Annotated in this window: 69 protein-coding genes and 1 pseudogene; 42 read left to right on the plus strand and 28 right to left on the minus strand. The window is 28.5% G+C overall.

The annotated features are described in order from the left end of the window. Positions 1-25 precede the first annotated feature (25 nt). From spoVAC to AC0LWJ_RS02945, 14 genes are all read left to right on the plus strand, one after another. Positions 26-472, plus strand: a complete 447-nt coding sequence (gene spoVAC, locus AC0LWJ_RS02880; protein ID WP_474239898.1) for a stage V sporulation protein AC — start codon at positions 26-28, stop codon at positions 470-472. Between the two features lie 15 nt (positions 473-487). Then, positions 488-1,501: a stage V sporulation protein AD gene (gene spoVAD, locus AC0LWJ_RS02885; RefSeq protein ID WP_474239897.1), complete on the plus strand. Its 1,014-nt coding sequence runs from the start codon at positions 488-490 to the stop codon at positions 1,499-1,501. 16 nt (positions 1,502-1,517) lie between these two features. Beyond that, on the plus strand, positions 1,518-1,874 hold the full coding sequence (gene spoVAE, locus AC0LWJ_RS02890; RefSeq protein ID WP_474239895.1) for a stage V sporulation protein AE: 357 nt from the start codon (positions 1,518-1,520) through the stop codon (positions 1,872-1,874). Positions 1,875-2,006: 132 nt separating this feature from the next. After that, a complete protein-coding gene (locus AC0LWJ_RS02895; RefSeq protein ID WP_474239893.1) occupies positions 2,007-3,194 on the plus strand; it encodes a CCA tRNA nucleotidyltransferase in 1,188 nt (395 codons plus the stop codon). A gap of 50 nt (positions 3,195-3,244) precedes the next feature. After that, on the plus strand, positions 3,245-3,802 hold the full coding sequence (locus tag AC0LWJ_RS02900) for a site-2 protease family protein (protein ID WP_474239924.1): 558 nt from the start codon (positions 3,245-3,247) through the stop codon (positions 3,800-3,802). A gap of 2 nt (positions 3,803-3,804) precedes the next feature. Beyond that, the gene (locus AC0LWJ_RS02905; RefSeq protein WP_474239891.1) at positions 3,805-4,521 is read left to right on the plus strand and encodes a segregation and condensation protein A; all 717 of its coding nucleotides are present in this window, start codon (positions 3,805-3,807) and stop codon (positions 4,519-4,521) included. A gap of 4 nt (positions 4,522-4,525) precedes the next feature. Next, positions 4,526-5,032, plus strand: a complete 507-nt coding sequence (gene scpB / locus AC0LWJ_RS02910; RefSeq protein ID WP_474239889.1) for an SMC-Scp complex subunit ScpB — start codon at positions 4,526-4,528, stop codon at positions 5,030-5,032. 53 nt (positions 5,033-5,085) lie between these two features. Further along, positions 5,086-5,796, plus strand: a complete 711-nt coding sequence (locus tag AC0LWJ_RS02915) for a DUF2953 domain-containing protein (RefSeq protein WP_503031461.1) — start codon at positions 5,086-5,088, stop codon at positions 5,794-5,796. Between the two features lie 15 nt (positions 5,797-5,811). Then, on the plus strand, positions 5,812-6,261 hold the full coding sequence (ytfJ, locus tag AC0LWJ_RS02920; RefSeq protein ID WP_284679150.1) for a GerW family sporulation protein: 450 nt from the start codon (positions 5,812-5,814) through the stop codon (positions 6,259-6,261). Between the two features lie 52 nt (positions 6,262-6,313). Further along, positions 6,314-7,468 (plus strand): D-alanyl-D-alanine carboxypeptidase family protein, encoded by a 1,155-nt coding sequence (locus tag AC0LWJ_RS02925; protein WP_474239885.1) that lies wholly within the window; start codon positions 6,314-6,316, stop codon positions 7,466-7,468. Between the two features lie 119 nt (positions 7,469-7,587). Next, on the plus strand, positions 7,588-8,553 hold the full coding sequence (locus AC0LWJ_RS02930) for a sulfide/dihydroorotate dehydrogenase-like FAD/NAD-binding protein (RefSeq protein WP_474239883.1): 966 nt from the start codon (positions 7,588-7,590) through the stop codon (positions 8,551-8,553). After that, positions 8,546-9,829 (plus strand): FAD-dependent oxidoreductase, encoded by a 1,284-nt coding sequence (locus AC0LWJ_RS02935; protein WP_474239881.1) that lies wholly within the window; start codon positions 8,546-8,548, stop codon positions 9,827-9,829. The genes AC0LWJ_RS02930 and AC0LWJ_RS02935 overlap by 8 nt, the downstream gene beginning before the upstream one ends. 509 nt (positions 9,830-10,338) lie before the next feature. Then, on the plus strand, positions 10,339-11,160 hold the full coding sequence (locus tag AC0LWJ_RS02940; RefSeq protein WP_474239879.1) for a hypothetical protein: 822 nt from the start codon (positions 10,339-10,341) through the stop codon (positions 11,158-11,160). Continuing rightward, positions 11,150-12,190 carry a YncE family protein gene (locus AC0LWJ_RS02945; RefSeq protein ID WP_503031462.1) on the plus strand — a complete coding sequence of 347 codons (1,041 nt, stop codon included), beginning with the start codon at positions 11,150-11,152 and terminating at the stop codon, positions 12,188-12,190. The genes AC0LWJ_RS02940 and AC0LWJ_RS02945 overlap by 11 nt, the downstream gene beginning before the upstream one ends. 140 nt (positions 12,191-12,330) lie before the next feature. Here AC0LWJ_RS02945 and AC0LWJ_RS02950 read toward each other — a convergent pair whose 3' ends face one another. Further along, positions 12,331-12,573: a hypothetical protein gene (locus AC0LWJ_RS02950; RefSeq protein ID WP_474239876.1), complete on the minus strand. Its 243-nt coding sequence runs from the start codon at positions 12,571-12,573 to the stop codon at positions 12,331-12,333. A 357-nt stretch (positions 12,574-12,930) separates the two neighbouring features. Here AC0LWJ_RS02950 and AC0LWJ_RS02955 point away from each other — a divergent pair, with 357 nt between their 5' ends. From AC0LWJ_RS02955 to AC0LWJ_RS03090, 28 genes and pseudogenes are all read left to right on the plus strand, one after another. Next, the gene (locus tag AC0LWJ_RS02955) at positions 12,931-13,626 is read left to right on the plus strand and encodes a hypothetical protein (RefSeq protein ID WP_503031463.1); all 696 of its coding nucleotides are present in this window, start codon (positions 12,931-12,933) and stop codon (positions 13,624-13,626) included. A 372-nt stretch (positions 13,627-13,998) separates the two neighbouring features. Next, complete coding sequence (locus AC0LWJ_RS02960) at positions 13,999-14,145, plus strand: hypothetical protein (RefSeq protein WP_503031464.1); 147 nt, start codon at positions 13,999-14,001, stop codon at positions 14,143-14,145. A gap of 2 nt (positions 14,146-14,147) precedes the next feature. Next, a complete protein-coding gene (locus AC0LWJ_RS02965) occupies positions 14,148-14,375 on the plus strand; it encodes a hypothetical protein (protein WP_474239357.1) in 228 nt (75 codons plus the stop codon). A 131-nt stretch (positions 14,376-14,506) separates the two neighbouring features. Continuing rightward, positions 14,507-15,445: a TolB-like translocation protein gene (locus AC0LWJ_RS02970; protein WP_474239359.1), complete on the plus strand. Its 939-nt coding sequence runs from the start codon at positions 14,507-14,509 to the stop codon at positions 15,443-15,445. Between the two features lie 336 nt (positions 15,446-15,781). Next, positions 15,782-16,003, plus strand: a complete 222-nt coding sequence (locus AC0LWJ_RS02975) for a hypothetical protein (protein WP_503031465.1) — start codon at positions 15,782-15,784, stop codon at positions 16,001-16,003. A gap of 478 nt (positions 16,004-16,481) precedes the next feature. Then, the gene (locus tag AC0LWJ_RS02980) at positions 16,482-17,156 is read left to right on the plus strand and encodes a hypothetical protein (RefSeq protein ID WP_474239362.1); all 675 of its coding nucleotides are present in this window, start codon (positions 16,482-16,484) and stop codon (positions 17,154-17,156) included. Positions 17,157-17,207: 51 nt separating this feature from the next. Further along, complete coding sequence (locus tag AC0LWJ_RS02985; RefSeq protein WP_474239363.1) at positions 17,208-18,314, plus strand: hypothetical protein; 1,107 nt, start codon at positions 17,208-17,210, stop codon at positions 18,312-18,314. Further along, on the plus strand, positions 18,311-18,835 hold the full coding sequence (locus AC0LWJ_RS02990; RefSeq protein ID WP_474239365.1) for a hypothetical protein: 525 nt from the start codon (positions 18,311-18,313) through the stop codon (positions 18,833-18,835). Before AC0LWJ_RS02985 ends, AC0LWJ_RS02990 begins: the two co-directional genes overlap by 4 nt. Then, entirely contained in the window at positions 18,810-19,124 is a 315-nt protein-coding gene (locus AC0LWJ_RS02995; RefSeq protein ID WP_474239366.1) for a hypothetical protein, read from the plus strand. Before AC0LWJ_RS02990 ends, AC0LWJ_RS02995 begins: the two co-directional genes overlap by 26 nt. A gap of 716 nt (positions 19,125-19,840) precedes the next feature. Next, positions 19,841-20,071, plus strand: a complete 231-nt coding sequence (locus AC0LWJ_RS03000) for a hypothetical protein (RefSeq protein ID WP_474239368.1) — start codon at positions 19,841-19,843, stop codon at positions 20,069-20,071. Between the two features lie 46 nt (positions 20,072-20,117). Beyond that, positions 20,118-20,324 (plus strand): hypothetical protein, encoded by a 207-nt coding sequence (locus tag AC0LWJ_RS03005; RefSeq protein WP_474239370.1) that lies wholly within the window; start codon positions 20,118-20,120, stop codon positions 20,322-20,324. An 85-nt stretch (positions 20,325-20,409) separates the two neighbouring features. Beyond that, positions 20,410-21,051, plus strand: a complete 642-nt coding sequence (locus AC0LWJ_RS03010) for a CPBP family intramembrane glutamic endopeptidase (RefSeq protein ID WP_474239372.1) — start codon at positions 20,410-20,412, stop codon at positions 21,049-21,051. 331 nt (positions 21,052-21,382) lie between these two features. Continuing rightward, positions 21,383-21,637, plus strand: coding sequence for a Blp family class II bacteriocin (locus AC0LWJ_RS03015; protein ID WP_474239374.1), 255 nt, complete (start codon positions 21,383-21,385; stop codon positions 21,635-21,637). Positions 21,638-21,718: 81 nt separating this feature from the next. Then, positions 21,719-22,891, plus strand: a complete 1,173-nt coding sequence (locus AC0LWJ_RS03020; protein ID WP_474239376.1) for a M48 family metalloprotease — start codon at positions 21,719-21,721, stop codon at positions 22,889-22,891. A gap of 208 nt (positions 22,892-23,099) precedes the next feature. Then, positions 23,100-23,204 (plus strand): cysteine peptidase family C39 domain-containing protein, encoded by a 105-nt coding sequence (locus AC0LWJ_RS03025; protein WP_474239378.1) that lies wholly within the window; start codon positions 23,100-23,102, stop codon positions 23,202-23,204. Between the two features lie 294 nt (positions 23,205-23,498). Next, a complete protein-coding gene (locus AC0LWJ_RS03030) occupies positions 23,499-23,723 on the plus strand; it encodes a class IIb bacteriocin, lactobin A/cerein 7B family (RefSeq protein ID WP_474239380.1) in 225 nt (74 codons plus the stop codon). A gap of 39 nt (positions 23,724-23,762) precedes the next feature. Continuing rightward, on the plus strand, positions 23,763-23,942 hold the full coding sequence (locus AC0LWJ_RS03035; RefSeq protein ID WP_503031466.1) for a class IIb bacteriocin, lactobin A/cerein 7B family: 180 nt from the start codon (positions 23,763-23,765) through the stop codon (positions 23,940-23,942). 89 nt (positions 23,943-24,031) lie between these two features. Beyond that, complete coding sequence (locus tag AC0LWJ_RS03040; RefSeq protein ID WP_474239384.1) at positions 24,032-24,178, plus strand: hypothetical protein; 147 nt, start codon at positions 24,032-24,034, stop codon at positions 24,176-24,178. A 385-nt stretch (positions 24,179-24,563) separates the two neighbouring features. Then, the gene (locus tag AC0LWJ_RS03045; RefSeq protein WP_474239386.1) at positions 24,564-24,713 is read left to right on the plus strand and encodes a hypothetical protein; all 150 of its coding nucleotides are present in this window, start codon (positions 24,564-24,566) and stop codon (positions 24,711-24,713) included. After that, positions 24,710-24,889, plus strand: coding sequence for a hypothetical protein (locus AC0LWJ_RS03050; protein ID WP_474239388.1), 180 nt, complete (start codon positions 24,710-24,712; stop codon positions 24,887-24,889). Before AC0LWJ_RS03045 ends, AC0LWJ_RS03050 begins: the two co-directional genes overlap by 4 nt. 122 nt (positions 24,890-25,011) lie before the next feature. Next, on the plus strand, positions 25,012-25,437 hold the full coding sequence (locus AC0LWJ_RS03055) for a cysteine peptidase family C39 domain-containing protein (protein ID WP_474239390.1): 426 nt from the start codon (positions 25,012-25,014) through the stop codon (positions 25,435-25,437). Between the two features lie 72 nt (positions 25,438-25,509). Further along, positions 25,510-27,261, plus strand: a complete 1,752-nt coding sequence (locus AC0LWJ_RS03060; protein WP_503031467.1) for a peptidase domain-containing ABC transporter — start codon at positions 25,510-25,512, stop codon at positions 27,259-27,261. Positions 27,262-27,292: 31 nt separating this feature from the next. Next, positions 27,293-28,141: pseudogene (locus tag AC0LWJ_RS03065) on the plus strand (HlyD family secretion protein); the annotation flags it as partial. Positions 28,142-28,252: 111 nt separating this feature from the next. Further along, positions 28,253-28,654 carry a beta-barrel domain-containing protein gene (locus AC0LWJ_RS03070; protein WP_500861904.1) on the plus strand — a complete coding sequence of 134 codons (402 nt, stop codon included), beginning with the start codon at positions 28,253-28,255 and terminating at the stop codon, positions 28,652-28,654. A gap of 105 nt (positions 28,655-28,759) precedes the next feature. Further along, positions 28,760-29,497, plus strand: coding sequence for an ABC transporter ATP-binding protein (locus tag AC0LWJ_RS03075; RefSeq protein ID WP_474239395.1), 738 nt, complete (start codon positions 28,760-28,762; stop codon positions 29,495-29,497). A 16-nt stretch (positions 29,498-29,513) separates the two neighbouring features. Continuing rightward, positions 29,514-30,212, plus strand: coding sequence for a Yip1 family protein (locus AC0LWJ_RS03080; RefSeq protein ID WP_474239397.1), 699 nt, complete (start codon positions 29,514-29,516; stop codon positions 30,210-30,212). Positions 30,213-30,235: 23 nt separating this feature from the next. Continuing rightward, positions 30,236-31,153 (plus strand): efflux RND transporter periplasmic adaptor subunit, encoded by a 918-nt coding sequence (locus AC0LWJ_RS03085; protein ID WP_474239399.1) that lies wholly within the window; start codon positions 30,236-30,238, stop codon positions 31,151-31,153. A gap of 9 nt (positions 31,154-31,162) precedes the next feature. Further along, entirely contained in the window at positions 31,163-32,377 is a 1,215-nt protein-coding gene (locus AC0LWJ_RS03090) for an ABC transporter permease (protein ID WP_474239401.1), read from the plus strand. A gap of 101 nt (positions 32,378-32,478) precedes the next feature. Here AC0LWJ_RS03090 and lexA read toward each other — a convergent pair whose 3' ends face one another. The 27 genes from lexA to AC0LWJ_RS03225 form a co-directional block, all read right to left on the minus strand. After that, positions 32,479-33,096, minus strand: a complete 618-nt coding sequence (gene lexA / locus AC0LWJ_RS03095; RefSeq protein WP_474239403.1) for a transcriptional repressor LexA — start codon at positions 33,094-33,096, stop codon at positions 32,479-32,481. A 54-nt stretch (positions 33,097-33,150) separates the two neighbouring features. Beyond that, positions 33,151-34,122: a tyrosine recombinase XerC gene (locus AC0LWJ_RS03100; protein WP_474239405.1), complete on the minus strand. Its 972-nt coding sequence runs from the start codon at positions 34,120-34,122 to the stop codon at positions 33,151-33,153. 164 nt (positions 34,123-34,286) lie between these two features. Next, positions 34,287-35,213: an SPFH domain-containing protein gene (locus AC0LWJ_RS03105; RefSeq protein WP_474239407.1), complete on the minus strand. Its 927-nt coding sequence runs from the start codon at positions 35,211-35,213 to the stop codon at positions 34,287-34,289. A gap of 24 nt (positions 35,214-35,237) precedes the next feature. Further along, positions 35,238-35,666, minus strand: coding sequence for an NfeD family protein (locus AC0LWJ_RS03110; RefSeq protein ID WP_474239408.1), 429 nt, complete (start codon positions 35,664-35,666; stop codon positions 35,238-35,240). 296 nt (positions 35,667-35,962) lie between these two features. Further along, on the minus strand, positions 35,963-36,418 hold the full coding sequence (gene rnhA, locus AC0LWJ_RS03115; RefSeq protein ID WP_474239410.1) for a ribonuclease HI: 456 nt from the start codon (positions 36,416-36,418) through the stop codon (positions 35,963-35,965). Then, positions 36,415-37,209: a pyrroline-5-carboxylate reductase gene (gene proC / locus AC0LWJ_RS03120; RefSeq protein ID WP_474239412.1), complete on the minus strand. Its 795-nt coding sequence runs from the start codon at positions 37,207-37,209 to the stop codon at positions 36,415-36,417. The genes rnhA and proC overlap by 4 nt, the downstream gene beginning before the upstream one ends. 68 nt (positions 37,210-37,277) lie before the next feature. Beyond that, the gene (hfq, locus tag AC0LWJ_RS03125; protein ID WP_284679080.1) at positions 37,278-37,532 is read right to left on the minus strand and encodes an RNA chaperone Hfq; all 255 of its coding nucleotides are present in this window, start codon (positions 37,530-37,532) and stop codon (positions 37,278-37,280) included. A gap of 43 nt (positions 37,533-37,575) precedes the next feature. Then, entirely contained in the window at positions 37,576-38,523 is a 948-nt protein-coding gene (miaA, locus tag AC0LWJ_RS03130) for a tRNA (adenosine(37)-N6)-dimethylallyltransferase MiaA (protein ID WP_474239416.1), read from the minus strand. 13 nt (positions 38,524-38,536) lie between these two features. Next, positions 38,537-40,369 carry a DNA mismatch repair endonuclease MutL gene (gene mutL / locus AC0LWJ_RS03135; RefSeq protein ID WP_474239418.1) on the minus strand — a complete coding sequence of 611 codons (1,833 nt, stop codon included), beginning with the start codon at positions 40,367-40,369 and terminating at the stop codon, positions 38,537-38,539. Continuing rightward, complete coding sequence (gene mutS / locus AC0LWJ_RS03140; RefSeq protein ID WP_474239420.1) at positions 40,362-42,953, minus strand: DNA mismatch repair protein MutS; 2,592 nt, start codon at positions 42,951-42,953, stop codon at positions 40,362-40,364. The genes mutL and mutS overlap by 8 nt, the downstream gene beginning before the upstream one ends. A gap of 93 nt (positions 42,954-43,046) precedes the next feature. Further along, positions 43,047-44,459 carry a tRNA (N6-isopentenyl adenosine(37)-C2)-methylthiotransferase MiaB gene (gene miaB, locus AC0LWJ_RS03145; protein ID WP_474239422.1) on the minus strand — a complete coding sequence of 471 codons (1,413 nt, stop codon included), beginning with the start codon at positions 44,457-44,459 and terminating at the stop codon, positions 43,047-43,049. Between the two features lie 109 nt (positions 44,460-44,568). Next, a complete protein-coding gene (locus AC0LWJ_RS03150; protein ID WP_474239423.1) occupies positions 44,569-45,345 on the minus strand; it encodes a CheR family methyltransferase in 777 nt (258 codons plus the stop codon). A gap of 148 nt (positions 45,346-45,493) precedes the next feature. Continuing rightward, positions 45,494-45,868 carry an adenosylmethionine decarboxylase gene (gene speD / locus AC0LWJ_RS03155; protein WP_474239425.1) on the minus strand — a complete coding sequence of 125 codons (375 nt, stop codon included), beginning with the start codon at positions 45,866-45,868 and terminating at the stop codon, positions 45,494-45,496. A gap of 100 nt (positions 45,869-45,968) precedes the next feature. After that, a complete protein-coding gene (locus tag AC0LWJ_RS03160; protein WP_474239427.1) occupies positions 45,969-46,817 on the minus strand; it encodes a 4-hydroxy-3-methylbut-2-enyl diphosphate reductase in 849 nt (282 codons plus the stop codon). A 62-nt stretch (positions 46,818-46,879) separates the two neighbouring features. Then, positions 46,880-47,458 carry a lysophospholipid acyltransferase family protein gene (locus tag AC0LWJ_RS03165; protein WP_474239429.1) on the minus strand — a complete coding sequence of 193 codons (579 nt, stop codon included), beginning with the start codon at positions 47,456-47,458 and terminating at the stop codon, positions 46,880-46,882. A 14-nt stretch (positions 47,459-47,472) separates the two neighbouring features. After that, positions 47,473-48,126 (minus strand): (d)CMP kinase, encoded by a 654-nt coding sequence (cmk, locus tag AC0LWJ_RS03170; RefSeq protein WP_474239431.1) that lies wholly within the window; start codon positions 48,124-48,126, stop codon positions 47,473-47,475. 12 nt (positions 48,127-48,138) lie between these two features. Beyond that, a complete protein-coding gene (gene aroH / locus AC0LWJ_RS03175; RefSeq protein WP_474239441.1) occupies positions 48,139-48,486 on the minus strand; it encodes a chorismate mutase in 348 nt (115 codons plus the stop codon). Positions 48,487-48,549: 63 nt separating this feature from the next. Next, complete coding sequence (locus AC0LWJ_RS03180) at positions 48,550-49,008, minus strand: hypothetical protein (RefSeq protein ID WP_474239433.1); 459 nt, start codon at positions 49,006-49,008, stop codon at positions 48,550-48,552. A 72-nt stretch (positions 49,009-49,080) separates the two neighbouring features. Next, positions 49,081-50,298, minus strand: a complete 1,218-nt coding sequence (locus AC0LWJ_RS03185; RefSeq protein ID WP_474239435.1) for a BaiN/RdsA family NAD(P)/FAD-dependent oxidoreductase — start codon at positions 50,296-50,298, stop codon at positions 49,081-49,083. A gap of 3 nt (positions 50,299-50,301) precedes the next feature. After that, complete coding sequence (locus AC0LWJ_RS03190) at positions 50,302-50,919, minus strand: histidine phosphatase family protein (RefSeq protein ID WP_474239437.1); 618 nt, start codon at positions 50,917-50,919, stop codon at positions 50,302-50,304. Positions 50,920-51,028: 109 nt separating this feature from the next. After that, on the minus strand, positions 51,029-51,883 hold the full coding sequence (locus AC0LWJ_RS03195) for a MurR/RpiR family transcriptional regulator (protein WP_284679067.1): 855 nt from the start codon (positions 51,881-51,883) through the stop codon (positions 51,029-51,031). A gap of 152 nt (positions 51,884-52,035) precedes the next feature. After that, a complete protein-coding gene (gene surE, locus AC0LWJ_RS03200) occupies positions 52,036-52,803 on the minus strand; it encodes a 5'/3'-nucleotidase SurE (protein ID WP_474239442.1) in 768 nt (255 codons plus the stop codon). A gap of 139 nt (positions 52,804-52,942) precedes the next feature. After that, the gene (safA, locus tag AC0LWJ_RS03205; protein ID WP_503031468.1) at positions 52,943-53,500 is read right to left on the minus strand and encodes a SafA/ExsA family spore coat assembly protein; all 558 of its coding nucleotides are present in this window, start codon (positions 53,498-53,500) and stop codon (positions 52,943-52,945) included. 128 nt (positions 53,501-53,628) lie between these two features. Beyond that, positions 53,629-55,023 (minus strand): oxaloacetate decarboxylase subunit alpha, encoded by a 1,395-nt coding sequence (locus AC0LWJ_RS03210; protein WP_474240101.1) that lies wholly within the window; start codon positions 55,021-55,023, stop codon positions 53,629-53,631. Between the two features lie 80 nt (positions 55,024-55,103). Then, entirely contained in the window at positions 55,104-55,970 is an 867-nt protein-coding gene (gene speB / locus AC0LWJ_RS03215) for an agmatinase (protein WP_474240103.1), read from the minus strand. Between the two features lie 4 nt (positions 55,971-55,974). Then, positions 55,975-56,808: a polyamine aminopropyltransferase gene (gene speE / locus AC0LWJ_RS03220; RefSeq protein WP_474240105.1), complete on the minus strand. Its 834-nt coding sequence runs from the start codon at positions 56,806-56,808 to the stop codon at positions 55,975-55,977. Between the two features lie 77 nt (positions 56,809-56,885). Beyond that, a complete protein-coding gene (locus AC0LWJ_RS03225; protein WP_474240107.1) occupies positions 56,886-57,599 on the minus strand; it encodes a pseudouridine synthase in 714 nt (237 codons plus the stop codon). Positions 57,600-57,671 lie beyond the last annotated feature (72 nt).

Consider the following 57,671-nt stretch of genomic DNA (forward strand, 5'->3'; position numbering starts at 1 on the left):
GGTGCTCTTTTAAGGAGGAAATTTAATGGAAAAAGATATACAGAAGCAGCAGGAATATAAGGATATTGCTCAAAAATACGAGCCGAAACCAACCTTTCTAAAAAATATAATATGGGCTTTTATTGTTGGAGGATTAATATGCGACATAGGGCAGATATTCCTAAATTATTTTGTTTCAAAAGGAATGAATCCTGAACAGGCCGGTACTTCTGTTTCTATTGTAATGGTTTTTCTTGGGGCTTTTTTTACCGGATTAGGTATATATGATGACATAGGACGTTTTGCAGGTGCTGGTTCCATAGTTCCAATAACAGGATTTGCCAATTCTATTGTTTCACCTGCAATGGAGTTTAAAAAAGAAGGTTATGTATTTGGTGCAGCTGCTAAAATGTTTAACATAGCAGGACCTGTAATAGTTTATGGTGTGAGTACATCAATAATTATTGGTCTTATTTATCTCTTTTTCAAATGAAAGGATGTGGTATCAATGGCAAATAAAAAAATCGGAACACAATCTGTAAAATTATCCAATCCTCCTTCTTTTATATCATCTGCTACTATCGTAGGTCCCAAAGAAGGAAAAGGGCCATTGAAAGATTATTTTGATATTATATTAACAGATGACACGTATGGAGAAAAAAGTTGGGAAAAAGCAGAATGTAAAATGTTTCAAGATTCTATTAATTTAGCATTAAAAAAAGTAAATTTACAAATTAATGATATTGATTATTTACTCGGTGGGGATCTTTTAAACCAGATAATAACTGCAAGTTTCGCTGCAAGACAATTTAATGTACCTACTTTAGGACTATATGGTGCCTGTTCAACAATGGCAGAAGGATTGTCCCTTGGTGCAATGCTAATTGATGGAGAATATGCAGATAATGTTATTATAACTACTTCAAGTCATTTTTCAACTGCTGAAAGACAATACAGATTTCCATTAGAACAAGGGGTGCAAAGACCTTTTACATCTCAATGGACTGTTACTGGTTCAGGTTCATCGATTTTAAGTTCAAAAGGGGAAGGTCCATATATAACACATATTACAATAGGCAAGGTAATCGATTTAGGAATAAAGGATGCAAACAACATGGGAGCTGCAATGGCACCAGCTGCAGCAGATACAATTATAACCCATTTTAATGATACAGGTTTTACAATAGATGACTACGACCTTATAATAACTGGTGATATGGCAAGGGTAGGCAGAAATATTCTTTTAGACCTTCTTAATAAGGAGGGATATAATATTGATAGTAAATATAAGGATTGTGGCATAGAAATTTTTGATGAAACACAAGATGTGCATTCAGGCGGCAGTGGCGCAGGATGTTCCTCTGTAGTCCTAAATAGTTGGCTTTTGAGCAAAATAAAAAATGGTATTTATAATAGAGTATTATTTATTGCTACAGGTGCATTACTTTCACCTACCAGCAGTCAACAGGGTGAATCTATTCCAGCAATCGCACATGCTGTTACTATATGTAAAAATTTTTAAATGGAGGCATGGATATATGGACTATGTAAGAGCATTTTTGGTTGGGGGTATGATTTGTGCTATAGCCCAGATTTTAATGGATAAAACAAAACTTACTCCTGCCAGAATACTTGTACTATATGTTACACTTGGAGCAATTTTAGGAGGATTGGGTATTTATAAAAAACTCATCACCATAGGAGGCGCTGGTGCTACAATTCCTTTAATGGGATTTGGCAATTCACTTGCGCAGGGAACAATTAAAGCTGTTTCAAAGGATGGATTAACAGGAGTATTTACGGGAGGACTTACTGCAACAGCTGGTGGTATAGCTGCTGCGGTATTCTTTGGTTATATTTTCTCACTTATATTCAATCCCAGAACAAAAAAATAAGCTTAATACTCCAAATAGGCATAATAATATTTAAAGATTATGCTTATTTTTTATTGAAATATGTTATAATAATTTAAAGTTATAATATATAGTTGAAAGGCTGTGTTATAAATAAAAGTATATATATCTAATATGGAATTAATAAGTATCTTGAAAGAAATTTGCAGAAAAATCAATATAAAGTGTTACATAGTTGGTGGATTTATAAGGGATTTTTTCTTAGGCGTAAAAAACTATGATATAGATATAACCATTGAAGGTAATGGCATAGAATTTGCTAAAATTCTAAACAAGTATATAAATGGTACTTTAAGGGTTTATAATAAATTCAAAACTGCTTCAATAACAGCTGAAAATTATATAATTGATATTGCGTCTGCTAGATGCGAGTATTATAAATATCCAGCAGCTCTCCCTGTAGTTAAATTTTCTGATATAAAGGAAGATATTGCAAGAAGAGATTTTACAATTAATATGCTTGCATATGATGTTTTAAATGATGCCATTATAGATTACTACAATGGTTTAAAGGATTTACAGAATAAAGTTATTAGGGTAATTAATGATAAAAGTTTTATTGATGATCCAACAAGGATTTTTAGAGCATTAAGATACAGTGGCAGATATGGATTTAAAATAGATGATAAAACAGATATTTTGATTAAAAAAGCAGTTAATGGAGGTTTTATAAAAAAATTATCAAATGATAGAATAATAAATGAGATTTTTTTGTTTTTACAAGAAAATAAAACTGATTTAATTATTGAAAGCATGATATCATATGGGATTCAAAAAGAGATATTTGATAATATTAAGCTTAACATAAAAAAAATTAATAGTACTATTAATAATGGTGACATTATATTATATAGATTTTTGCTTTTGTTTTATAATATTGATGATAAAGGTATCAAATATCTTTTAAATAGATATAATTTAAGACGTAAATACATAGAAGCTCTTAAAGAGTTAGTTTTAACAAAAAATAATTTATGTTTTTTGAAAGATAATTGCGACAATATATATATATATAATACTTTTAAAAATATTAAATATGAAGTATTAATGGCAATCAATATAAGTGAAGATATAGCTATAAAAAAAATAATAAACCATTATATTAATCATTTGTCTCATATAAAACTTACAGTAAATGGTAATGATATCAGAAATGCCGGATTAAATCCGGGTCCAGTGTATTCTATCATATTGAAGAAAATATTTAATGCCAGATTACAAGGTAAGATTAAAAACCATGATGAAGAATTGAATTTGCTAAAAATATATGTCAATAAAGTAAAGAAAGGAGAGTTAATTTGAATTCAACATTAATAGATTTTATTTACAGGATTCCGGCATTAATAATAGCAATGAGTTTCCATGAATATTGCCATGGCTATGTTGCGGATAAGATGGGTGATCCTACTCCAAGACAAAATGGAAGGCTTACACTTAATCCTATTGCCCACATAGATCCTATAGGATTTTTAACATTATTAATTTTTAAATTTGGATGGGCAAAACCTGTTCCAATTAATCCTTATTATTTTATAGACAAAAGAAAAGGAGTATTTTTGGTGTCATTAGCCGGTCCTTTATCAAATGTTTTTCTTGCTATGATAACACGAATATTAATGGCTTTGTTTAGTGGTTTCCATTTAATAGAAGATTTTTTAACATTGCTTTATATTTACAATATGTTTTTTGCTATTTTTAATTTGATACCAATTCCACCACTTGACGGTTCAAAAATATTGTGGAGCTTTCTTCCACCAAAACAGGCTTATATATTTTCGCAGTATGAACAATATGGATTTGTTATATTGCTCTTACTCTTAGTTACTGGATTTTTTGGTATTATCTTATATCCACTTTATAATGGACTTGATTCAATAATATCTGCAATTTTAAAGCCTTTTGGAGTCTAACAATGTATAATGTAAAACTTGATACTTTTGAAGGACCTTTTGATTTATTATTTCATTTAATAGAGAAAAATGAAGTGGACATAAAGGATATACCAATAGCAACAATACTTGATCAATATATGGAATATCTCAATAAAATGCAGAAAATCGACCTTGATATAACAACAGATTTTATATTAATGGCAGCGACTCTTATGAAAATAAAGTCTGAGATGCTTTTGCCAAAGATTTGTAAAGATGAAATGAATAATATGCAAGTGCAGGAAGTTGACCCAAGAGAAGAACTTGTCACAAAATTGATGGAATATAAAAAATATAAAGTTATTGCGGAAAAATTAAAGTCAATGTGTTTATTTAACAAAAGATTTTTTAAGGAAAATCCCGAAATTAAATATATCGACCGATCATTGTCTTTAAAATATTGTAAAAATGATATTGTTAAAACATATCAAAAAATTACAAGCAAATTAGAGCATAACATAGAAGCAATAAAATATACTAAAGAACCTTATACAGTTGAAGATAAAATAAAAATATTTATTAAAAAATTAATACGCAGACCTATTTTGCTTTTCAGTGAATTTATACGTAAAAGCCGGGAAAAATCGGAAGTTATAGTATCCTTTATTGCTCTTTTAGAATTAATTAGATTAAATAAAATAACTGCAGAGCAAAACCAGGTCTTTGGCGATATATTAATCAAAAAACTTCAGGAGTGAAAATATGCATATAGAGAATATCTTAGAGGCGATTCTTTTTGCTTCAGGTGGTCCAGTAAAAATAAAAACACTAAGCAATATCTTGAATCTACCTGAAAAAGAAGTAATTGAAGCTGCTTTAAATTTAGAAAAGTACTATGAAAAAGAAAGACGTGGAATAAAAATAATAAAAATAAATAGTAGTTTTGAAATGTGTTCAAACGAAATTTATGGAGAATATGTAAAAAAGGCTCTTGACATGGATATAAAGCAGGGGTTGTCACAGGCAGCACTTGAAGTACTGTCAATAATAGCATATAATCAACCTATAACAAGAATAGAGATAGAAAAAATCAGAGGAGTTAAATGTGAAAAAGCAATAAACACGTTATTGCAATTTAATTTGATTAAGGATAATGGAAGAGTGCAGGGACCTGGAAGAGCTATTTTATATGTTACAACTGAAGATTTTTTGAAATGTTTTAATTTACCTTCTTTAAATCAATTGCCACCAATAGATAACATAAATTAAGCATGTATTATTTTAAAGTTTTATGGTAAAAAATAATTAAAGAAGGTGTATTTATGAAATATATATATATATTAGTATTTTTAATTTTTATCATTTCAACAATATATTTTTTACCGATTACGATGAAAATCAAATTTAAAAATTTAAATCAAAATTTTAATTTAGACATATATTTATATATGCTATTTAGAATTAGACTTGGATATTTTAACATGTACTATAAAGGAGTAGGAGAAAATAATCGGTTTGAAATTACAATAAGAACCATCTTTAATATTAAACTTTTTAATTTAATTATAGATGTTGCTGATTTAAGTTTAAAGGAGAAAAAACCAGTTATAAAATATAATTTATATACAAAGTTTTTGTTTAGATTAATACATAAAAAAAATAAAAAAAAGATATTCAGTTTTAAAGATATGAAAAATATATTACATATATTCAAAGGTAATTATTGTGATTTTTATGTTCTAACTATAAATATTTTAAATAACATTAGATTTCGTAAATTCAATTTATCTTTAGAAGCTGGTTTTAGTGACGCATCATTAACTGCAATTTTATTTGGAGTTATCAATGGAATTGTTTATACTGCTCTATCACCAATTTATAATAATGCAAAATTTACTAAGGAACCTTTAATTTCGATAAAACCACATTATGGGAAATCACTAATAGATTCCAGTTTTATTTGCATATTAGATTTTAGATGTGGTAATATTATAATCGATGGGATAAATTTTTTAAGAAAATTTAAAATTTAACTGGAGGTGTTCTGGATGAGTGAACATCCAATTGAAGGATTAATGCAAACAACCATGGAAAGTCTAAAAGATATGATAGATGTAAATACAATTGTAGGTGATGCAGTTGAAACACCTGATGGTACTGTTATAATTCCGATATCTAAAGTTTCATTTGGATTTGCTGCAGGAGGAGGAGAATTTCACAAGCCTTGTGGAGAAAAAGAAAAACAGAATCAACAGGAAAGTGAAAGTGCAAAAATGCCATTTAGTGGAGGAAGTGGAGCTGGTATTTCACTTCAACCAGTTGCATTTATGGTAGTTGGACAAGGACAGATTAGATTACTTCCGGTAAATCAAAATGCTATGATAGAAAGGATAATCGATTTAGCTCCAAAATTAATAGAGGAACTACAAAGCGTATTTGGAAAAAACAAAACATATAAAAAATCAACACCTATAACAGCTGAAAATAACGTAGATTAAATACATTTTGGGGGGCTTATTGTGAGGTATTCTTAACTTCAGGAGGCATAACATGAAAAAGATTTATGTATACATTGTTGCATTTATCTTAATTGTGTCCCCAATAACCACTGAAGCAAATGATATATGCCCACCACAAACTGCAGCCAAGGCTGCAATAGTTATGGACCAACAATCAGGAAGAATATTATATGAAAAAAATATAAATGAAAAACTTCCAATGGCAAGCACAACAAAAATTATGACATTATTGCTGGCACTTGAATATGGTAATTTAAATGACATTGTAACAATAAGTAAAAGAGCTTGCAATGTAGGCGGTTCCTCCATCTGGCTTTCACCTGGCGAGAAAATTACACTTGATAATCTTTTATATGGTCTGATGTTAAATTCCGGAAATGATGCTGCTACAGCAATTGCAGAACATATAGGAGGAAGTGTTGAAAATTTTGCCCATATGATGAATTTAAAAGCAGGCGAAATTGGAGCATCGAATACACATTTTGTTACCCCTTCAGGACTTGATATTGACATTAATAATCATTATACAACAGCTTATGACCTTGCGCTTATTACAAGATATGCATTTAACAATTATGAAAAATTTGCACAAATTGTTTCGACAAAAGAAAAGACTATACCATGGTATGGTCATGATTGGGGCAGGTACCTAAAAAATAAGAATAAATTGTTGTGGCAATATGATGGAGCAGATGGTGTAAAAACAGGTTATACTAAAAAGGCAGGCAGATGTCTTGTATCATCTGCTACAAGAAATGGTCATAGGTTAATTGCTGTTGTGCTTAATAGCGGTCCTATGTGGGAAGACTCTGAGAAAATGCTTGATTATGCATTTGCAAAATATAAATATAAGTTAATTATTAATAAGGGTCAGGTTGCAAAAACCTTACCAGTAATAAATGGAAAAAGCAAATATTTACCTGTTATTTTCAGTGATGATTTTGAACTACCTGTCTCAAAAGAAGAAAAGTTAAATATAAATATCAATATGAATTTACCGGAAAATGTAAAAGCACCTATTATAATCGGTGAAAAAATTGGCAGCGTTGATATATTAATTGATAATAAAAAAATTAGTAAAATAGATATTATTGCAGGCAAATCGATTAAACAAAGAGATTTTGGCTATAATTTAAAAACACTTTTTGAAAATTGGATATTGATATTTAATGGTGAAACCTCTTAACGATATGTTAAGAGGTTTATAGTTTCTCAATAAGTAACGAGGTTTTTTACTAAGCTTTTGGTAACAATTTTTTTGTTTAAGAATATCCTGATACTGTGATTCCTTGGGAGGTGTATAATGTGACAAACAGATTAGAATGCATTGATGCCGGAAGCGAATATTGCCCATGTTATTTAGCTGAATTAAATGAATGCATAGTATGTTCTCAACTACAAGGAAAACAATTTTGCGATTGCAACTGGAGAGGGGTATGTATTTATCAAGAATATATATGGGCAGGATGCAAATCAAAATCTACAAGAAAAACAATATTATCAAATATTATAAAAAAAGACATGATAAACGAAAGATTATTAATTTTAACATTAAAAATACCAAAAAAATTATCAAGAGAATTAAATGAGCCAGGTTCGTACATTTTTCTTAGGGATAATTTAAGCCCATCTTTTTTTGATACTCCAATGTCAATTATGTATTCTAATGAAATGGAAGGAATAATAAAACTTGCAGTACAGATTAATGGACCTAAAACCAAATTAATACAGGAATGTAAAGAAAATATCTATATAAGAGGTCCATATTGGAATGGATTATTCGGACATAAATACATCAAAGGGATGCATAATTCAAAATGTTTAGTAGTTCTTAGAGGTATTGCACAGGCACCGGGTGTTATTGTGATATCAAAACTTATACAAAATAATAATAATGTAACTGTTCTTATAGATAAAGGTAAAATTGGAGAATATTTTATAGAAGAATATTTAAAGGATTTTAATATAACAATATTTAAAAAAGATATTTTAAGTAATGATGGACAAAATCTCCTTAGAAATCTTATCAGCGATCAAAATATAAAACTTATATACAGCGGTGGTTCTGATGCACAACACCTTAATATACTTAATTTCATTGATAACTATAATACAGAGGCATATCTTGCTGTTTCAAACAATAATACCATCTGTTGTGGAGAAGGCATTTGTGGAAGCTGTGAAATAGAAATTAACGGGCAAAAAGTACGTTCATGTAAAGTTCAATTAGATGTTAGAAAAGCAATTGAAAGGAGGATTTTACATGCTTAAAGTCGTAATAATAGGTGGCGGATGGGCAGGATGCGCTGCTGCTTTAACAGCTAAAAAAGCTGGTGCAGATGTTGTTTTATTGGAAAAAACTGATATGCTTTTAGGTTGTGGGCTTGTAGGAGGAATAATGAGAAATAACGGCAGGTTTACTGCATCAGAAGAAATAAAATATCTTGGAGGTCATGAATTAATTAATATAACAGATGAATGTGCAAGACATGTAAATATCGAATTTCCAGGACATAAACATGCAAATCTATATGATATAACAATGGTAGAACCAGCGGTACGCAGTATGCTTCTTAATAAAGGAGTAAAAATTAAATTAATTGCACGTGCGGTTGATGTTATTATGAAAGACAAAAATAAAATAAAGGGGATTCTACTATCAGACGATACAGTCGAATATGGTGATATTTTTGTAGAAACAACAGGTTCAACAGGTCCTATGGGTAATTGCTTACGATATGGAAATGGTTGTTCTATGTGCATATTAAGATGCCCTTCTTTTGGACCGAGAATAAGTATAAGTTACAGAGCTGGTGTTGAAGATATACTGGGAATGCGTTCAGACGAAGTTTACGGTGCTTTCAGTGGTTCCTGTAAATTAAATAAAGATTCCTTAAGCAAAGAAATAAGGGAAAAGCTTGATAAAGAAGGTGTTGTGATACTGCCGATTCCAAAAGAAGACATTAATATGGATAAACTTAAAATAAAGGTATGTCAACAGTATGCATTACCTGAATATGCAAAAAATATAATCTTGCTTGATACAGGTCATGCAAAATTAATGACTCCATTTTATCCGCTTGACAAATTAAGAAAAATACCTGGTCTTGAAAGAGCAAGATATGAGGATCCATATTCGGGTGGAAAGACAAATTCCGTAAGGTATCTTTCGATGGCGCCAAGAAATAATGGAATGAAAGTAGAAGGATTGGACAACTTGCTTTGCGCCGGAGAAAAATCCGGTCTTTTCACAGGTCATACAGAAGCAATAGCAACCGGTTGCTTAGCAGGACATAATAGTGTAAGGCTTGCTTTGGGAATGCCTTTACTTGAACTGCCAAGAAATCTTGCATCAGGTGATTTAATAGCATATGAAAATGAATGTATTAAAACCAAGGAAGGTTTAAAAAATAGATACACATTTGCTGGTGGTAGATATTTTGAAAGAATGAAAAATCTTGGACTTTATACAACAGATACTGCTATAATAAAAGATAAAATATCAAGGGATAATTTAATAGGCATTTATGATGAAAAATTAATATAACTAATCAACAAATGGTAGTTATATTTATAATAATCAATTATTAATTTTTACATTTTTAATTGATATTATATTAAATAGTAGCCCCACTAAATGCTGCTAAATAAAAGGCATAGCTATTTAATAAGCAGTATATAGAGTGGGCTAATTTTATAATTAATAAATAGAGATTTTGACAAAACACACATAAAAATTTTGAAAATTAAAGAAAAACATAGTAAAATAAAGTAAAGATGAGATAATTCAAAAAAAAAAAAAACAGTGATAAATGAGCGAATATAGTAAAATATCAGTGTTGCACTATATCTAAATAAGAATTACTATATTAATGAAAGATCTTTCATGTAAAATCACATAAATTCTTATCATAAAAAAGCAATTTTATTAAAACAATCGACCTAAAACAATCCATAAAAATACAAAGGAAAGGAGGAAAAGAATAAGTTACGAAGTCTAAGAACTGTAAATGATGACTTCAGTATTAAAAAAAGTATTTCCAGGAGGGGATGTAAATGAAGAAATTTAAGTTCTATTTGATGTTTTTGCTTGTAGCGTTGATGATTAATACATCATTTGTACAGGTTTTTGCGAATAATACAAATGATGTAAAAGTACTTGAATATTCTGTAAAAGAAAAAGCTAAAAAAGAAGCATCTGTAAATCTCATAAAGCAAGGCATAGTCGAGAAAATCAATAAAGAAATCAGTAAATATAATGCAGAATACAAAAGTAAAATTCTAACAGATAGCGAAATTCAGAAGATGGCTATATTAAAGACAACAAAAAATGAAGATGTAAAATATTTAAGTGTTAATTCGGTAAAACCTCTCTTATCATCTTTATCGCTTGACCTTGGTGATAAAAATCCTCAAGGTACAAATAACATTTCCTTTGATAACTTTGATACAGGTGATATAATTTTAGTACATGATGGTTTCTGCCCATACGGGTACTACCGCCATGCAGGTATATTTGATTCAAGCAGATACAGAGGACTTGATAGTAGATGTTTTATAAGTACCGAATGGACTCCTGGTGTTGTTCTTGAAACTCCAAAATTATATAGAAATTATGATGAAGCTGTGGGCTTGTGGATACCACTCGTTTCATATACAAAAAAGATAAACATTATTAGTTATTTATCCCAGCAGCTTGGTAAGCCATACAATATATTATCATCAAAAAGCAACAGAAATGAATGGTATTGCAGTAAATTACCATGGGCAGGCTATTATGATAAAGGCTTAGATATCGATGGTGATGGTGGGTACTGGGTTAAACCTGTGGATATTTATAACAGTAATAAAACAAGCCCTTTTGCATATGGATACTAATATGTTTTTTAAAAAAGCAGAAATAATCTTTGTATTGTTACTTATCATATTTACTGTATCTGGTTGTGATGACATATATAAAAAAGCTGATTTAAAAAATACAGATAAAAATAATATATATGTGCTGAGTGAGAAAGGTTTAATTTATGTCATAAATAAAAGCTTAAATATAACAAATAAAATGAAACTTTCAACAGATTCAGACAGCATGGATAGCTTTAATAATAAAATATATGCCGCACTTTATGGATATGATATGAAACCGGGAGAAAGCATTGAAATTTTAAAAAATGGACAGAAGTTAAAAGAAATAAAACTCGATTACATCTTGCCTTCAAGTATAAAGATTGATAGAGAAAGAGGATTGGCATACGTTGTGTTTGCACCAAATTCATCAACAAATTACACCCCGGTAGCAGTTATAGACTTAAAAAAAGATACAGTAAAAGAATATATAAAGCTTAATGATTTTATGGCAGACCTAGGATCATTAAGTTGCTTAAATGGGAAGCTTTATGCTGTGCTTACAGGCAATGGATATTATGATATTGTTTCAATTGATCCTGATACACAAAGGATAACTTATTTATTTAATAAAAAGCTTTTGTCCCCACCTTCAGATATGACATTTGGTAATGATGGGCTTTTATATGCTATTTTTCTGAATTTAAGGACTGATAATACACCTGAGTTAAAGATTATTGATGTAAATAATAAACAAATTAAAGATATAATAAAGCTTAAAAACCAATATCCTACAAGAATAATAGTGTCAGATAACAAAATTTATATATCAAATCTGAATCCACTTAACTTAGAAGGAAGCACAATAACAGTATATAATAAACAAAGCGGTAAGATTTCTTATATAAATGATGTTAATGGCTGCTATTGGATGTTTAGTAAAAATAATCAGCTTTTTGTAGCAAACTATAAAGATGCTGAAATAATAGTTATTGATATGAAAAGTGATAAAATACAAAAGAAAATAAAATTAAATAATAGGCCTTTTTTAATAATATCAATGTAAAATACCATATAATTTAGTTTAAATATTTATAAACCCTGTATATTTAGAGGCTCAACATCATTACTGTGATATTTTGAAAAAATGGTATTGCCTGCTTTTGCAGGCTCTTTCTATTGTCAAAAGGGGACGTACCTTAATTGTCAACATTTTGCTATAATGCTTATAGAAATCCAGTTGCTCTTTAAATTTGCCGAATTGAAGCCTTCTTCCTCTTTTAGCTGTTTAATAATTTTGTTTCGCTTTGATTTTGGCAATAATCCAATCTCTTTTGGTTCTTTGGAATCCATCAATTTTATAATTCTTTGTCGTATATATTCATCGTTTTTACCAATTTTATCGTTAACTTCATAATATCCCTTTTCTATGTTTATGATAGTTTTCAAACGTCTTTCTATCCATTCTGCTAAAGCTGCTACATTTTTATTAATCTTAAATCTTTATCTCCTTATAAACTGGCAATGTTGAGTAAAGGTTTGTCTCATGTTTATGTTACACTAAAACTTTTAGTGTAACATAAACAATATATGATTGGGGAACAGGAGAAGGATGGTCTCATGCTGCTATAGTAACTGATTATGGCCAAGATCCACATTCGCCGCACTATGGAGATTTACAAGATCAACATACTACAGACAGAAAATGGGCAATATGGCATTTAAAGCCTTATAATAAATATTCTTCAACAACAACTATTATGGCTATAAGACCTAAATAAAATGTATAGAAAAGGCGGTGAAAACATGAAAGAAAGATTAGTTTCAAGGTCGAGTATTCTTATAAGTCTGGCAATATTGCTTATAATAGGATTTGCGATATTAACAATTTTAGGATTTCAAGACAAAGCCAAATATAATGATATAAACAAAATTAAGAGAGTTATAATGGAAGCCGAGGATATGGAAAATACAATATATCTTTTACCAGAAGCATATAACTCGTCACCGGAAGTTGAGGTACCAAATGAGGTTATAGATTCAATGAACAAAAAAGTAATATCAGAATGCCAGAAATATTACAGTGCTAAATCCGGTTTGCTTGCTGATAGAATAAAAGTTTTACAAATGGCTGTTGATGCACAGGCTAAAGACAAAGAAAGTAGAGTTGTGAAAAACATAAATAAAAGTATAAAATTTATTGATCTAAATATTAATGGTGATACAGCAACAGTAATTGCAGATATTTCTGGACAGGCTACGATAATTTCGCTTGTGCCACAAGGTGTTGATATAAATAAATATAAGACCAGTAATAAAAAAGAAGAAATTAAACCAGAAATGAAAGCAAAAATGGAAGAAGACATAAAGAATGCTCCTAAAAAATTAGTAACAAATAGTCCTGAGGGAACAATGAGATTTTATTATAATTTGGCTAAAGAAGATGGGGTATGGAAAATAACTTCAAGAAAAGGTGATTTTTTACCAGGTCAGGGACCATAAAACAAATTAATTTAAGAGAGTAGATAGATAGTAGCCCACCCTTGATGCTGCAAAATAAAAGGCAAGCAGTATAAAGAATGGGCTATTTTAAAAATTAAAAAATACATAAAGATTATTGTAAATGGCAGGAAAATCGAGTAAAATAAAGTAAGAATGAGATAATTTAAAAAGACGGTTTTAAATAGGAAAATGTGAGGTTATTTAAGGTTTGCACTAGAAAAAAACAAATGTTACATTACTCTTGGAAGATTTTTCAATGAAAAATATAATAAACATCCGGACGAGGCACGCTCCGCTTAATATTCCGTAAAATTAAAAATATAAAGGGAGATGTTGGTAAATGTTTAAAAAATTATTTCATTTCTTCTGGTTTTGACATTTCTTTCGGTTTCAAGTTTGAGTTCTGCTTTTGCGAGTACTAAAGAGAATAACAACAATGTAAGCATAAAAGAAATAGAAAAGACGTTAGAAAAAATCGATATGGGTATGCAACTACATATACTACAGGTGAGGATGTAGCTGTGCCGTATTATTGGTCAGATGTACGCTATGGTGATCCAGTGCGTATTAGAAATTTGGAAAATACGTCTTATGTTGTTGTAGGTTATCGAAGCGATTTTGGTCCTAATCAAAGGGTGTGTGGTGATCATATAGTAGATTTAGGTTATAGCATTAATTCTCGTTTACATGGTAATGGACATTTATATTGCCGAACATGTATATGGATTAGGGGAGGAGAACATTATTAAAATATAGTAATAAAATTGAAGAACAATTCTGGGAAGGTGTGATTTTGTTGAAAAAATACAAATCCTTGATAATGATTATCTCTTGTTTGATAATAATCATTTTTTGTTCTATTCTTTTTAGATCTACTTTTTTGATTGGACGTCAAAGCAATAACAAGGGGTATATTCTTGCTATAACTTCGAATGATCCAAGAGCGGTTAATCAACAAAGAAAAATTGTAGTTCTCGATATACGTAATAACAAAATAATCAAAGAGCTTTATTCATATAATGTAGGACATGATTTAGAAGCTGCAATATCACCGGATAAAAGCAAACTGGCTATAAATAAATGGGTAGATAATATGGATCTTGATCTTTTTGTAGTTGATTTAAAAACACATAAGGAAACTCAAGTTACCGATAAAATCAACGGAGAAATTAGTAGAATTTCATGGATAAATAATGATGAAATTTTATATACTTATGTTTCTCATAATGCTAAGATTGATGGTTTAGGAATGCGTATTTACATTTTAAATATCAAGAACGGTACGCGTAAGATGATAGACGGTTTATGTTTAAAAGATAATAAGCCGATATATTGGTTTAACACAGTTCGATATATACCACAATTGCAAAAAATAGTTATGGTTAGAGGATTGGCAGATGACTTTTTTAAGCCAATAATCGATGGAACTGTTAAAGCTCCCAAAAACCAGCTATATTTGTGTAATATTGATGGTACAAATGAAAAAATGTTAGCAGAAATAAAAGACCGTACAATTGGAAGGGTTGTTGCTACTCCTGATGGAAAAAAATTAGTCATAGAAGCGAATTACATTCAAGGAGATGAGGAACCATCTGATTTATATATTTATGACCTTGGAATAAATAAATTAGAACTATTATTAAAGAGTGATCAAAGCTACAAGGAACACTGGAATATCTTTGCTCTTGATAACGAAAACATACTATTTAGATGTAATTACAAGTTGTATAAAATGAATCTCAAAACTAAAGTTATTAACAAAGTAAATATTGCTAACGTTCCTCCAGGAACAACTTTTATTGGCTTTGATTATTTTTAGCATAAGTAGCCCGCCCTTTATACTGCAAAATAAAAAGGCATCTCTTTTACAGTATAAAGGGCGGGCTACTTTAAAATTAAAAAATACATATTGAACTTAATTAATTTATAATAATTGAATTTGTGATGGGTGTACTCAATATCTTATATGATTAAAACTTTAATTTTTAATAAGTAAGGAGTGTAAGATGTGAATAAATTCGAAAAAATTTATTTTCCTTTAATAATTTCAATATCTACAACTTTATTGAATGTTCTTATGATCCTTCAAACAATTATTAGCAAAAAAAATTATGATATTTTTTCTAATGTTTTTGTAATTATAATTGTTATATTTTTGTATCAAATAAATTGTATTGCGATAAGAATGAAAAAAGAACGGCAGGTTAGGCTGGAATACTACGGCATATTTGCTTTATTTGCTGTATCTTTAATGAGATTTGTTAATAGATTTACAATTCTTCCATTTTACATTAATATGACGAGTATTATATTATTTGTAGGATTTGGAATATTCGCTATTATTATAGCTGTAATTAGAATAACTAAACGTTTATAATAAGTACAATATACAAAATAAGCATAAAATAAACCTAAGAATAAAAGGTGAGACATTATGAATCTATTTAAACCGCTCTATATACATAAAATAGCATGAAATAAAAGATTGTGGTGCAAAATGTCTTGCAACGATATCAAATCAATATGAGTTAAGATTCTAAAGTAAAAAATACATGAAATTGCAGAGCAAAATGTAAAATTTATGTTAAAAATATAAATATAGTATCATGAAAAGGCTTAAAGATACATAAAAATTTTGAAAATTAAAGAAAAACATAGTAAAATAAACTAAGAATGAGATAATTCAAAAAAAAAAAAAAAAAAAACAGCATAAAATGGATAAATATGATAATATTTAAGGTTTGTACAAGATAAAAATAAATGTTACTCTATTTTTGGAAGATTTTTCGAAAAATATAATAAACATCCGGATGAGTAAAAACAAAAATTAAAAATTATAGAGGGAGGAAATAAAAATGTTAAAAACATGCAAAAAAATATTTACGAAAAAGATTGTTGCATTGCTTCTTGCTATGTCAGTATTAATGGGAGGTTTAATATCAGCAAGCGCACAAACACAAACATCAAACATCCAAGGAAAAGGGGAAATTACAACATCATATTCTAACGATATGAAAACATTGAAAATTAATAGAGATGGACGTAATGTACTGACTGTAACAAGAAAAAATGAATTTGACGGATCAGTTGACATTAAAGATCCCAAAGGTAAAATATCTACTGTAGCTATTAAAGTAGCTCCACTTTCTAATAATCAATATAACTTAACTATTATTGATATGCAAACTTCAAAGACATTTCATGTGACAAGTAAAATTAATCCACTTGCAGACTATATATTTAATAAAAATTCATTAAAAGTAGGAAATAATCAACAAGAACCAGATGCCTTAGCATACTATCTTTTATATGGTAAAATGCCTGATATAAAGGATATCGTTATAAGTGTTTTAGGTACTGCTGCTGGTTCATACGCTCAAAACGTAACTAATTATATAATGGAAAATTGGGAAGAGTTACAATATCTATATTCATTTTATGGATTTTGGGCCGTTGTAGGTGCTATTGCTACAGCACCAGGGATAGCTGGTGTTATTTCGGGAGCTGCTATTGCTGCTATAGTTGCATAATTTGCTAAATAGCTAAAATTATATATATCTTTATATTGAGGTGAATTTTAAATGATTCGTTGGGCAGAATTAGCGGCGTGGCTAATGCGCGCCGCATTTTTATCAGTTGTTTTAACAACATTCATATTTATTGATTTTTCACAAGATAAAACTAAAGCCAGTATTTTATATAAATATATACAAAATCCTATATATAATTACATTATAGTGATTACATTAGGTTCCCTTTTATTGAATATACTTTATTTTGATTTTAATTTACTTTTTCCAGTCAAAACAAAATCTGTTTCTGATAAAAATATTAATAATATTAAAGGAAAAGAATATTATATTTTTTCAGATGTATTTTCTACTTTGTTTTTTCTACTTCAAGGTGTAAGGGTCAAAGAAGTTGAAAGAGATATCATAGTATTGCCAGGACTAAAAAAATTATTTTTATCAAATGATTGTAGTTATTTACGAATCGAAAATGTGAAACCTATAAAAAAAATCGAATATTTTAAAACAATTGTTTTAATTGTATTTATTTCACTTATTTTGATTCTAATGCCATTAATAATCATTACTTTAAATAATTATATATCTGAATTATTGCATATAATAAATTTACCAATCAATTTTTCGAAAAATATAATAATAATTTTTAATTTTACAATTGTATATTTTTATATCAGTTCATATACATTCAAACCTTTTTATTGGAATTATAAAAGTTCATCTTTATCAATATTTAGAAAAAGGTTAGAAGATGTCTATTCCAATTTTCCAGTTTATGAAAGTTTTATTATGCCTTATGATTATTATACCAAAATAATGTATATACTTTCACCTATAATACTTCCCCTAACAGTATTTATTTTAATAATTAGGATCGATTATTTACATTTTATTGGCAAATTACATTTTAATTTTTGGTTAGAATTTTCATTAATAGTATTCGGATTTTCTGTTATTAATTTAATATTTATATTGTTTATAAAATTAAGACAAATTTGTGAGGAACGTGCTGATAACTTTGCTGTCAAGAAATTAGGTAGGGATTATGTGATCAAAGCATTACAAGAATTAGCATATGGAGATGATATACTGCCGGAAAAATATCAAGATAAATACAGATCTTCTGCGATTAAGAAAATAGAAAGGTTGAAACAAAAATGAAATCGATGAAATTTATGTTGAGAAGTAATTATTTCAATTTAATTCCATTAATTATTACATTAATTCCAATTTTAACAGGAATAATTAACGGATTAAGAGCTAATCCAAACAATGAACTAAATACTGGTATTGGGGATATATTAAATCGAATGGGTTTATTTGAAAAACCGAATATAAATAATTTATCAGAAAAAATAATAATTCACAATACTTCATTATCATTATTTGTAGGACTACTTGGACTTATTAGTATTGGTATTTTTACCGCTCCTTATTTGTTTAGCTGGTGGTCTTTATGGATAGAAACTATTAAACTACATTCTATTAGCAGATGTTTTTTTATAATTCCTGAGTCATTCGGTGTTACAATTGTTGTACTTTCAATTATATATATTGGTTTGAATTATCTTGTATATAGAAAATATGAAAAATACCAGATTATCCTTTTTTTCATTGGTATAGCACTAATAACAATTGGGGGAGTGATGGAAGAATATGAAATCTCTTCTTTTATTAAATAAGAAAATGCAAAATATTTCATTTAAACAAACTTTACAGGCACTAATCATTATTTTTATATCGATATCTATTACAGTATTAAGTCAAACAAGGCTTGTTGCAGGTAATATAAAGATATTTTTTGAAAGTGGATTTATTATGCTTGCCATAATATATCTTCTTAAATTTGTTTACTTATTTCCAATATTAATATTTATAAGACTAATTAGAGAAAGAGGAAAATATAATAATCTTTTGATAAGCAGCATTTCAATCATTTTGTGGGCATTTGTACCAATAGTTTTGGCATGAGCAGGTTTAGCAATATTAAATTTAACTATATTAAATATTTCGTGGAGCATATTTTACAAAACATATCTTTGGATGAATGCATTGCTTTTTCCATTCGCACTTTTTTATAGTTATTGGAAATTTACAGAGCATAATATCATAGATTCTCTTATAGATTCAATGATATTATCAGGATTAGTACTAATTATACCTTTAATTCATTTGAACTTATAATGGAGCATAAGTAGTCCATCCTAAATGATGCAAAATAAAAGAAAAGCAGTATAAACGGGGCTATTTTTAAAATTAAAAAATACATAAAAATTGCATGGATTTGTTTAATAGTCGTTCTGATAAGTATTTTAATGAATAAAAAAAAGAAATTATTTGTTTAGTGTAAAATATAAATACAAAGAATTGCAGAAATAAAATACAAATAAAAAATGCATGAGTTTGCAGGGCAGAATGTAAAATTTATGTTAAAAATAAAAATATAGTATCACGAAAAGGCTTAAAAATACATGAAAATTTTAAAAATTAAAGAAAAACAGAGTAAAATAAAGTAAGAATGAGATAATTCAAAAAAAAAAAAAAAAAAAAAACAGCATAAAATGGATAAATATGATAATATTTAAGGTTTGTACAAGATAAAAATAAATGTTAAATTATTTTTGGAAGATCTTTCATTGGAAATAAACATCCGGATGAAAAACGAAAAGGAGAGGAGGGAGAAACGAATGGAAGCTGTAATGCCAATGAATGGATTTATGGAATTGGCAGAAAATGATTTGATAGTGCTTGATGGTGGTATATCACCTTGGGATGCATATAAATATTATGAAACAATTAAGACAATTTTTAAAGAGTCAAAAAATATATCTCATGGGCTAATAGACGGTTTTCGCCAAGGGTTTAATGAAGAAAGAAACTACGATAATATATGTCCCGATCGTGTTTATTTGGGATAAGTTTATACGCAAGAAAATTAAAGATTATAGAGGGAGGAAGTATATAATGATTAGTTTAATAGATGAAAAAGAATTATTACAAATTAATGGTGGGAATAATGACAACGATATAACATATGAATTATCTAAATCAATCGGTTATATCTTAGGTTTTAGTTATGCATATTATGGAAACAGAGATTTTCGTCAATATGCTTTAGATCCTTTTGGTAAAACTAAAAGATTATTCTCTGAAGGAATAGGGAATTATTAGTAAAAAAATTCTTTAATCTACACATTATATAATGTGATATTATATAATGTGTAGATTTTTATAAAAAATGGAGGCAAATATTAAAGTGAAATTTATAAAACAAATAAATGATTTTTTAAATAAAACATCTGACATATACTTTATTATTTTAATGATAATAACAGATTATATTGTAACTTTTTTAATATTAAGTTTGTTAAATTTTTTTGGTATAAATTATTCAGTAAAAGGACCTGATTTTAATGATGTACCTCTAATATGGGCGTTTGTGTATATTGGAATATTTGGACCATTAATTGAAACATTTTTAATCCAAGTACTTTTAATTTCTTTTTTGATTAAATTTAAATATTTAAAAGATAATGTTTATTTACTTATTATAATACCTGCAATTATTTTTGCTTTAGGACATAATTATAGTTTTATATATGAAATATGTACATTTGCAACAGGAATAATATACAATTATTCATATTTAATTCATAAAAGTAAATATATTTCTCGATTTATGATAGTATTTTTGATACATAGTATTCATAATATTATTGCATTTACGGTTAATTTTATACCATTACTTAATAATACTGATGAAAATATAAATAATACAGAGGGTCTTTTAATTATTTTAATTGGAATTGTAATAATAATTTTCTTATTAAGATATCTTTATCAACAAAAGCGTAAAAAAGTAAGTTTAAATATTGAAAATAGAGAAAAGAACAAATAGAATTGTTACATATGTACTAAAAAATATGATTTAAGAAAAGAAATACATGAAATTGCAGGGCAAAATGTAAAATTTATGTTAAAAATAAAAATGTAGTATCACGAAAAGGTTTAAAAATACATAAAAATTTTGAAAATTAAAAAAAAACAGAGTAAAATAAAGTAAGGATAAGATAATTCAAAAAAAAAAAAAAAAAAACGGCTGAAATTGGATAAAAATGATAATATTTAGGGTTTGTACGAGATAAAAATAAATGTTACATTATTTCTGGAAGATCTTTCATTGGAAATAAACATCCGGATGAAAAACGAAAAGGAAGGGAGGGAAAGAGATGGAAGCTGTAATGCCATTAAATGGATTTATGGAATTGGCAGATGAAAGTTTGATGATGATTGATGGTGGATATTGGTCTTGGAAGGAATTTGGTAGATCTACACTTGCTGGAGCTGTTGGAGGTGGAGTAGTAGGAGCTTTTGGAGGAAGTATGACTTTACCAGTTATCGGTACAGTTCCAGGTGCAGCTGGAGGTGCAATAGTTGGAGGATTAGGTGGAGCAGCAACTTACCTTGTCTGCGGATGGTGGTAAATGTCTAATTGCATAATTATCGTGGTGATGTTATTTTGCTTCACCACGATAATTATAAAAATGATATTGGAGATGTGAATTATGATAAATTATATTATTATAATATGTATTACAATTTTAATTAATATTGCAATAATCATATTTATAAATAAAAAAATATTAAGTATGTATAATAATAAAAATTTATCTATAGAATATGTTTTAGATAAATTTATAATTATGCAAGAATATTATAAATGGTTAGTAATGATAATATCATTGTTTGTACTTGCATTTGCTATAGGAAAAATAATGCATTATATAAATATTCCCAAAAGCATGATTTTATCAATTATAGTTGTTTGGGGATTAATGTTTTTCTTGGCAATATTAAATCAAATTATTTCACATAATACATATAAAAAATTAAGGAATCTTCAGCTAAGTTATTGGGATGATTTAAAAAGAGTGATAAGTTATTTATTAATAATATTTATTCCATATTTTATAATTGCTTTTTGCAGAATTAACTTGATAGATAAGTATAAAATAGAAGGATTGTTACAATATGTTATATTTGTAACTCTTATTTTACTTATAAATATTTTATATCCGCATATAATAAGGTTTTTAATAAAAGCAAAGGAATTAAGAGAAACTGAATTAAAGAAAATATTAATAGAATTTTTGTCTAAATATGATATATATGGTGTAAAAATATATGAATGGCCGTCAATAAAAACTAAAGAAGCAAATGCATTAGTAGCTGGTATTGGTGGACGATATCTGTTTATTACAGATTATTTAATAAAAAATTTATCAGTTGACGAACTTAAAGCTGTAATTGTACATGAAATTGGACACTGGAAAAAGCGCCATCTTTTAAAAAGAATATTATTAATAATCTCTATGTATTATTTATTTCTATATCCTACTGGTAATATATTGGATTATTTAGAAGTTTACAGACATATTAATATACCAATACCAATTGGAATTACTGTGTTTTTCTTAGTATTCTGGTTATGTATTTATTTGAGTCTTATAATTATTCGTTTTCAAGAATATTCTGCGGATGAGTATGTGATTGAAAGTGGAATTGATGTAAATACTTATATTTCTGCTTTATTAAAGCTTGCAAAGTTAAATGATAATATGGTTAAATTAAGCAAATTGAGAGAAAAATTTCAAGACCATCCATCAGTTGACAATCGTATAAAACATTTACTAAATGTGTCAGATAAAATTAGAAATAAGCTAGCTAACTTTGAATAACAAAGTTCTTGCCTTAGAGAGTATTTTTGGTATTAAAATTTTAAGGGGGTGTTTCTTTTGAAACTTATTATACCATTTGTAGTAGGTTGTTTATCGGCAATTATTTATATTTTTATTAGCAAAAGATATAAAAAATAGAAAATTAGTTTTAATTTTAACGATAGAGAGAGGATTGTTTAATATGATTATAAATAAAGGGTGATAGACAATGAATCTATTTAAATGCTACATATGCATAAAACAACATGAAATAAAAGATTGTGGTGCAAAATGTCTTGCGATGATATCAAATCAATATGAGTTAAGATTCTAAAGCAAAAAACATATGAGTTTGCAGGGCAAAATGTAAAATTTATGTTAAAAATAAAAATGTAGTATCACAAAAAGGCTTAAAAATACATAAAAATTTTGAAAATTAAAGAAAAACGGAGTAAAATAAAGTAAGGATAAGATAATTCAAAAAAAAAAAAACGGCTGAAATTGGATAAAAATGATAATATTTAGGGTTTGTACGAGATAAAAATAAATGTTACATTATTTCTGGAAGATCTTTCATTGGAAATGAACATCCGGATGAAAAACTGAAAATGAGAGGAGGGAGAAACGAATGGAAGCTGTAATGCCATTAAATGGATTTATGGAATTGGCAGAAATAAACAGAAGAGGATTACAAGATATAATATCTGAGCAAGAACTTCAAGAAATAAATGGAGGTGTTTTGCCAATTCTTGCAGTAGCTGGGGCAGTAGCAGCAGTAGCAGGAGTAGTTTATATAGGAATTCAAATTGGTGAATATGTAGGAAAAGCTACTTATTATGCTACACATCCATGATTTAAGCTATAATAAAAGTGGAGGAGGTGTAACAAAAAAATGGAACCAATGAATGTTATTGGATTTAATGAAATTTCTGAAAATGAATTGTATGATATTAATGGTGGAATAGCTCCTTTAGTTATAGCAGGTATTATAGTAGGGGGAGCTTTTGTGATAGGATTAGGTATAGGAGCTTATGTAGGATATAAAGAAGCAGAAAGAGCAGATAGAAAATAATGAAAAGTGGTACCTGTCAAGGGTAAAAGCTTTGTCCCAGCTATCCCTGCCCCTTGACAGGACCAATAGAAATTATGGAGGTAAAATAAATGGATTGTGTCAATTTTTTGATGGAAAAATTAAATAATTTTCCTGTAATTAAGGTTTCTTTGTTGTTTATAATAGTTGCTCTTGTATTATTAAGCGGAATAAAAATAGGTGAAATAGTAGGAAAATTTTTATATTATCTACACTAGGAACGAGCCCATAGGTTGGGTTACATTTGGGGCATATTGGAGACCTCCAAATTAGAGAGGTAGTCCACCCTTAATGCTGTAAAATAATAAGGCATATCTATTTAACAAGCAAAATATAAAGGGTGGGCTTTTTTTAAAATTAAAAACAGAGATTTTAATAATAAAAATACATAAAAATTTTGAAAATTAAAGAAAAACAGAGTAAAATAAAGTAAGAATAAGATAATTCAAAAAAAAAAAAACGACTGAAATTGGATAAAAAATAAAAATGATAATATTTATGGTTTGTACGAGATAAAAATAAATGTTACATTATTTTTGGAAGATCTTTCATTGGAAATGAACATCCGGATGAAAAACTGAAAATGAGAGGAGTGAAAAACGAATGGAAGCTGTAATGCCATTAAATGGATTTATGGAATTGGCAGAAAATGATTTGACAGTGATTAATGGTGGTAGAACTTTTTGGGGTTGTGTTGAAGCTGGTGCTGCTATAGTTGGAGGCACTGCTTCTATAGGAGGTAAATTTAAATGACAAAAGAAAAATTAATAAAAATATGCATGATAATTGCATGGGTTTGTTTAATAGTCGTTCTGATAAGTATTTTAATGAATAAAGAAAAGAAATTATTAGATATAATATTAGGCCTTGTTTGTTTAAGTAATGCAATTTCCATTTCTATTGTTAATCGATTATTAAAGAGGAAATAAAATAGAATTATAAAATAAAATAGAATTATAATGGATACTTTTAATTTTCTTTTTACTATTAAAATTATACTTAAAGCAGGTTTACTAATTAAGCTAAATAGAAGAGTAAAAGGTGATAGCCAATGAATATATTTAAACGCTACATATGCATAAAACAACACGACATAAAAGATTGTGGTGCAGCATGTATTGCAACAATATCAAAGCAATATGGACTTAAAATATCTATATCAAAAATACGAGAAGCTGCAGGAACGGATAAGCAGGGGACAAGTGCATATGGGTTAATAAAAGCGGCTGAAAAACTTGGGTTTACGGCAAAAGGAGTTAAGGCAAATAAACCGGAAGATATTTTTAGTGAATTTCCGCTGCCTGCTATAGCTCATGTAATTGTTGACGGAAAGCTTCTTCATTATGTTGTAATACATAAAATAACTAAAAAAGAATTGATTATTGCAGATCCAGGAAAAGGAATTGTAAAATATACTCCTGAAGAATTTTTTAAAATATGGACAGGCATATTGATAATAATAGTACCAACGGTTTAGTTTAAAAAAGGTGACAAAACAAAAGGAGTATTTTCACGATTTTTTGATTTATTAAAACCACAGAAACGGCTTTTGACAAATATATTTTTTGCTTCAATTGTCTATACTATATTGGGAATATTAGGATCATTTTATTTTAAATTTTTAATGGATTCGGTTATACCGGATGGTTTAATTAAAACATTAAATATACTTTCCATTGGTATAGTAATGTTAAGTATATTTCAAGTTATGTTAAATGCTTTTAGGACACAGATGCTAATATATTTAGGACAGAACATTGATATACCATTAATGCTTGGTTATTATAATCATGTCTTAGAACTGCCAATGAATTTTTTTATAACAAGAGAAGTAGGTGAAATAATATCAAGATTTAATGACGCATCAAAAATCAGGGATGCTATATCAGGCGCGACATTGTCTATGATGATAGATACATTAATGGTATTAATAGGTGGAATTATTTTATATACACAAAATCATTTGCTGTTTGGTATAACACTTGTACCAATTATGCTTTATGCAATTATAGTATTGTCTTTTAATAAGCCTATAGAAAAAATAAACAGGATAACTATGGAAAATAATGCAAAGCTGACATCTTATTTAGTGGAATCCCTCAACGGTATTGAAACAATAAAAGCTTTTAATGCTGAAGAAAAAGCAAGTTATAATACGGAAAAGCGATTTATCAAATTAATAAAAAGTGTGTTCAAAAATGGTGTTATTAATAATTTTCAGACATCATTAAAAAGTGGTATTAAGTTAATTTTTGGTGTTGTTATACTATGGGTTGGAGCATTTGAAGTAATACATGGAAGATTATCAATTGGTGAACTCTTAACATTTAATGCATTGCTTGCTTATTTTCTTAATCCCATTGAAAATATTATAAATCTGCAGCCGCAGCTTCAAACGGCAATTGTAGCTGCGGATAGACTAAGTGAGATTCTTGATTTAGAAATAGAGAAGAGCAAAGATGAAGATAAGAAAATCAAGCCTGTTTCTCTAAAAGGTGAAATAGAATATAAAAATGTTTCATTTAGATATGGAACAAGGCAACTGGTACTTCAGAATATAAGTCTAAAAATAGAAAATGGAGAAAAAATAGCTTTTGTTGGCGAAAGCGGGTCAGGTAAAACAACATTGGTAAAATTGCTTATGAATTTTTATCAATCTGAAAAAGGTGAAATACTCATAAATGGCTATAATATAAAAGATATAAATATAGAGGTTTTGAGAAGGCATATCTCATACATATCACAGGATATATTTTTGTTTAATGGTACAATAAAAGAAAATTTATCATTGGGTGATGATGAAATAAAATTAGATGAAATTATTGATGCTTGTAAAAAGTCACAGATCCATGATTTTATTAATGAATTGCCCTTGAGGTATGATACTATGATAGAAGAAAACGGCGCCAATCTTTCGGGAGGGCAAAAGCAAAGACTTGCAATAGCAAGGGCAATTTTAAAGAAGCCCGATATCTTAATAATGGATGAGGCAACAAGCAATATGGATTCTATTACAGAAAAAGCAATAGAAAAAACAATTAGAGATTTCAGCAAGGATATAACAACGATAATTATTGCTCATAGATTAAGTACAATAATGAGATGTGATAGAATATATGTAATAGAAAAAGGCAAGATCATTGAAAGCGGGACACATATTGAACTTATGAATAAAGGCGGGAAATATTATGACCTTTGGAAAGACCAGATACCTGAATTTAATGCAATAGGATACACCCGAGCAGAAGTAGCCGCGTCGAGTATGCAAGGGGGGATATGTAGTGAAAAATATGGTATTTGATATAAAGGAATTTACTGATAGCAGAGAAATAATGGAGTCAAGAGTACATCCATTTACAGTGATTTTTGTATATATCCTTATATCTATAATCATAGCAGCATTTATTTGGTCATATATTAGTGAAAAAGAAATAGTTGTAAATGCTGATGGGATTATACGACCATACATCAGAGAAAGTATAATAGTAAATAAAATAACTGGAAATGTTGAAAAGGTATTTGTAAAAGACGGCGATAAAGTAAAAAAAGGAGAAACAATATACAGCATTAACCATAAAGACCTTGATTTTCAAAAATCAGAACTTAATAAGCAATTGAATGATAAAGCAAGGGAAATAGAGAATCTTAATAAATTAAAAAATAGCATTCTTGATGATAAAAATTATTTTAATGAAAATATTGAAGAAGATAAATACTATTACGATAAATATAAAGCATTTGTTAATGAAAAAAATTCATTATTAAATCAATAAAATGGTTTAAAAGTGCAGATTGAAGAGATCCAGACAAGTATTAATAATTACAGGCTTTTACAGCAATCCATAGAAGAAAATACTAATAAATTTAATAAAGATAGCTCGTTTTATAATCAATTTTTAGATTGTCAGTTAAATATAAAACAATATCAAGATAAAATTAATAAGCTGCAGGAAATGACAAATACTTCTTCAGGGTCTGGACAGAATAATTCATCACTTTATGATTTAAAACAGCAACTTGAAATATATAAAAATCAATTTATGACAAATATTAAAACAAATATAGAACAAAATAAAATAAAATTAAAGCAATTACAGTCAGGCTTTAATAACAATGGGATTTTATCGAATGATATCAGTATTGAAAAATATAAAATGGATTCAATATCACAAATTGATGATACTATAAAGTCAATTAATGAAAAAATAAATGAAGTGAAAATGAATATAGAAGCTATAAATCAAAATAAAGATAACTATGAAATTAAGGCACCATCAGATGGAATATTACATATGGTTGTAAACATTAAAGAAGGTGATTTGTTACAGAGCGGATATCAAATAGCAAATATATTACCTGAAGAAAATAATAACTACAAGGTTTATTTATATATCTCAAATAAGGATATAGCAAATGTAAAAACAGGTCAAAATGTCAAGTTTCAGGTATTAGCAATACCATATCAGGAATATGGATATATTAATGGCAAAATAATAAAATTAGCACCTGATTCAACATTAGAGCAGAAAAGTGGGCAGAATTTTTATGAAGCCGAGGCAATCATTGACAACAAGCCTCTATACAGTCATAAAGGAGAAAGGGTTTATATAAAAAATGGCATGGTTGTTAATGCAAAAATTGTTACTCCTAAGGAAAAAATGCTATATTATTTGTTGGATCAACTGAAACTGTAATTATAGACTAACTTTTATCCGTTAAAAATGTAAGAATTTTAATATTATGAAATTTTTGTTTTTTGTTATATAATATTATCAAACACATAAAATAGGAGGTGTGATATGGTAATAAATTTAAAAGACATCTGTAAAACCTACAAAACAGGACCAATAGAAGTAAAGGCACTAAGGCATATTAATCTCGAAGTAGAAAAAAATGAATTTGTCGCTATAATGGGTGCATCCGGTTCAGGCAAATCTACTCTTATGAATATCATAGGCTGCCTTGACAGAGCGACATCAGGGGAATATGAACTTGAAGGCATCAATATCTCCAAATTAAATGATGCAGAGCTTGCAAGGATTAGAAACAAAAAAATAGGCTTTGTATTCCAATCATTTAATTTACTTCCAAGAATGACAGCACTTATGAATGTTGAGATTCCAATGGTATATGCAGGCGTACCTGCTAAAGAAAGAAGGAAAAGAGCGATTGAAGCATTATCACGTGTAAATCTTGCAGACAGGATGAATCATAAACCCAATGAATTATCAGGAGGTCAGAAACAAAAAGTTGCGATAGCAAGAGCTCTTGTCAATAATCCCACAATTATCCTTGCAGATGAACCCACAGGAAATCTCGACAGTTTTTCAGGGGAGGAGGTAATGGCAGTATTTCAAGAACTCAATAAAGAAGGGGTAACATTATTGCTTGTCACACATGAGATGGATATAGCGCAACATGCAAAACGCATAATAACATTTAGGGACGGGCAGATGATAAAAGACATCATTGTTGAAAATACATTTATTGCAAATGATATTTTAGCTTTAAAAAAGGCGGAAGCCGTAAATCAATAAAAGGGAGGAAAATAAAATGGAGAATATGGAATTAAGAAATGATCAAGAAGTAAAACAGATGAGTTTCTTACAAAGGGTTATAGGTGTTATAGTATCACCCAAAAAAGCAATGGAAGCAATTGTACAAAAGTCAGACATTTTGTATCCAATTCTTGCAATGTTATTAACTACACCCATTTTCTATTTAATAAGATATCCCTTATTTGAGCAGATGGTAAAAACAAAACTTGAGAATACTCCACAGGCAGCACAAATGACACCATCTATGATTTCATTTTCAACAAAAATCGGTTTAATCACAGCCCCTATTGGAGTTATTATAATGTGGATAGTCATTACATTTATCTTTTGGGGGATATTAAGGATATTTAAAGGGGAAGGCAAGTTTAAGCAATATCTATCAGTAACAGGATATGCTTATACAATAGTCATAATATCCATGATCGTCACTCTTATTGCATCATATTTTACAGGCTCATTAATTTTAGACACCTCACTTGCAAGTATAACAAATCTTTTTGCTCCAGATTTAAAGGGAAGCTTTCTATATGGTATAATTCGCGGAATTAATTTATTTGGCATATGGCAATTTATCGTTTATGCCATAGGACTAAAAGTAGTCAGCAAATTAAGCAGTGCAAAGGTATATTCAGTAGTATCCGTTGTATATATTGTGATGATTCTTTTATCTGCTAACAGCTTGAAATTGTCATAGATATGGAGGACATGTATTATATAATGAAGAAAAAATTTTGGATAGGCAGTATTGTAATAATTTTGATAGTTGCAATTGTTGCAGCAAATATTTATCAAAGTAAAAAGAATAAAAGTGCGCTTGCGACTGGCAATGGAAAGACATTCAATGTACAAGTCAAAAAGATTGAAAACGGCAATATATCTTCAATAATAACAGCAAATGGTGTAATTGATGCAAAAAATAGTGCAGATATAAATTTTCCTGTACCTTCAAAGGTAGATAAAATATATGTTGAAGTTGGTCAGACTGTTAAAAAAAATGATAAACTTATAGATATCGATACAAATAATATCAGTGATACAGCAAAAAGTCCTATTGATGGTGTTGTCAGTGAAATAAATGTAAAAAAAGGGTCCTATACAAACACCATGACACCAGCAATGCGGATTGTAGATATAAAGGATTTAGTTGTTAAGGCAGATATAAAAGAAGCTGATTTGCCAAAAGTAAAGGTTGGGCAGAGTGTCAAGATATATGGTGATGCTATCGATAAATCAGAAAACATAACAGGTAAGGTTTTAAGCATAGCACCTGTAGCGACACAGCAAAAAACAAGTACCGGTGCACAGACTGTAATTCAGGCTATAATTTCTGTTGATAAATTGAATTCCATTATAAGGCCGGGACTCAATATATCATGTGATATACTCACAAGTGAAAAAAAGGATGTTCCGCTGTTATCACTTGATATGCTTATGGAAGACAAAAATGGGAATCAATATGTGTATAAGGTTGACAACAATAAGATAATACACAAGCAAGGCATAAAATTGGGTATAGTATCTGATTTTAATGCAGAGATATTGAGCGGATTAAAAACAGGAGATATAGTAATAATCGATCCACAGCCAAATTTAACAGATGGTTCTAAAGCAATCGTAACAAATAATAAAAAGTGAGGTTTTAAAATGAGCTTTTTAGAAAGTTTTAAACAGGCTTTTGACAGCCTTAAAAACAACAAACTTCGCTCAATACTTACAATGCTTGGGATAGTAATGGGAGTATTTTCGGTTATTACAATTGTAGCGATAAGTAATGCAACAACCGCATATATGAATTCACAATTCGAGAAAATAGGTGCAAATGTAATAAATATACAGGCAAAGTACGGTAGTAATCTTGACGATAATTTACTTAGCATGAGTGATATGGATAAAGTTAAAAGAGCTGTACCCGAAATAAAAAACATATGTGCAGCATCACAGAGAAATGCCGAGGTAAAAGTTAACGGCAAGAGCAGAAATGCTTTTGTAAATGGTATAACAGCACAATACAAAAATTTTTTTCCGGCAGATATGGCTGTTGGAAGAATGTTTAATGATTTTGATGATAGAGGAAAAAGAAATGTCGTTGTTGTTGATGAAAATTTTGCAAAAAAATATTTTAAAAACAATGACCCCATTGGCAGGGTTATTGAGGTAATAAGCAGTAATGGTGCAAGTAACAAATTCACGATAATTGGTGTTTTAAAACAAGCGGGAAATATAATTATAGGACCGGGAATGAGCAGTGATGATTTTCCTGTAACGATTTATATACCTCTTACTACATTACAGGGTATGTATAATTGTGGTGATAAAATAGATACGCTTTATGTTTCAACAGAAAAAAAGGATCAGTTAAATGACATAAGCCAAAGAGTGGTAAAAATTTTAGAATTGACACATCAAAGCAAAGGCAAATATATGGCACAAAGTGTCCAGGATGTACAAAAAATCGTCAATAGTGTATTATCTGTTATATCATCAGTGCTGTTGGTAATCGCAGCAATAACGCTTATAGTTGGCGGAATAGGTATAGTTAATATATTGCTTGTATCTGTAACGGAAAGGATAAAGGAAATCGGATTGAGAAAAGCCCTTGGGGCACAAAAAAGAGATATCATTCTTCAATTTTTGACAGAATCAATTATTATGACAGGCATAGGAGGAATCATTGGAATAATACTGGGAATAGGTGCTGGTATGATCATAGCAAATATAATCAAAATACCTCCTACTGTTAATTATACTGTTGTAATACTGGCTTTCTTAGGTTCAATTGCCCTCGGTATAATATTTGGAGTGTATCCGGCAAAAAGAGCAGCAGACCTTGATCCTATCGAAGCTTTAAGGTATGAATAAAAAAGCACTGTATTAAAAACCTCTTTCTTGGTTTATAATATATCCTAAAGAAAGAGGTTTTTAAGTTTTTAATCAGTTTTAGATACAATTTTTCACAGCCTCTATTTTAGCTTTCTTATTACACCAATTACTTTACCAAGTATTATTATATTTTGAAGAATCAAAGGTTCTATAGTTGGGTTTTCAGGTTGCAGTCTTATATGATCATTTTCTTTATAAAATCTTTTTACTGTAGCTTCATCATCAATTAAAGCAACTATAATATCTCCATTATCTGCATAAGATTGTTTTCTAACAATAATATAATCTCCATCAAGTATACCAGCGTTAATCATACTTTCTCCACGTACTTTTAATATAAAACTTTCACTTTCAAATCCTTTTACCATATCTGTTGGTATTGCATAATATTCCTCAATGTTTTCAATGGCAAGTATTGGAGTACCGGCAGTAACCTTACCGATAATAGGCAATTTAACTATATCATTTCCATAACGGTTTTCTGAACATAGGATTTCAATTGCCCTTGGTTTAGTAGGATCACGTCTTATATAACCTTTTTTTTCAAGCCGAGAAAGATGCCCATGTACGGTTGATGTTGACCGTAAGCCAACAGCTTTGCAAATTTCTCTGACAGAAGGCGGATATCCCTTTCTATTTAATTCATCTTTTATAAAATTGATAATTTCTTGTTGTTTTTCGCTTATTTTTGTTTTCATCATTTTCCCTCCAATATTTTTTATTATATCATAAGCCAATAAAATAATCAAACATTAGTTCTTTTTATCCGACAACGGATTTTTGTATGCAGCATCCCTAAGCTGCGTATCATCTACATGTGTATAAATCTGAGTCGTAGATACATTAGAATGACCAAGAAGTTTTTGAAGGGTTCTTATGTCTACTTTACCATATCTGTACATTAATGTAGCAGCAGTATGGCGTAACTTATGAGTTGAATATTTTTTATCTTCAAGATTAGCATTCTTTAAATGCTTTTTTACAATATACTGTATGGTTTTTATACTGATTCTCTGTAATCTTTTACTTAAAAATAGAGCTTTTTTATCTTTTACATTGTTATGGGAACGAATCTTTAAATAATCATTAATAGCATTAATGCAGGCCTCATTTAAATATACGGTTCGTTGCTTGTTGCCTTTACCTATAACTGTAAGTTTGTCATCTTTGATATCATTTATATTGATATTTGCAAGTTCTGAAAGCCTTAAGCCACAATTCAAAAAAAGTGTAATTATAGCATAATCTCTTTTTTTAAAAGAACCTTCAATTGAATCCAAAAGTTTTTTGCTTTCATCCAATGTTAAATAAACCGGTTGTCTTATGCCAAGCTTTGGGGATTCTAATTCCTGCGTAGGGTTTTTTGAAATAACCTTTGCCTTTGCATAAAGATAATTATAAAATGACCTTAAGCTTGCAACCTTGCGGGCGCGAGCGGAGGGCGTATTTGAACGCTTTTGAGTAACAAAGGATAAATATGCATAAAGGGTATTTAAATCGATTGATTCAATAATAGAGGTATCTATGTCAGAAACATCTATATCATTAAAATCCTGATTTTTATCTATAAGACCTTTATGTATTTTAACAAATCTAAAAAATAGAACGAGGTCATATGCATATGCTTTGACAGTGTTAGGAGACCTTGCTTTAATAGTAGAAAAATAATTAAGGAATTCTTCTAAAATAGAAGGAAGCTTAACCTGAGCATTTATGTAATCCATACAAATTCTCCTTTCTATATCCAATTATACGAAATAGTTATTTCGTATAATTGGATTATTATAATATAATACCATAGGTTGAATATATTTGTCAATTGTCAATTAATACAAAATTTTTTACCTATGGTATTATATTATTAGAATTTATGATTTTTTATCTTAAACTATTTTTTTAACATTTCTGCGGCTGCTGCAATACTTCCCATTGTTGATATAATTTCATTAGGAAGTATTAATTTATTTGCAGGATTTTTTGCCATTTCTTGTAGTGCTTCAACCTGTTTTATAGCTATTACAGTTTCATTAGTACCTGATTCAATGATAGCTTTATTAACAAGGTTTATTGCTTGTGCCTGTGCCTCTGCAACAGCCTCTATTGCTTTGGCTTTACCTTCAGCTTCAAGTAATTGTGATTCTTTTAAGCCTTCTGCACGCCTTATATTGGCTTCTTTTTCTGCTTCTGCTTCAAGTATCTTTGCCTGTTTTAGACCTTCTGCTTTTGCTATTGCGCTTTGCTTTTCACCTTCAGCTATAAGTATTGTGGCACGTTTATCTCTTTCTGCTTTCATCTGTTTTTCCATAGCCTGTTGAATTTCTTCCGGAGGGATTATATTTTTAATTTCAACTGATAGTATTTTAATACCATATGCATCGGTTATTTCATCTACTACCTTTAAGAGTTCCATATTAATTTTGTCTCTGCCTGATAAAACTTCATCTAATGTCATATTGCCAACGATATTCCTCATATTTGTTATTGTAGAGTACATAATGCCTGACATATAGTTTTCTATATTGTACACAGCGTCCTTTGCATTCATTATCTTATAAAAAATAACATTGTCGATTGATATTCTTACATTATCTTTTGTTATTACAGATTGAGGATCAATATCAATTATTTGTTGTTTAGTGGAAAGTTTTGCCCTTACAAAGTCTACAAACGGAATTATTACATGCCAACCGGGAGTTAAAATTTTATAGAATTGCCCAAAACGTTCTATCACATATACTTTACCTGTATTAACGATTTTGATCGTTGTAAGTATTGTTATTAAAACTAAGATTAATACAACTATTAAAAACAACATATACATTCTCCTTTTCTATACTTTTTAAGAAACTTTTAAAACCTTTTTAACTATTAATCTGTTTTCTGAGATATTAATAATTTTTATTCGCTCACCTGCCTTTAGAGGTTCTTGTTCAGCGTTTTTAATAAGCCAATATATACCGTCAACTTTAATTTGTTCCTCATTTTCAATGTCTTTATCAAGAATAATTTCTTTTCCGATTAATTCTTCTTCTTTTGTTTTAAAAACAGGGACATTTTTTTTAAAAAATTTCCTTACAAAAACATAGCTTACAATCATTGAAATACTTGATATAACAATGAAGGCCATTACTTGTATTAATAATGGCAATTGAAAATAATACATCAATAATGCTGCAAGACTTCCAAATGAAAAGGATACAAAAAACACATTTGCTGTTATAAGATCAACCAAAGCTGCAAATATTGCAATAATAATCCATATAATCATTTATAAACTTTCACCTCCATATCCTCTATTAATATTATATCAAAAATTAAAGCCATATGATATTCTTAATAATCTGTTCTATAACATTACTTTAAAATTTGAAAATTATTTAACTATTATTTCAGGGTATTTTATGGGAAATTGCTATTTAGCATCAGGTATTATTATTGTTATTTTAGGATTAATTGAATCTTTTACTTAAATCCAATTAAAAATTAGGCAAGTATACAAGTATTTCCAAATAAATACTTGTATACTTGCCTATTAAAAACCTAATAAAATATTGTAAAAATTATCTATTTCATCTTTTTAATTTGTTCTGTTGCAAGTTTATCACATTTATTATTGTATTCATTATCTGCATGTCCTTTAACTTTTATCCAGTTTACATTATGTATAGATGTTAGCTCTAACAACTTATTCCAAAGGTCCTGATTTTCGACAGGTGTTTTATCTGATTTTACCCAATTTTTCTTTTGCCATTTAATAATCCACCCCTGATTAAAAGCATTTACCAAATAACTGCTGTCACTATATAAATTAACGTTACATGGTTTTTTTAACATACTTAAAGCTTTTATAGCTGCTGTAAGTTCCATTCTATTATTTGTTGTGTTTTCTTCATAACCTGATATTTCTTTCTTAATGCCCTCATAAATCAATATTGCACCCCAACCACCAGGACCTGGATTTCCACTGCAAGCCCCATCTGTATAAATTTCTACTAAAGCTTTTTTATCACCTTTTATCATTTTAAACTTTTAACCTTTTCATATGATGCTATTATTGCTTCTATTACAGCACTTCTCATGCCATATTTCTCCAACGTTCTTACCCCTTGTATTGTTGTACCAGCAGGTGATGTCACCATATCTTTAAGCTGACCTGGATGCATTCCTGTTTTTAAAACCATACTTCCTGAGCCAGAAACAGCTTTTGATGCAAGTTTGTATGCTATATCTCTTGTTAAACCAAGTGATACTCCAGCATCGGCAATTGCCTCTATAAACATATATACAAACGCAGGACTGCAACTGGAAACTGCCATTGCAATATCTATCAATTTTTCATCTATCTCTACAATCTCACCACATGATTTAAATATATCCTGTACTATTTTTTTATTTTCATCACTAAAATCATTTGAATATGTTATCGCGGTAATACCCTCTCCAATTAAAGCCGGTGTATTAGGTATTGTGCGAGCGATTTTACCTTTTGATACAATATTTCTTACATGTTCGATAGAAATTCCAGGAGCTATTGTTATTATTATTTTATTATTATCTATTAAATCCTTAATTTCTCTTAAAACCGTATCATAAATATTAGGTTTAACTGCAAGAATTATTATATCACTGTTATCTACCAGAGATTTATTATTAGCTGAAATATTTACATATAATTCATTTTTTAATTTATTTAATTTATCATGCGAAATATCGTATACAAATATGTTTTTTGGGCTTAATAACTTAGCATTAATAATAGTTTTTAATAATGCTGTTCCCATATTACCCATACCAATAAAGCCAATCCTCACATTAAACACATCCCTTCTTTATTGCAAAAACAGTATTAGAGATGCTAATACTGTTTTTTGTTTGCATATTACTTACTGCTTTCTTCCTTTTCAGTTGCAGAAAATATTACAGGTTTTAAAGGAGTTATTGTAGAAACAGCATGCTTATAAATCAACTGCTGTTGTTTGTTTTCGGTTTCTAAAACAACAGTAAAATTATCAAATCCTTTTACCATTCCCTTTAATTGGAAACCATTAATTAAGTATACCGTTACTGAAATATGTTCTTTTCTAACCTGGTTTAAAAAAATATCCTGTAAATTGATAGCTGTTTTTTGATTCATAGCCATCCCCCTTTTTGATGTTATAATATTATTTTATATTCTATTAAAATCTTAATTTTCCTGCTAAATATTCAATAATTTTTTTTTTGAGTTCTTTAAAATCGTGAAAGTCATCAACATAAAACCACTTAATAAAATCATAGCTTTTAAACCAGGTAATTTGCCTTTTTGCATACCTCCTTGTCCCTTTTTTCAACTTTTCAATGGCTTCTTCCAAGGTTGTTTTACCTTCAAGATATTCTACAATTTCCTTATATCCTAAAGCCTGCATAGATGTATCACATTTATTATACCCTATTTTGAGTAAGTTTACCACTTCTTCAATCAAATTATTTTCAATCATTTGATCTATTCTGTTGTCAATCTTCTCATAAAGTATATTTCTGTCTCTATAATTCAAACCAATCATATACGGATTATAGTCTTTATTCAATTTTTTACCGCTTTCTTTTTGATAATGTGAAATTGGTTTTCCTGTAAATTCATAAACTTCTAATGCTCTAATTATCCTTTTTACATCATTAGGGTGTAATTTTTTTGCTGTTTCAGGGTCAATTTGTTTTAATTTGGCATGTAAAAATTCATTACCATTTTTTTTAGATAATTCTTTCATTTTGTTTCTATAATCAGGATTATTGATACATTCTGAAAAATTCATTGTATATATTATTGAATTAATATATAAACCTGTTCCTCCAACGATAATTGGCAATTTACCCCTTTCGTTTATGTCTTTGATAATTGGTTTTACCATTTTTTCATACTCTGCTACACTGAATTCTTCATTTGGTTCTACTATGTCCAGCATATAATGTGGTATATCTAATTTTTCTTCATTGGTTATTTTAGCCGTTCCAATATTCATTTTTTTATATATCTGCATTGAATCTGATGATATTATTTCTCCATCATAATATTTGGCCAGTTCTATGGATAGTTTTGTTTTTCCTGTAGCAGTTGGTCCTACAATTATTAACAAAGGTATAGACACACTTAATCACCCTCTATTTAATACGCTTAAACATTTTTTCAAGTTGATATTTTGTTATAGATACAATAACTGGACGTCCATGTGGACATGTATATGGATTTTCAGTTATTTTTAAGTCATTAAATAATTTATAAATCTCTTCATGTGATAATTTATCCATTGATTTTACCGCTTTTTTGCAGGCCATCATTATTATATCTTCTTCTTTTAAATTGATATTATTTGTAGAATCTTTTTCTTTAAGTTTATCAATAATATCTATGAATAATTGTCTTGCTTCGGGTTGTCCTAAAATAATTGGAACTTCCCTTAATATCACAGAATTATTGCCAAACCATTCAAATTTATACCCAAACCTTCTTAATATATTTATATTTTGCTTTAAAATTTCTTCATTGCCAGGTGCCATATCAACAACTATGGGTATTGTTGTTTGTTTTCCTTCTATTTTGTTATATTGGGACATAAATTTTTCATATAAAATTCTCTCATGTGCTGCATGTTGATCGATTAAATAACACACATTATTTTTTTCAATAATGATATATGTTGAAAATAAAGTACCTATTATTTTAAAATCATAATTATCATACATATTGTCACATTTATAGTTTTTGCTATATAGATACATTGATTCACTATCATTGAAATTTTTATCAAATACTTTTTCAGATTCCTTACTTTCAAAAATTGTTTTAGTATTATTATCATCAATACCACATTGCTCTTCTTTTTGATTTTGTTCTGATTTATTATCCTGTAAAGAATGGGCAAGAAAAAGGCTGTTTTGTTTATCAATGGACTCTTTATGGCTTTCAAGCTTAAAATAATTATTGATCCTTGCTTCAGGTATTATATTTGTTTTTCCTAAGCAATCCTTTATAGTTTCATATATTGAATTAAAAATAGTTTTTTCATCTGAAAACTTTATTTCTAATTTTGTTGGATGCACATTAACATCAATTTCTCTGGAATCAAGATAAATATATGTTATAACTGCGGGGTATCTATTAACAGGTATTAAAGTTTTATATCCTTCTTCAATTGCTGCATTAAATACTTTATTTTTCACATATCTTCCATTCACAAATAATAATTGCATTTCCCTATTTGATTTTGTAAATTCAGGCTTACTAAGATACATTTTTATCTTTAAATATTCATTATTATTTTCAGTCTTTATTAATGAAGTATATATTTCTTTTCCATATAATCTTAATATGACATCTAATACATCCCCATTTCCAGAAGTTATAAATTCCAGTTTTTTATCTTTAATATATTTAAACGATATTTCCGGATGTGCAAGACAGATTTTTGTAATAATATTAGTTATATACATGGCTTCTGTTGAAGGGCGTTTTAGAAATTTTCTTCTGGCAGGCGTATTAAAAAAAACATCTCTAACTTCAACAGTACTGCCTTTTTGACATCCACAGGTATTTTTTTCGATTATTTTGCCACCTTCTATTACGATTTTTGTCCCATATAATGCATTATCTTCACGGGTAAGTAGTGTTACTTTTGAAATTGATGATATACTTGCAAGAGCTTCACCTCTAAACCCAAGGGTATTTATATTGTATAAATCGTTTATAGATTTTATTTTGCTAGTAGCATGCCTGCCAAAGGCAAGTACGGCATCAATTTCATTCATACCACAACCATCATCAGTTATTTTTATATAGGGTATGCCACCGCCTTCTATTTCGATTGTTATATTTTTGCTATCTGCATCTATAGAATTTTCAACCAATTCTTTTACAATTGAGGCAGGTTTTTCTACTACTTCACCTGCTGAAATTTTGTTTATTAACGATTCTTCAAGAAGCATAATTTTATTCATGATTATCACACCTTAAAACAAAAGCTTTTTTCTTTAGGACATTTAGATAATTTAAAGCATTTAGCGGTGTCATGTTATCTATATCGCATTCAGATATTTCTTTTATGAAATTATCCTTTTCTATCCCAAAGATATCTATTTGCATCGTTGCTGCAGCTTCCGTAATAATTTCTTTTTTATTATTTTCAAGATTACTTAAAATTTCTTTTGCTTTTTCTATAATACAGTCTGGTAATCCAGCAAGTTTTGATACTTGTATTCCATAACTTTTATCAGCCGCACCTGGTATTATTTTTCTTAAAAATATTATATCATCGTTTTTTTCTACAACAGAAATATTATAATTTTTTATTCCATTTAATTGTTTTTCCAAATTTGTCAGTTCATGATAATGTGTAGCAAATAATGTTTTAGCTTTTATTGTTTCATGTATATATTCAAGAACTGACCATGCAATGCTCATACCATCATATGTGCTGGTCCCACGTCCAACCTCATCAAGTATTATCAGGCTTTTATCTGTAGCAGATTTTAAAATATTTGATACTTCACTCATTTCAACCATAAATGTGCTTTGACCTGAAAACAAATCATCAGAAGCTCCCACTCTTGTAAATATTCTATCAACAATTCCTATTTCAGCATATGATGCAGGTACAAAGGAGCCTATCTGTGCCATTAAAATAATTAGTGCAATCTGCCTCATATATGTTGATTTACCTGCCATATTAGGTCCAGTAATTATCATTATTGGATCTTGGCTGCTTAACTCTATATCATTTGAAACGAAATTTTCTTCCAAAATTGTTTCTATAACTGGATGTCTTCCATCTTTTATAAAAATTTTATTGTTATTGTTTACTAATGGTTTAACATAATAATTCGTTTCTGCTACAACAGCAAGTGAAAGTAATACATCCAAAAATGCAATAATTTTTGCGGCATTTTGGATTCTATTTATCTGCATTTCAAGTTTCCTTCTTATATTATTAAATACTTCATATTCCATGTTGATTAATTTTTCCTCTGCAGTTAAAATTGTTTCTTCTATTTCTTTTAATTCAGGAGTAATATATCTTTCTGCATTTGATAGAGTCTGCTTTCTTATGTAAGTATCTGGAACCATAGATAAGTTTGACTTAGTTATTTCTATATAATACCCAAATACCTTGTTGTATCCGACTTTTAATGTTTTAATCCCTGTTTTGTACCTTTCACTTGCTTCAAGATTTGCAATCCAATCTTTACCTTCTATTGAAGCTTTACGCAGTTTATCAATATTTTCATCATAACCATCTTTTATTATATTACCTTCTTTTAATGAAGTTGAAGGGTCTTCTTTAATAGATTCTTCAATTAGTTTGTATATATCTTCTAAGGTATCTAATTTTAAATATAATTCTTTTAAAAGTAATGTATTATATTTTTTCAAATTTTCTTTGACTTGAGGTAATTTTTCAAGTGAAATTTTTATTGAAATAAAATCTTTTGCGTTTATATTCTGATAAACTATTTTGCTTGATAGTCTTTCTAAATCATAGATTCCATTTAAAGCTTCATTAAGTTCTATCCTTCCTTTATAATCATTTAATAATTCTTCAACTGCATCAAGTCTTACTTGAATTTTATCTGTTTTTATCAAAGGTTCTTCAAGCCATTTTTTTAAAAGTCTTCCACCCATTGGAGTAACCGTTTTATCCAAAACTCCCAGTAATGACCCTTTTTTAGAATTTGTTTTACTTGATTCGATTATTTCTAGATTTTTGATAGTGTTACTATCAAGGACCATAAATGAGTCGTCTTTATAATAGTTAATTTTATTTATCTGTTTTAAAGGTACCTTATGAAGACCGTTTAAATATTCTAAAAGTAACGATAAAGAAATTATAGCATATTTTTTATTTCCTAAATTAAGTTCATCTATAGAATTATTAAATTGATTTTCAATTAGTTCAACCATTTCTTCATATGTATTCTCAGATGTAAATTTATTTAAATAACAGTGTTTGCTTTTAATAGCTTTAATAAGCTTATTATTAGAAAAAAAATCTGAATTTGCTATTATTTCCGATGGTTCATACCTAATAATTTCATCATAAATTTTATTTATATCATTACAATTTATAATTTCGGTTACAAATAAATCTCCGGTTGTAACATCTACAATTGATATTCCATAATTTAATTTATATTTGTATACTGATACTAAATAATTATTTGATTTTTCCTCTATGGAATTTAAATTTATTATTGTTCCTGGGGTATAAATTCTAACCACATCTCTCTCGACTAATCCCTTAGACATTGAGGGGTCTTCCAGTTGTTCACATATAGCAACTTTATATCCTTTTTTAATTAATTTATCAATGTAATTATCAGCTGTATGATATGGTATACCTGCCATTGGAGCTCTTTCACTTTGTCCGCAGTCTTTTCCGGTTAAAGCTATTTCAAGTTCTTTTGCTGCAATTATTGCATCATCGAAAAACATCTCATAGAAATCTCCAAGTCTGAAAAAAAGAATTGCATCTTTATATTTATTTTTAATTTTAAGGTATTGTTCCATCATTGGAGTAAAAGCCAAAGTTCCATACCTCCTAAAACTAAAATTAGAGTTTTTAAAATACATATTATAATAGGTAAAACAATGTTTAAACTAAGCAATTATGTTCAATATTTATTGAATTAACTCTCCTTGCATTGTCCATGCCTTTGTTTTCTTAATCTTTAGATTTACAAAATTACCTATTAAATCAGGTTTTCCTAAAAAGTGAACAATCTTATTTGTTCTTGTTCTTCCTGTTAATTTCTCTTTATCTCTTTTACTAATCCCTTCAACCAATACCTCCAATATCTTTCCATTTAATTCTGCATTCTTTTCTATACTTATCTTGTTTTGTAGTTCAATCAATTTTTCGAGCCTTTCATGTTTTATATTTTTATCAACCTGTTCTTCCATATCAGCTGCAGGTGTTCCAGACCTTTTAGAGTATATAAAAGTATATGCTGCATCATATCGAACTTTTTTAACAAGATCTAAAGTTTCTTTAAAATCTTCTTCAGTTTCACCTGGAAAACCTACAATAATATCTGTTGTTATTGCTATATCAGGTATATTTACTCTTAATTTATCTATTATTTCCAAATAACTTTCTTTTGTATATTTTCTATTCATTTTTTTAAGTATTCTATTGCTCCCAGATTGAATAGGTAAATGCAAATGTTCGCAAACTTTTCCAAGATCCCTCATGGCAAAAATCAACTCATCAGATAAATCTTTTGGATGCGAAGTCATAAACCTTATTCGTTCTATACCATTTATTCCATTAACCATGTACAAAAGCTTTGCAAATGTTATGCCTTCATGCAGGTCATTACCATATGAATTAACATTTTGTCCCAAAAGTGTTATTTCTTTATATCCCTTGTTAGCCAGAGATTTTATCTCATTAAGAATATTTTCCGGTCTTCTGCTTTTTTCTCTTCCTCTTACATATGGAACTATACAATACGTACAAAAATTATTACATCCATAATTAATATCTATCCACGCTTTAATAGAATCAGCTCTTTTTATTGGTATATTTTCAATGATATTTGGATTATCATCCCATATATCAATTACTGTAGAATCTGAAAAAATTGCTTTTAATAGAATTTCTGGAAATTTAAATAAATTGTGTGTACCGAAAACCAGGTCTACATATGGATAATGATTTTTTATTTTATCGACTATTTCTTTCTCTTGCATCATACATCCACATATACCAATAATTACATCTGGTTTTCTTGATTTAAGTTCTTTTATTTGAGATACCCTACTTAGAATTTTTATTTCAACATGTTCTCGCACACAACATGTATTAAAAAGTATTATATCTGCTTCTTCAATATTTTTTGTATTTATATATCCCATTTCCTTTAACATGCCGGATAGTTTCTCTGAATCATGTACATTCATTTGACAACCGTATGTTTGAATGTGAAATTTTAGACATTTGTTTTTATTTAAATCTGCAATTTTATTAATAATATTTCTTTGTACCTTTATAGCTTCATCTGATATGATTATACTTTTTTTTTCATTCATTTATAAATATACCTCCATCAAGCAACTTACTTTAATATTATATATTATATAAGGATTTACTACAAGCAATTATAAATCAAATGTAAGGGTTTCTTATAGTTAACTTAGTCTAATTATTGCTGATTTTTTTATAAAAGAAAGTTTTTATAGGTTCAAAATTATATCTATATGGAAGAATTATTTGTTCAGTACCGCCTACAAAAAAAACACCATCATTTGATAGACAATCATATATTTTTTTATATGTATCATTTTTTGCCTTATCATTGAAGTATATTAAAACATTACGACATATAACCAAATTCACATTTTCAGGATATTTATCCGTGAGTAAATTATGTTTTTTAAAAATTATATTTTTTCTCAATGTTTCACTAATTATGTAAGAAGTATTATTAACCTTTGTAAAGAATTTTTTTATATATTCAGCAGGCACTTTTTCCAAACTTTTATCTGTATATATACCTTTCTGTGCTTTAGCAAGCGCATTTGCATCTATATCTGTTGCTATAATATTAACATCTTCAAGATTTATATACTTTGATAATATCATTGCTAAAGTATATGGTTCTTCCCCTGTTGAGCATGCGGCACTCCATATTTTTAAGTTTTTTTTAATTAGATAGGGCAATATTTCATTTTCCAAAACGATCCATTGATCTAAGTTTCTAAAGAATTCAGTTACATTTATCGTTATATAATTTATAAATTCATTGTATAAATTTTTATTTGTTGTTAATGCTTTATAATAGTCATCATAATTTTTATAATTACTGTTTAAAATTAATGAATTAATTCTTCTTTTCATTTGTTTTTCTTTATATAGTGATAAATCTATGCCGGTTAATTGGCATATTTTCAAAACAAAATCTTCATATGTTAGCATGAATTTTACCTCCAAAAATTTTATTATGTAAAAAAGTGGCTAAGATATAGCCACTATAAATGATGTAAAGGGGGTTTCAATGTATTTGTGAGGTTCATTAATAGTTTTAACTAAAAAATTTTTAATATACAAATTATATTAAAAAATTTTATGAACTTAAAACCTTAACAGGCTGTTCAAATACTCCTCTTTTAACTTCTGTTGCTGTCATATTTTTTGCCTTTAATAATTTAGTTAAATAACTACAAGCATCCCATGGATTAACATTACTTCCACATGTAAATACATCAACAGCAGCATAATTTAATTCTGGCCAAGTATGAATAGTTAAATGAGATTCAGAAATAACTACTACCCCGCTTACGCCCTGGGGGCTGAATTTATGGAAAGCAACTTCACACACCTCTGCACCTGCTTCTATAGCTGCTTTTACCATTATGTCCTCAATCAATTTACAATCGTCAAGGATTTTGTTATCGCAACCATAAATTTCTGCCAAAATATGACGACCCAAAGCATTCATTCTACTATCGTTCCTCCTCATAATAAAAGTTAATATTCAATAAGATAAATTTTATCAGATTTTTGAGTTTTGTCAAGGTATTTAACATGACAGCAGTTAATTATTCTCCTTTTTTATACATTAATTCATTTACAACATCATTTATTATATAACCTGGTGTAGAGGCACCAGCTGTAATACCAATGGTATAATCTTTTTTAAATAAAATTAAATTTAGCTCTTCTTTACTTTCAATTTGGTATGTTTTTTTACAATTTTTTTCACAGATTTTTTTAAGTTTCTGAGTATTAGAACTTTTTTTCCCGCCTATTACTATCATTATATCAACTATATGTGAAAGCTCTTCAGCTGCCTTTTGCCTTTTGTTTGTTGCATCACAAATAGTATTAAATGATATTAACTCTTTAACTTTATTTTTTAATATTTTTAAAACCTTTTCCCATTGTTCCTGTGTTATTGTCGTTTGTGCAACAACGCAGGCTTTGTTGAATTTTGGCATTATATCCATATTATCATTTGAATTAATTATATATGCAGTATTATTACACCATCCGTTTACTCCTCTAACTTCAGGATGTTTTTCGTCACCAACAATTATTATATTATATCCATTATTGTAATATTTTTTTACAATATTTTGTACCTTTTTAACAAATGGACATGTCATATCTTCAATTTCTAAATTTTTTTCTTTTAATTTACTATAAAGGTCTTCAGAAATACCATGTGTTCTAATTATTATTCTACTATTTTCATTAATACTATTAATATCTTCAATACTTTTAATACCCTTTTCATAAAGGTCATTTACTACATGTGGATTATGTATCAATTCACCTAAGGTATATGTTTTAATATTGTCTTTTTTATTTAATTGTTCGTATGCTTTTTCAACAGCCCTTTTAACCCCAAAGCAAAATCCGGCATGATTTGCTACAATAACTTTCACAGTAATTCCTCCATGATATAGTAATATTATCTTAATATATTGCTTGATTTTTCGTTCATATTCTAAAGTAATTTTGAAATTTCATTCATTATAATCTCTCCAATTTGAGCCATGTCCTGCTGTGAAATACGTCCATTTGAAAAATTATCCAGATAAATTGGTTTTCCTACTTTTATAATAATATTAGAAAATAATTTGTAATTTCCGTTAATTCCAATAGGTATAACAGGTGCATGTGCTTTTGCAGATAATAACGATGCACCTGGTTCGGCTTTTTGAAGTTTACCTGTTTTGCTCCTTGTTCCTTCAGGAAAAATGCATATTGCATGTCCGTTTTTTAAATGTTTTAAAGCTGTTTTAATAGCTGTTAAATCAGGTTTGTCTCTTTTAACAGGAAATGCTCCAAAACCATTTTTGAGAATAAAACCTAAGAGAGGGTTTTTAAAAAGTTCTGATTTAGCCATAAAATAGATTCTTCTGTTTAATAATGCACCAATAACAGGGGGATCAAGTAGACTAATATGGTTAGGACATATTATTATAGGTCCTTCTTTGGGAATATTTTCAATATGTTCTACATGTATTTTGAATAATATCTTAATTATGAAAAGTACAATATATTTTGCAATATAATAAAACATTTTGATGAATCCCCCTATAATTGTTTTATAATAATATCATATAATTTATTTGTTACTTCATCAATAGTCATATCAGATGTATCTACTACTATTGCATCTTCGGCTATTTTTAAAGGTGCAATGCTTCTTTCCATATCCATTTTATCTCTTATCTTAATTTCATCCAGAATGTCTTCGAATGAAATATTAAAATTATTTGTTTTTAGTTCGTTATAACGTCTTTTAGCTCTAATTTCTTCAGTTGCAGTAATATAAAATTTAAATTGTGCATCAGGCATAACTACAGTCGTAATATCTCGTCCATCCATTACTATATTATTTTTATTAGCCAATTCTTTTTGTAATTTAACCATAAAGTCTCTTATTTCTGGAATTTGTGATATTTGTGAAACATTATGAGAAATATATGGTTTTCGTATCTCTTCAGTAATATCTATGCCATCTAAAAAAATTCTTTCACTTTTTAATGTTATATCAAAGTTATTCATAATATTTAGGATAGCTTTTTTCTCATTTATATTGATACCTTCTTTCAATATTTTATATGTAATCGCTCTATATAATGCACCTGTATCTACATATACAAAATTTAGTTTTTTAGCAAGGATTTTAGCAACAGTACTTTTTCCAGCACCTGCAGGTCCATCAATAGCAATTTTTATAGTCATGTATTCACCGCCTCAAATTATATCGGGGCGTAAAACTTTTGCGCCTTTTAAATATACGTGTGTAATTTTTCTGTTGTTATTACAATTTACATATATTATTACTCTTATACATTTCTTTAAGCTACCAATTACATTCATTTCCTGAAAGCACATCAGTGGTATTGTAGTTATTCCAATATTTCTGACAGCTTCAGCCGGATATGCCGCATCCAAATCCTTTGTTGCGCTGAATATAATCGAAATAATATCATCTATTTTTAAATTATTTTCTTCGATAATCTTTTTTATCAGCTCCTCAGTATCAGAAAAAATTCTCTCTTTTGTATTTTCAGTAGTAATTGCTCCTCTAATTGCGTTAATAGAACATTCTCCTTTCCCTTGCCTTTTTTTATATTATATATTAAAAATTAATTTATCACAATATTATTTTAATCTTACTCTTCCTACTGTAGCAATGTTTTTTTCAACTTTTACAATAGCAGTCTTTTGTGGTTCGATAACATTATCACTTATATCAGAAATTTTGAAATACATATCCGTATTGCATTTACTTCCATCTATTTCGATTAATTGACCGGATTTTACTTTTATATTAATATATTTGTTTTTAAAATTCCCTTTAGGTTCTCCATCAACTAATATGTAGGCATTATTTGCATTTTCTTCATTTATAACCTCAATTTTTAATGTTCCCTCCTTTGATAAGTATGTATTTACATTTATACCTTCGATTTTTTCTGTAGAATTCAAATATACTCTAAGAGTACTATTAAGCATTGTAGTTTGAAATAATATGATAGTAATAAAACCTGCTATTATAAGTAAAGCTATTAAATTTTCAAAACCAATAAAACGGCTTGATTTCTTTAATCTTTTACCCACAATTATCCTCCTATCTTATTTATTTTATATTTTATGTGTATAATAAAAAAAAAATGCAGTATTCTGCACTTATTATGAATTAAGACCAGCAACATAACCTGTTGAAAAGGCTATTTGCAGATTAAATCCCCCTGTCAATCCGTCAACATCTATAATCTCACCAGCAAAAAATAATCCTTTTATAATTTTAGATTCCATCGTTGATGGATTTATTTCCTTTGTGAAGATTCCACCACTTGTTATTATTGCTTCTTCTATAGGTAATGTTCCCTTCATTTTAAATGTAAGCCATTTTAAATGTTGTATTAATTTTTTCCTTTCTTCCTTAGTAATCTTAGATGTCTTTATTTCTGGATCTATCTCAGATATTTTTATTATATAGGGAATTAATGTCTGTGGAAGCAAATCATCTAATGAATTTTTTAATACTCTTTTTGAATATTTTTCAAAATCCCTCAATAATCTGTTATCCAATTTGTCATTTGATAAAGCTGGTTTTAAATCAATTTTGATTAAAAGTTCTTTACCTGCATAATCTTTTATATATCTACTTAGTGTTAAAATTATAGGTCCTGACAGTCCAAAATGTGTAAAAAGCAATTCACCAAATTCTTCTTTTATCAATTTTTTTTTATAATATATACCTGCATTAATATTTTTTAATGATAAACCCATTAATTCCTTCGTATTCTCATATGTAATAAGTGGAACAAGAGAGGGTTTTAAATCTATTATCGTATGTCCTAATTTTTTTGCAAAGTCATATCCATCTCCTGTACTACCAGTAGCTGGATATGATAAGCCCCCCGTTGCTAAAATTACGCTATCACAGTATTTTATCTCATTATGTATTAAGATTCCTGATATTTTATTTCCTTTTGTAATTATATCTTTTACTTGAGAATTATAATTTATTTTAACATTGTATCTACCAAGCATTTTTATAAAAAAATTCAAAACATCTACAGCCTTATCAGATTCAGGAAAAACCCTGCCTCCTCTTTCAACTTTTGTTCTAAGGCCATTATTATTTAAAAAATTAATTAAATCCATATTTGAGAATTTATTAAATGCACTAAAAATAAATTTGCTATTACCTGGTATATTATCCATGAAATCATTATCTGTTGCTATGTTTGTTAAATTACAGCGTCCCTTCCCGGTTATCAATAATTTCCTTCCTAATCTATCATTTTTTTCAAATATTGTCACATCATTTCCTGACATTGCACTACTTAGTGCTGCCATTAATCCTGCAGCACCACCACCTACTACAAAGACTTTTTTCAATTATTATCGCTCCTTCAAATGGCATGTATCATTTAGTAAAATTAGAACAGGTTTACCATCGTCTTTTATATCTATTATATTTACAGCTGTATTATCTTGCTTTATTTTAGGATAAAAACTCAAATCTATACCTAATAGACCTAATATCAATGCTTTAATTGATGTGCCATGTGATATAATAAGTATATTTTTATCTTTATTTTTTTCAATTAATGGATATATTCCCTTCAATATACGATCCTGTAATTGCTTCAATGTTTCAGCATTTTCTATAACTACTTTTGTTGGATCTGTTTTCCATGTATGATATTTTTCTTTATAAAGATTTTCGATTTCAATATTTGTAAGCCCTTCCCATACGCCAAAGGTTATTTCTCTTAGTTCATGTAATATATTTACTTGGATATTAAATTCTTTTGCAATTATTTCAGCAGTTTTATAAGCCCTTGAAAGGTTGCTGGAATAAATTATATCTATTTTTTCATATTTTAATCTTTTTGCAAGCGAATAAGCTTGTTTAATACCCTCTTCTGATAATTCTATATCAGTAGAACCTTGTATTTTACTTTCTAAATTCCACTTGCTCTGACCGTGCCTTACAATGTATAAACGTGTCGACATATTTACCTCCAAAATAATTTGCATAAAAATTACTTAATATGAGTATTTTTCATTTTTTGCTCTTAATTTTCTTAGAATTTAGATTAACTGTTTCTTATACTTATTATATTTATGATGAATATATGCCATATTCGTTCCAAATGGTTTCTAATTTCTCAAATGTATCAGTTATCTTTTCTTTTTCCTTAATTCCAACTGATACAATAAGTGCATTAACAAGGCTTAAAGGTGCAACTATGGAGTCTACAAATGAAGACATATTGCTTTTAGCAATAAGAACCTCATCAGCTACTGAAGTTAAAGGTGATATTAAACTATCAGTTATTGTTACAATCTTAGCCTCCTGTGATTTGGCATATTTTAAAACTTCTATTGTTCTTTTCGAGTATCTCGGAAATCCTATCCCTATAACAAGGTCATTTGAATTCACCCTTAACATTTGTTCAAATACATCTGAAACACCTGGTTTAACAACAGTAACATTTTCTAAGATTAAATTCAAGTAAAAACCAAGGTATTCGGCTATTGCCGTTGAACTCCTAAAACCTAAAATATAAATTTTTTTTGCGTTGAAAATATTACCAATTACATTTTTAAATGAATCTTTATTAAGTTCTTCTAAAGTCTTTCTGATATTATCTATATCTGATTTAAGTACATTATTTAATATTGATATTTCATCAGTTTCATTAGTCATTTCCAATCGCTGAACGGTCGTCAGTTTATTTTTAATCAATTCTTGAAGAGCACTCTGCAATTCTGGATATCCATCATATCCAAGCGTATTAGCAAATCTTACAACTGTAGATTCGCTGACATGGATACTCTTACCAAGCTTTGCAGCAGTCATATAAGCTGCTTTGTCATAGCAATTTAATATGTATTCTGCTATTATTTTTTGGCTTTTACTTAATGTTGAATAATTATCCTGTATTCTTTTTAGTAAATCTTCTTTTTTATCCATACTTAAGCTCCTTTTAAATTGATAGATTATTTTTTAAATCTTTAAAATTATTTAAGATAATTATATCATGTATAATAGAAATAAAAAATCCTTCTAAAAATCAATGATTTGTTATCGATTTTCATGTTATGATTGAATTATATCGTATATTTTTAATTAATTTTTATATTCCAATTTTTCAATTTTTCAGCAAGGGTATATTCAGTTAAATCAAAATGTATTGGAGTTATAGAAATATAACCATTTTTAACTGAAACAATATCACTGCCTTCATCTTTATAATTGTCCAATAATTTACCAGCCATCCAATAATATTCTTTTCCACGAGGGTCAATTCTTTTTGTGAAATTTTCAACATAATTTATTAGTCCAAGTGATGTAATTTTTATACCTTTATCATTTTTGATTTTTTTGGGTATATTTACATTTAATAAGGTATGTTTTGGTAATCCCTTTTGTATTGTTTCCTCAATTAAATTTTTTATGAAAATATATATTGTTTTATCATTTAAATCCGCATCTTCTTCAAGTGAAACAGCCATTGAAGGAATTCCATTTATGGCAGCTTCTATTGCAGCAGAAACAGTACCAGAATACAAAATATCAGTTCCAAGATTTAAACCCCAATTAATACCCGAAATTACTATATCCGGCTTGTTGTCTAAAACCACATCTATAGCTAATTTTATACAATCAGAGGGTGTTCCATTAACATAATATATTTCTATATTACTTTCCTTTCGGATATTTGTTAATCTTAAAGGTTTATGTAATGTTATTGCATGACTTACAGCGCTTCTTTCTCTTTCAGGAGCTACAACAATGGTATTATAATAATTTTTTAAGAAATCTGCTAATTTATTTATTCCTAATGCATTCACCCCATCATCATTTGTCAATAAAATATTCATTTGTGATATCCTCCCAAGAGCTAATTTAAACTTTATCTTTTACAATCAATTTGATTTTAATATAAAATCTATATATAAGCAAGGAGTAAAATATATAATATTTATAAGATACTAGGAAACTCCAGTATCTTATAAATATCTTGTTAAACTAAGAAATTGGTGGATCTATTGGTGGATAATTTGGTATATATATCTGTTGCCCCGGATAGATTAAGTTTGGATCCGGTATTTGTGGATTTGCTTTTATCAGATAATCAAGTGGTATGCCATACATGTTGGCTATTGACCACATAGTGTCGCCGGGTTTTACTATATATACTGTTTTACATGGACCAACAGGTGGATAATGTGTCGGTATGCATATTTGTTGCCCCGGATAGATTAAGTTTGGATTCGGTATTTGCGGATTTGCTTTTATCAGGCAATCAAGAGGTATGCCATACATGTTGGCTATTGACCACATAGTATCGCCGGGTTTTACTATATATACTGTTTTACATGGACCAACAGGTGGACAATGTGCCGGTATGCATATTTGTTGCCCCGGATAGATTAAGTTTGGATTCGGTATTTGCGGATTTGCTTTTATCAGGCAATCAAGAGGTATGCCATACATGTTGGCTATTGACCACATAGTATCGCCGGGTTTTACTATATACATTGTTTTACATGGTATATGATGACGATTTTGATATTCTCCATCCATTTCAAAACCCCCTTTTCGGTTTTCTACTACATGTTATGACATATAAAAAATAATGTTACAAAATATATAACAAATAAAAAACATCAGGGAATGTTATAATTTATCCTGATGTTTTTTATTATTACTATTTAAACTGGATATGTTTTATCTTCCATATTTACAAGAGATCCGTCTATTTTATATTTTTTAGCTCTTCTATATTCAAAATATCTCATTGCAACTTGCGGAAACAAAGCATATGACAAAACATCTTCTTCTTGTTCATAGTATTCTTTTATTTCATTTTTTATATTTTTAAGTTGGGGATATAAAAAATCTGCAGGTCTTGCAATAATTACTTCATCGTCTCCTATAATTTTATCCTTTAACTTTTCTGATATTTGTGCAGGTGACCTTCCATAAAGACCTTTAACATAATCTTTTACTTCTTTTGGAATTATTTTATATCTTTCACCTGTGATGACATTTAATACAGCTTGTGTACCAACTATTTGACTCATAGGTGTAACGAGTGGAGGATATCCAAGGTCTTTTCTTACACTCGGCACTTCTTTTAATACCTCTTGAAACTTATCCAGCGCATTTTGTTGTTTTAATTGAGATATCAAATTTGAAAGCATACCACCCGGTATTTGATAATTAAGGACATCAGTATCAATACACATTAATAAAGACATATCCTTATCTTTTGTATGTTTTTTCTTTATGCCCTTGAAATATTCTGCAATTTCAGATAAAACTTTAAGGTCAAGCTCAGTGTCATATTGAGTATTTTTTAAAACAGTTACCATTGTTTCTGTTGCTGGCTGAGATGTTCCTAATGCTAAAGGAGATATTGCAGTATCAATTATATCAACACCTGCTTCAATAGCTTTCAAATATGCCATACCTGCCATACCACTTGTATAATGACTATGAAGTTGTATAGGTATATTAATTTCTTGTTTTAGTGATTTTATAAGGTTATATGCATTGTATGGTGTTAGAATACCTGCCATATCTTTTATACAAATTGAATCTGCACCCATATCACATAAATCTCTTGATATTTTCAAATATTGTTTAATATTATGTACAGGACTTATTGTATAGACAATTGCTGCCTGTGCATGTGCACCGGCCTTTTTTGTAGCTGTGATAGATGTTTCTAAATTTCTAATATCATTTAGAGCATCAAAAATTCTTATTATACTAATACCATTTTCAACTGATTTCATTATAAATTCTGTAACAATATCATCCGGATAATGTTTATACCCTAAAATATTTTGACCCCGCAGCAGCATTTGTATTGGTGTTTTTTTAAAAACCTTTTTTAAAGCTCTTAACCTTTCCCATGGGTCTTCGTTAAGATATCTCATACATGCGTCAAATGTAGCACCGCCCCATGCTTCTATTGAATGATATCCGACAGAGTCAAGTTTTTCAGCTATAGGAAGCATTTCATCAGTAGTCATTCTTGTCGCTAAAAGCGATTGATGTGCATCTCTTAATACCGTTTCAGTTATTTTAATCTTGGGCATAAAAATCCTCCTTATGAAATAGTTTTTTCTATAAAGCTTTTTAATAAATTAAAAGGCTATTTAAAAGACTATTGGAAAAGTTATAAAAATGATAAAATTGCTTCCCTTATTAATTTTGCTGCAAGAATAGATGTTATTCCAGAATGATCATAATCAGGCGAAACTTCTACAAGATCCATTCCAACAACATTCATATCCTTCAAGATATGGATTGCTTCAAGTGCCTCTTTTGAAGTGATGCCGCCGGGTTCTGGTGTTCCTGTTCCAGGTGCATAGGCAGGGTCAAGTACATCTATATCAAATGTAATATAAATAGGCTTATTTTTGATATCATTTAAAACCATTTTTAATGGTTCAATTACCTCGAATAAAAACATATTGGTGTTTTTCCAAGCAAATTCATACTCTTCCTTAATACCCGATCGTATACCAAAATGATAGATATTTTTATTATTCAAAAATTTTGCAGCCTTTCTTATAACAGTCGCATGAGAATTTTCCTCATCAAAATATTTTGTTCTTAAATCCGTATGTGCATCAAAATGTAAGACTACTAATTCTTCTCCATATTTATTATTAACTTCTTTTATTATTGGTGCACTTATTAAATGTTCTCCTCCTAAAAAGAGAGGTTTTTTATCATCTTGTATAATTTCTTTAGCAGCATCACCAATAATTTTCAAACTTTTTTCAACATTACCAAAAGGTAAAGTTAGATCACCTAAATCACAATATTTTTTGTCATGTAAATTTCTGTTCATATAAACACTATAAGCCTCTAAGCTGAGTGATGCTGCTCTTATTGCTTGTGGTCCGAATCTTGTTCCTGGTTTAAAACTTACTGTATAATCCATTGGTGCTCCAATAATGACTATGGAAGAATTCTCATAGTCATTATTGCTGCATAAATACTTGTTATTATTTGCAAAATTATCCTTGTTAATCAATATATTACACCTCTTCAAATATATCTTTAACAAATTTCGGCAATATAAAAGCGGCTTTATGTATTTGTGGTGTATAATATTTTGTATCAATTTTAGGTATAATATTCGTATCTATATTTTCAGGGTCATATTTTTTTGATCCCATTGTAAATGTCCATAAACTACCAGGATATGTAGGTATTGTACATATATATGGTTTTGTAATAGGATAAATCTGTTTAAACATTTTGCTTAATTTGTTAATCAAATTTCCATATATAAATGGCGATTCTGTTTGTGCAACGATTATACCATCATCTTTCAAACATTCATAAACAGACTTATAGAAGTCAATTGTAAAAAGACCTACTGCAGGACCTATGGGATCTGTAGAATCTACGATTACAATATCAAATTCATTTTTATGTTCATTGACATATTTTATTCCATCGCCAATCATAATTTCTACTTTATCATTATCAAGCCCATAACTAATATTCTGAAGATATTTTTTTGCATTCTCTACTACTTTTCTATCTATTTCTGCAAGAACTATCCTTTCAACAGAGTTATGCTTTAATATTTCTTTTATTGCACCACCATCACCACCACCAACTATCAAAACACTACGGGGATTTTTATGTGTAAATAGTGGTACATGTACTATCATCTCATGATAAACAAATTCGTCTTTTTCTGTAGTTTGTAAAATACCATCCAAAACAAGTATTCTACCATATTGTTCTGTTTCTATGACAGCTAAATCCTGATAATCTGTCTTTTCGATATTCAATGTTTTATTAACTTTAAGTGAATATTTAATATTATTTGCATGATTTTCTGTAAACCACAAATCCATATTATACTATACCTCCGATTTATTTGTTTTTTATTATAAAGTTAAACTTTTAATTTTATTTGGATTTATAGAATTAATTATAAACATAATTTTTTCAAATAGTTTATTTCTTTATCGTTTAAATATCTACAATGTCCTATTTTTAATTTTCCAAGACCTATTTCACCTATTTTCTCTCTTTTAAGTTTAATAACAGTATGTTTGATATAATCAAACATTTTTCTTATCTGTCTGTTACGCCCTTCATGTATTTGCACTTCAACAATACTTGTATTATCTTTTATCTTTAATATTTTTATTTTTGCTTTTGAAGTTTTAAAATTATCAATTATTATACCATTTCTTAATTCCTCTAATTCTATATCAGATGGTATACTTTTTATTTCAGCTATATATGTTTTTAAAACTTCATGTTTAGGATGTGTTAACTTATAAGTAAGTGCACCATCATTTGTTAATAAAAGAAGACCTGATGTATTATAATCAAGCCTTCCTACAGGATATATTCTCTCTTTAATATCAATTAGATCTAAAACAGAAGCTCTGTTAAATTGATCTTTTACAGTTGTAACATATCCCGTCGGCTTATTTAGCATAATATAAATTAATTTTTCTGATTTCTTAACAATTTTATTATTATATTCTACTTTATCTTCAAGAGGTTCTACTTTAATTCCAAGTTCTTTTACAATTTTACCATTTACCTTTACAAACCCATCCCTTATAAATTGTTCACATTTTCTCCTTGAACCTATTCCACATTCAGCAAGGAATTTTTGCAGTCTTTCCATTTATTTCACCCTATTAGAATTAATATGTCTTATAATTAATAATATAACATTTTATTTTAATTATATCAATAT

The sequence above is a fragment of the Aceticella sp. 75b-Ac genome, assembly GCF_056032965.2.

Coding starts and splice junctions, on each gene's coding strand:
- AC0LWJ_RS02980 (WP_474239362.1), top strand. CDS start 16,482: ATGTTAAAAACATGCAAAAAAATATTTACGAAAAAGATTGTTGCATTG.
- speD (WP_474239425.1), bottom strand. CDS start 45,868: ATGAATGCTTTGGGTCGTCATATTTTGGCAGAAATTTATGGTTGCGAT.
- AC0LWJ_RS03040 (WP_474239384.1), top strand. CDS start 24,032: ATGGATTGTGTCAATTTTTTGATGGAAAAATTAAATAATTTTCCTGTA.
- spoVAC (WP_474239898.1), top strand. CDS start 26: ATGGAAAAAGATATACAGAAGCAGCAGGAATATAAGGATATTGCTCAA.
- AC0LWJ_RS02900 (WP_474239924.1), top strand. CDS start 3,245: ATGAGTTTCCATGAATATTGCCATGGCTATGTTGCGGATAAGATGGGT.
- AC0LWJ_RS03225 (WP_474240107.1), bottom strand. CDS start 57,599: ATGGAAAGACTGCAAAAATTCCTTGCTGAATGTGGAATAGGTTCAAGG.
- AC0LWJ_RS02905 (WP_474239891.1), top strand. CDS start 3,805: ATGTATAATGTAAAACTTGATACTTTTGAAGGACCTTTTGATTTATTA.
- AC0LWJ_RS03015 (WP_474239374.1), top strand. CDS start 21,383: ATGGAAGCTGTAATGCCATTAAATGGATTTATGGAATTGGCAGATGAA.
- AC0LWJ_RS03100 (WP_474239405.1), bottom strand. CDS start 34,122: ATGGATTACATAAATGCTCAGGTTAAGCTTCCTTCTATTTTAGAAGAA.
- AC0LWJ_RS03005 (WP_474239370.1), top strand. CDS start 20,118: ATGATTAGTTTAATAGATGAAAAAGAATTATTACAAATTAATGGTGGG.
- AC0LWJ_RS03075 (WP_474239395.1), top strand. CDS start 28,760: ATGGTAATAAATTTAAAAGACATCTGTAAAACCTACAAAACAGGACCA.
- AC0LWJ_RS03035 (WP_503031466.1), top strand. CDS start 23,763: ATGGAACCAATGAATGTTATTGGATTTAATGAAATTTCTGAAAATGAA.
- safA (WP_503031468.1), bottom strand. CDS start 53,500: ATGGATGGAGAATATCAAAATCGTCATCATATACCATGTAAAACAATG.
- mutL (WP_474239418.1), bottom strand. CDS start 40,369: ATGAATAAAATTATGCTTCTTGAAGAATCGTTAATAAACAAAATTTCA.
- AC0LWJ_RS03045 (WP_474239386.1), top strand. CDS start 24,564: ATGGAAGCTGTAATGCCATTAAATGGATTTATGGAATTGGCAGAAAAT.
- AC0LWJ_RS03030 (WP_474239380.1), top strand. CDS start 23,499: ATGGAAGCTGTAATGCCATTAAATGGATTTATGGAATTGGCAGAAATA.
- AC0LWJ_RS03090 (WP_474239401.1), top strand. CDS start 31,163: ATGAGCTTTTTAGAAAGTTTTAAACAGGCTTTTGACAGCCTTAAAAAC.
- AC0LWJ_RS03000 (WP_474239368.1), top strand. CDS start 19,841: ATGGAAGCTGTAATGCCAATGAATGGATTTATGGAATTGGCAGAAAAT.
- speE (WP_474240105.1), bottom strand. CDS start 56,808: ATGGATTTGTGGTTTACAGAAAATCATGCAAATAATATTAAATATTCA.
- rnhA (WP_474239410.1), bottom strand. CDS start 36,418: ATGATAAAAGGTGATAAAAAAGCTTTAGTAGAAATTTATACAGATGGG.
- AC0LWJ_RS02935 (WP_474239881.1), top strand. CDS start 8,546: ATGCTTAAAGTCGTAATAATAGGTGGCGGATGGGCAGGATGCGCTGCT.
- AC0LWJ_RS02940 (WP_474239879.1), top strand. CDS start 10,339: ATGAAGAAATTTAAGTTCTATTTGATGTTTTTGCTTGTAGCGTTGATG.
- cmk (WP_474239431.1), bottom strand. CDS start 48,126: ATGACTATAAAAATTGCTATTGATGGACCTGCAGGTGCTGGAAAAAGT.
- AC0LWJ_RS03195 (WP_284679067.1), bottom strand. CDS start 51,883: ATGGATAAAAAAGAAGATTTACTAAAAAGAATACAGGATAATTATTCA.
- AC0LWJ_RS02925 (WP_474239885.1), top strand. CDS start 6,314: ATGAAAAAGATTTATGTATACATTGTTGCATTTATCTTAATTGTGTCC.
- AC0LWJ_RS03085 (WP_474239399.1), top strand. CDS start 30,236: ATGAAGAAAAAATTTTGGATAGGCAGTATTGTAATAATTTTGATAGTT.
- lexA (WP_474239403.1), bottom strand. CDS start 33,096: ATGAAAACAAAAATAAGCGAAAAACAACAAGAAATTATCAATTTTATA.
- AC0LWJ_RS02990 (WP_474239365.1), top strand. CDS start 18,311: ATGAAATCGATGAAATTTATGTTGAGAAGTAATTATTTCAATTTAATT.
- AC0LWJ_RS03105 (WP_474239407.1), bottom strand. CDS start 35,213: ATGTTGTTTTTAATAGTTGTATTAATCTTAGTTTTAATAACAATACTT.
- AC0LWJ_RS02995 (WP_474239366.1), top strand. CDS start 18,810: ATGAAATCTCTTCTTTTATTAAATAAGAAAATGCAAAATATTTCATTT.
- AC0LWJ_RS02895 (WP_474239893.1), top strand. CDS start 2,007: ATGGAATTAATAAGTATCTTGAAAGAAATTTGCAGAAAAATCAATATA.
- AC0LWJ_RS03020 (WP_474239376.1), top strand. CDS start 21,719: ATGATAAATTATATTATTATAATATGTATTACAATTTTAATTAATATT.
- AC0LWJ_RS02915 (WP_503031461.1), top strand. CDS start 5,086: ATGAAATATATATATATATTAGTATTTTTAATTTTTATCATTTCAACA.
- AC0LWJ_RS03025 (WP_474239378.1), top strand. CDS start 23,100: ATGAATCTATTTAAATGCTACATATGCATAAAACAACATGAAATAAAA.
- spoVAE (WP_474239895.1), top strand. CDS start 1,518: ATGGACTATGTAAGAGCATTTTTGGTTGGGGGTATGATTTGTGCTATA.
- AC0LWJ_RS03150 (WP_474239423.1), bottom strand. CDS start 45,345: ATGCTAACATATGAAGATTTTGTTTTGAAAATATGCCAATTAACCGGC.
- AC0LWJ_RS02985 (WP_474239363.1), top strand. CDS start 17,208: ATGATTCGTTGGGCAGAATTAGCGGCGTGGCTAATGCGCGCCGCATTT.
- AC0LWJ_RS02945 (WP_503031462.1), top strand. CDS start 11,150: ATGGATACTAATATGTTTTTTAAAAAAGCAGAAATAATCTTTGTATTG.
- scpB (WP_474239889.1), top strand. CDS start 4,526: ATGCATATAGAGAATATCTTAGAGGCGATTCTTTTTGCTTCAGGTGGT.
- ytfJ (WP_284679150.1), top strand. CDS start 5,812: ATGAGTGAACATCCAATTGAAGGATTAATGCAAACAACCATGGAAAGT.
- spoVAD (WP_474239897.1), top strand. CDS start 488: ATGGCAAATAAAAAAATCGGAACACAATCTGTAAAATTATCCAATCCT.
- AC0LWJ_RS03110 (WP_474239408.1), bottom strand. CDS start 35,666: ATGATTATATGGATTATTATTGCAATATTTGCAGCTTTGGTTGATCTT.
- AC0LWJ_RS03050 (WP_474239388.1), top strand. CDS start 24,710: ATGACAAAAGAAAAATTAATAAAAATATGCATGATAATTGCATGGGTT.
- AC0LWJ_RS02955 (WP_503031463.1), top strand. CDS start 12,931: ATGAAAGAAAGATTAGTTTCAAGGTCGAGTATTCTTATAAGTCTGGCA.
- AC0LWJ_RS03165 (WP_474239429.1), bottom strand. CDS start 47,458: ATGTTTTATTATATTGCAAAATATATTGTACTTTTCATAATTAAGATA.
- AC0LWJ_RS03070 (WP_500861904.1), top strand. CDS start 28,253: ATGGTTGTAAACATTAAAGAAGGTGATTTGTTACAGAGCGGATATCAA.
- AC0LWJ_RS03080 (WP_474239397.1), top strand. CDS start 29,514: ATGGAGAATATGGAATTAAGAAATGATCAAGAAGTAAAACAGATGAGT.
- AC0LWJ_RS03055 (WP_474239390.1), top strand. CDS start 25,012: ATGAATATATTTAAACGCTACATATGCATAAAACAACACGACATAAAA.
- AC0LWJ_RS03190 (WP_474239437.1), bottom strand. CDS start 50,919: ATGTCGACACGTTTATACATTGTAAGGCACGGTCAGAGCAAGTGGAAT.
- hfq (WP_284679080.1), bottom strand. CDS start 37,532: ATGAATCAAAAAACAGCTATCAATTTACAGGATATTTTTTTAAACCAG.
- miaB (WP_474239422.1), bottom strand. CDS start 44,459: ATGAATGAAAAAAAAAGTATAATCATATCAGATGAAGCTATAAAGGTA.
- AC0LWJ_RS03210 (WP_474240101.1), bottom strand. CDS start 55,023: ATGCCCAAGATTAAAATAACTGAAACGGTATTAAGAGATGCACATCAA.